Source organism: Sulfuriflexus sp. (genome assembly GCF_032250955.1).
In the GTDB taxonomy this organism is placed as follows: domain Bacteria; phylum Pseudomonadota; class Gammaproteobacteria; order AKS1; family AKS1; genus Sulfuriflexus.
The window spans coordinates 1-47,796 of the sequence record NZ_JAVVES010000016.1 but is presented as its reverse complement, the minus strand read 5'-3'; the positions used below and the strand labels follow the sequence as shown (position 1 = coordinate 47,796).

Here is a 47,796-nt window from a genome sequence, read left to right as displayed (position 1 = left end):
GTGGCACCATGCCACAGCGACTGGGTCTGTTCAAATACCTCACGTACCGGCGCTTCCCCTAACCGCTGTCGGGCTTGCACGACGGCGCTGGGCGCGACAAAGGGCCGCTTGCCCGGCAGCAGAATATCCAGCTGATTAACCAGTTGGGCCATCGGCACATGCCGAAACAGCGCCATGCCCACGACACTCCAGACCATCATCTCCAACGGCAGACGACGTTTTCGGATCGTGACGGTGCCGCTGTTTTGCAAACACTCGCTTATGAGTGCCGGAGAGAGTACCTCGGAAAGGGCGTTGAACTGTTCAGGAGAAAAGGTGTGGATACGATCGAGAGCCTGGCTGAGAAACATAAAAAAATCCGGTGACCAAAAATGATCACCGGATTTTGATCTCATCTTGCTGATAGTCAAGTAACTTTTTGCTTAACTGATCGGCATTAAGCGTTAGCTGGCCTTTTTATTTCTCATTAATTCATCAATCATCATTCATAGATCATCAATCATTAAGGTGCGACAACTCACGATTGAGTAATTCCTCATCGCCCAGGTTCAGCTCTACCAGCCGACGCAAATGCGTAATGCTGTCGATATCGATGTGGTCGCAGTGAAGACCGACTTTGAAACCTTCGCAGTGGGCGACGCTTACGTCCATCTGAATAACGGTTTCGCCGTTATTCAGTTCTACTTGTAGCAGGCCGCTATCGCCGACCTTGGCGGTCCAGTCGTCGGGGCGCTTTATAAGCGCACCCTTGAGGGAAAGATCAATGGCCGTGCTTTTGATCTTTTCACCGCCGATAATTATATGCACGGGTGTTTCAAAGAGGATGCGTTGATGCTGACGGTGTTCGGTGGTGGTTTGCGTGTCACTCATGGCGGTTACCTCTGCAGGTACGGATTACTGTTCTAAATGAAATTGCAGCTTGAGTTTATCAATCTGAATCAGGTCTCCATCCTTGAGTGGCCAGGTCTTTTCGCCGATGCTTTCATTACCTACACGAAGGTTATCATCTTCACCGAGATTGGCAATGTAATAGCCGTCACGGCGCAGGGAAACAAGTGCCGGCGGCAGCCCGACCTTGCCCAGGTCGGTCATGCCGCTGCGGAGTTTGATGGTCTTGCCCAGGTTTGTACCGCTGAGCACCTGTAACCAGCCGTCGTGCTTATGGCTGGCCGCGGCGGGTGCCGGTGCGAGTTCAGGTTCAGGGGCATTGGCGATTACCGTGGTGTTGATTTCCGGCAGAGGTTCACCGGCGCCGGTATAGCGCAGGGTGTGCTTGCCGACACGGATCAGGTCGCCATCCTGAAGTGTGTGTTCGCTGACCAGCTGGTTGTTGACGAAGGTCTCTTCGCCGGTATGGCTCTGCAGGGTGCAGGTACCGTCGCGCAGTAATACGCGCGCATGCTGTGGTCCGATTGCGAGGCTGTCGATATGGATATCACAGGACGGTTCACGGCCTATGCTCATCAGGCCATCATGCAGTGGGATGACTTGCAGCGTATTACCCTTGAAAGCCAGTGTTAGTGTTGGCACTGAGGTTTTCCCTGTAACTGTCTGTATCGCTGCTAATTATAGCGTATTCGTTCGCCGGCTCAATGTGTCGTCGGTCACATAGTATCAGCCATCTGTCTGTTCTGTCGCCTGCTGGTCATCGGCAAGGGGGTAAAACTTCACTGTTTTCACGCCATTCTCGCTTACCTGCATGATATCGATGGTGTAACCCGCAATCTTCAGGCTCGTGCCGGTCTCGGGTATCGTCTCGAGGTGTTCGAGAATCAGGCCATTCAGGGTCTTCGGTCCATCGAGAGGCAGGTGCCAGCCAAGGAGTTTGTTCAGCTCGCGGATATTGGCGGTGCCATCTACCAGCCAGGTGCCATCTTCCTGCGGGTGGACTTCCTTGATGCTGGCGGCGGGATCGGTGGTGAATTCGCCGACAATCTCCTCAAGAATGTCCTCCAGCGTGACCAGGCCCTGCACGTCACCATATTCATCAACAACAAGTGCAATACGCCGTTTGGCGCGCTGAAAGTTAAGCAGTTGCGTGTGCAGCGGGGTGCTCTCCGGGACGAAGTAGGCTTCGGGCACGATTTCCAGCAGGGTCTCGCGGCTGAAGTTTTCCTCGGTCAGCAGTTTGATGGTGCGGCGCAGATGCACGATGCCGATGACATGATTGATATCGCCGCGATAGACAGGGATACGCGTATGCTGGGCGCTGTAGAGCTGGTCAAGGATGGATTGCCACTCGTCTTCGATATCGATCCCGACGATTTCTCCCCGCGGCACCATGATGTCATCCACTGTAACCTGTTCGAGGTCAAGGATACTCAGCAGCATCTCCTGGTGGGAAAGCGGGATCATGCTGCCGGCCTCGATAACCACGGTGCGTAACTCCTCGGGGCTCAGGTGCATGGAGTCCCGTTGCGAGACATCGATGCGCAGGAGCTTGAAGATGCCATGGGTTAACTTGTTAAAGAACCAGACCACCGGGTAGCCGATACGCATCAACGGGCTGAGGATCCAGGTGGCCGGGAAGGCAAAGCGCTCAGGGTGCAGGGCGGCCAGGGTCTTCGGGGTCACCTCGGCAAACAGCACCATGATAAAGGTCAGGATGATGGTCGAGGTAATGATGCTCAGTTCGCCGAATATACGCAGCATAATAATCGCTGCCAGCAGGGTGATCATGATGTTGACGGCATTGTTGCCAAGCAGGATCAGGCTGATTAGCCGGTCCGGGTGTTCGAGCAGGCGATGGGCGCGCAAGGCACCGGGATGCTTGTCGCGCACAAGGTGGCGCAGGCGATACTTGTTCAGGGCCATCAAGCCGGTTTCAGAACCGGAGAAGAAACCCGAGATAAGAATCAGGGCGACCAGCACCATAAGCAGCAGGCCAAGGGGTAATTCACTCAAGAACAGTCAGCCTCGTGTAGCGCCGGAAGGGCGGCAGGTAAATAAAGGATCTGGCATGGGTTTAACCCAGAATTAATTCCAGCACCAGCTTGCTGCCAAAGTAGGCCAGCAGCAGGGCGATAAAACCCGCCAGGGTCCAGCGGATGGCCGTGCGGCCACGCCAGCCGGCGCGCCAGCGGCCGAATAACAATATGGCAAAGACCAGCCAGGCAAGGATAGAGAGGCCGGTCTTGTGCACCAGGTGCTGGGCAAAGATATCTTCAAGATAAATAATGCCACTGAGCAGCGCCAGGCTGAGCAGGAAAAAGCCAACTGCAATGAGCTGGAACAGGATGGATTCCATCACCTGCATCGGTGGCAGGGCGCGCATAAAGCCGCCCGGGTGTTTATGCCGCAACTGATAGTCCTGCACGGCGAGCAGCACGGCCTGGAGTGCGGCAATGCTCAACAGGCTGTAGGCAAGCAGCGAGAGAATGATATGGATCTCGATATTGGCGGCACCATCGGTGGCCAGAATATGCGGTGAGGAAAAGAATCGCTCCAGCAGCAGGGCGATGGCGGCCAGCGGCAAGACCACGATGCCGAGGTTTTCTATCGGCTGGTTGAGTGCGGCCAGTAACATGAGCAGGGCAACCATGCCCATGACCAGTGATGCGGCACTATAGAAGCCAAGGTTGATTCCGGCCGGGGTGAAGATGCTGTTGTAAATCAGGCCGGCATGCAGGATCACCGCGCCCAGGCCCAGCGAGATCAGGGCCAGGCGATTTAGCTGTCCGGCTGCCGCGCCACTCACCAGGCGTCGGCCCAGAAGCAGGGTGGCCGCCAGGTAAAGAAAAACAGCTAAACTGGTAATTGTAAGCATTTTCATATCGTTGATTGCAGATAGTAGCCGTTTATCCCTAACTCTGTTAGGCTCGAATTAATAACATAATGGCATATTCATCGCGTTGGTAGAAGGGCTGTAAGCTTTATACAGTCGGACTTTCGGGATGAAGAACAATCAGGGCCTGTCGGTAAATTGCGGTTTTTTGTGATATAGACACGGAATTCCGGGACCGGATACGGCAAGCTGGCTATGCTATAAAATAACAAGAATTTCCACAGGTAGATCAGGCCAGTATGAAAGTTCGGATTCTTGGTTGCAGTGGAGGGATTAGCGCAGGCTTGCGCAGCACCTCTTTACTTATTGATGACGATATCCTCATTGATGCGGGGACGGGCCTTGGTGACCTGACGTTGGAAGAAATGGGCCTTATTCGGCACATCTTCGTCACGCATTCACACCTCGATCACGTCTGTTTTATCCCGCTGCTCATCGACACGATTTTCGACCTGGTCGAAGAGCCGGTCATTATCCACGGTCAGGAAAACACCTTGCAGGCCCTGCAGGACTATATCTTCAACTGGGTGGTCTGGCCTGACTTTGCCGAGTTACCCCGCCCGGAGGCACCGGTCCTCAGGTATCGCAGCATGCAGCCGGGCGACACCTGGGAAAACAAGGGCCGGACCTTCGAGATGATCGCGGTCAACCATATCGTGCCGGCGGTCGGTTACCGGGTGTCGGATGCCGGCGGCAGCTTCGCCTTCAGTGGTGATACCACCACCAATGACACCTTCTGGGCAGCACTGAATGCCCACCCGACGCTGGATATGCTCATTGTCGAGGCGGCCTTTGCCGACCATAACCTGAAGCTGAGCCAGTTGGCCAAGCACTACTGCCCCAGCCTGCTGGCAGAGGATATGCAAAAATTGCGTCATTTTCCGGATATCTACATTACCCACCGCAAACCGGGCGAGGAAGACAGGATATTGCAGGAATGCCGTGAACAGATGCCGGATCGAAAGCTGCGGGCCCTGTCCGGCGGCGAACTATTTACGCTATAATACCGCTCCGTGACCGGTAACGGTCTTCAGCAAATGACGGCCTGGCCGTCGAGAGTAAAGTTAACCTTTCCCCATGTTTGATTCCCTTACAGAACGCCTCGGCAAGACCCTGAAAAACCTGCGTGGACAGGGTCGGCTCAGCGAAGACAATATTAAAGACGCCCTGCGTGATGTACGCATGGCCCTGCTCGAGGCCGACGTGGCCCTGCCGGTGGTCAAGGCCTTTATCGACAAGGTCCGCGAGCGCGCGGTGGGCCAGGAAGTCCTGCAAAGCCTGAGCCCCGGCCAGGCCCTGATCAAGATTGTTCACGAAGAACTCATCAAGGTCATGGGCGAGGCCAACGAGGGCCTGAATCTGCACGTCACGCCGCCCGCCGTGATCCTCATGGCCGGCCTGCAGGGTGCGGGTAAAACGACCAGCGTCGGCAAGTTGGCCCGCTTCCTGGCCGAGCGCGAAAAGAAAAAGGTCCTGGTCGCCAGTGCCGACGTCTATCGCCCGGCGGCCATCAAACAGCTCGAGACCCTGGCGGGTGAAATCGGGGCCGGGTTTTTCCCCAGTTCGACGGAGCAGGACCCGGTCGATATCGGCAAAAGTGCCATCGAGTATGCAAAGAAGCATTTCTTTGACGTCGTGATCATCGATACCGCGGGCCGACTCCATATCGACGCGGACATGATGGGCGAGATCAAGCGCTTGCATGCCGCCGTCAACCCGGTTGAGACCCTGTTCGTGGTCGACAGCATGACCGGCCAGGATGCCGCGGCGACGGCCCAGGCCTTTAACGAGGCCCTGCCACTGACCGGCGTAATCCTGACCAAGGCCGATGGTGATGCCCGCGGTGGTGCCGCGCTGTCGGTGCGCGAGATCACGGGCAAGCCCATCAAATTCCTTGGTGTCGGTGAGAAAACCACGGCGCTGGAGGCCTTTCATCCGGAACGCATCGCCTCGCGCATCCTCGGCATGGGTGACATGCTCAGCCTTATCGAGGAGGCACAGCACAAGGTAGATCATAAGGAGGCCGAGCGGCTTGCCACCAAGCTCAAAAAGGGCAAGGGCTTTGACCTCGCCGATTTCCGCGAACAACTGCGTCAGATGCAGAGTATGGGCGGCCTGAGCAGTCTCATGGACAAGCTGCCGGGCATGGGTGACCTGCCGGCGGGCGTCGCCGACCAGGTCAATGATCGCGATATGCTGCGCCTGGGGGCGATTATCGACTCGATGACCCCGGGCGAACGCCAGCGGCCGGACATTATCAAGGGCTCGCGGAAAAGACGCATCGCCTCGGGTTCCGGCACCCAGGTGCAGGACGTGAACAAATTACTTAAACAATTCAAACAGATGCAGAAGATGATGAAGAAGATGGGCAAGGGCGGCGGCATGAAAAAGCTCATGCGCGGCATGCCCGGCATGGGTAAAATGCCATTTTAGGTGCCGCTGAATGCCCCCTGGGCGGAAATTCTGCCACAGGTCTTTCTTTTTACTCTAATTAGCGTAAAATGCAGCGATTTTTCGGGGGCGATCACATTCGCTCCCGGTTATTTAATTTCAGCAAGTTTGCAGCGAGAGGTTTACCCCGCACATGGTCACAATACGTTTGTCACGCGGCGGCGCCAAGAAGCGTCCGTTTTATCACATTGTTGTCACCGACAGTCGTAACCGTCGTGATGGCCGTTACATTGAACGCCTCGGTTTTTACAACCCGGTTACCCGCAGCGAAAATGAAGAAAGCCTGCGCATCGATACCGCCCGTGTTGATCACTGGGTCAAGCTGGGCGCGAAGACATCTGAGCGCGTCGCCAAACTGATCAAGAGCCAGGCTGCCGCAGCCTGAGCAGTTTTTGTGTTGCTGCCGCTGCGGTGGCAACAAGGGTTTCGGAGTCATGGTCGTGAGCGAGTCAGCGCAACAGATGATCGTGGTCGGCAAGATTTCCGGAGTCTATGGTGTACGTGGCTGGTGCAAGGTGTTTTCCCATACCGAGCCGCGCGACAACATACTGATGTATTCGCCATGGTATCTCCGCAAGGGGAATACGTGGCAGACAGCGGAAGTGATAGAGGGGCGCCAGCAGGGCAAGGGCATTATTGTCCACCTGCAGGGCTGTGATGATCGCGATGCCGCCGCCGCCTTGATGGGAACGGAAGTGGCCATCAAGCCGGAACAACGGGCGAGCCTTGCTGCAGACGAGTATTACTGGTCAGACCTGATTGGCTGCCAGGTGGAAACCGTCGACGGCGTCAACCTTGGTCACATTGAACGCATGATGGAGACCGGCGCGAACGATGTCATTGTCGTCGTCGGTGAGCGGGAACGTCTAATCCCGTTTGTTCAGGGTAATGTAGTGGTCGAGGTCGATATTGCCGCCAGGCGTATACGCGTCGACTGGGACCCGGATTTTTAGGGACAGGCAGGTGTCATTACAACACATTGCCGTTGTGACACTGTTCCCGGATATGCTGCGTGACATGACGCAGTATGGTGTGACCGGACGCGCACTCAAGAGCGGCATAGTTGACTTGAGTTTGCATGATCCACGTACACACGCAGAGGATAAACATCGGACGGTTGATGACCGGCCGTATGGCGGTGGCCCCGGCATGGTCATGCAGGTGGCACCACTGCGCGCTGCGCTGAATGAAGCGCGCGCCAGTTGTGGCGGCGAGGCAAAGGTGATTTACCTGTCGCCACAGGGACGCAAACTGGACCAGGCTGGTGTCGCCGAGCTGGCGAAAACGGATCGACTGATCCTGATCGCCGGTCGTTATGAAGGCATTGACGAGCGCTTGATTGAAAGTGAAGTCGATGCCGAGTGGTCTATCGGCGACTACGTACTGAGTGGTGGGGAACTGGCCGCCGCCGTCATCATTGACGCCGTGGTCCGGACCTTGCCCGGCGCGCTGGGTGACGATGCCTCGGCGGAGCAGGATTCGTTTGTAAACGGCCTGCTTGACTACCCGCACTATACGCGGCCGGAAGAGGTAGCCGGTCGACCGGTGCCGAAAGTCCTGTTGAGCGGTGACCATGCCGCAATTGCCTGCTGGCGGTTGAAGCAGTCACTGGGCAGAACATGGTTAAGACGGCCTGACTTGCTGGAACAGGTTGAGTTGAGTAAACAACAGCAACAATTGCTGGATGAATTTATTACAGAACACAATGAACATTGATCGGGCAACCGGTTGAAGCGTTAATCAGGAGTACATCATGAGCAAGATTATTGAGCAGATCGAAAAAGCGCAGATGAAGGACGGAATGCCTGCATTTGGTCCGGGCGATACGGTTATTGTTAACGTCAAGGTTAAGGAAGGTGAGCGCGAGCGTATCCAGGCTTACGAAGGTGTTGTGATTGCCAAGCGTAACCGTGGTCTGCATTCGGCATTCACCGTGCGCAAGATTTCAAATGGTGAAGGTGTTGAACGTGTCTTCCAGACGCACAGCCCGATTATTGAAGGCATCAAAGTCAAGCGTCGCGGTGACGTACGCCAGGCCAAGCTGTATTACCTGCGCGAACTGACCGGCAAGGCTGCCCGCATCAAGGAAAAGCTCTAGGCGAGGAATTATGCAGACTGCTATCAGCCAGTGCTGGTCACAATCTGCAGGTTCATCGGTCTTTCTTACACGGCGCCTGCGGGCGCCGTGTCTGTTTATGCGTAGCCTGATTTTACTCCTCTTCTCTCTTGCCTCGCTGCAGGCCCTTGCCGCGACCGATCCCTTTGGCGAAGCGCACTTTATTGCCGACCTCGGTGCCAATCAGCTGGCACTGGAAAAGATTGAACAGCAGCAAGCCCGCCCGGAACTCAGTATCGAAGACTGGCTGCAATGGGAGCGGTTGCGTATCGAGTTATATGCCAGGGGCGAGGCCTGGCAAACCCTGATCAAGCGTATTGACGCACAACAGCAGGTGCTGCCGGCGCCGGCGCGAGACTGGTTTGCCACGCAACAGGCTGATGCATGGTTGGCGCTGGGTGACGGGCAGGCGGCGCGCAAGATTTTGCGGCAACTGATCTGGCTGCGAGAGACGAACGTCAGCATGGCAAGCCTGAACCGGTGGCGGGAACAGCTGATTCGCAGTTACATGCTGGACAACCAGGCGAATGCGGCACATACCGCGATGTTACGGCATAACCAGGATAACCGGGCTGAAGCGAAAGAGGCCACAAGCCTGCGCGCCAGGGTATTGCTGCAGGCCGGGCGGCCCGGGGATGCGTTCGATCTCCTGGAGAAGAACACATCAGCACCTGCACGAAGCCTGTCTTTACTGGCGGGTCTGCGCAGTGCGAAGTTGCCGGCCGGCGACGTGGCGGACAAGGCGCTGGCCATGATCAATGCCGGCGGACTGGATAAGGATGTGCGTATCAGGCTCTGGGCCGTGGTTGCCGAGGCAAGCCGCGTTGAGAATGATACCGGTCAATATGCCGATGCGCTCGAGGCCATTTTTGCTGACACGCGCGCGACACAACTTGATGACGGTCTCGTCAAGCTGAAGGCGGATGACTTGTGGCAGGCCTACCGGCAGCATGCACAGGCAATCGGCAATCGTCAGCAACTCTTGATCGGTGATGATAAAAAATGGTTTGCACTGGCAAAGAAATATAAAGACAAGCCCTTACGCCAGCGTACGATTTATGGCTTTCTGACAGAGTCCGCCAGTACCAAGGAATCCAGGTTACAGGCGCATGAGAAGCTGGTGAACTCACTGCAGGACCGCAAGGGTGGACATGAGGTGCTGCGCCGACTCTATCTGCATGCCCCCCGATATGCCGAAACAGACAAGCTACCGGCTATCGTGCGTTATACCCTGCTCGAACAGGCACTCGTCGAGTCTGATCTGACACTGGCATCAAGAATGATAGCCGGCCTGCAGCAGGCCCCCCAGGGCGTGCCGCGGTTGCTTTGGGAGATGCGACGTGCCCGCGTGTTTATCATGGCAGGCGATCTTGAGAAAGGTAGCGAATTGCTTGTCGCGGTATTAAACGGCGAGACCGTGCTGGATAAAGTCGCGACGGACCGTTTCATGCAGGTGTTATTTGATCTACAAACCGTCAATGAGCATGAGCTTGCCTACAACCTGTTTGACAAGTTATTGTTACAAACAGGCGGACCGCAATTACGGCGCGAGATCCTTTACTGGATGGCTGACTCGCGCAAGGCCCAGGAGCAGTATGCAGAGGCCGCCGTCCTGTACCTGCGCTCGGCAGATCTTCCCGGCGAGAGCTTGCCTGACCTGTGGGCACAATCCGCACTCTACCAGGCTGCCGAGGCATTGACCGAGGCGGAACTGATCAGCGATGCGAGACGGATTTATTCGCGCCTGCTGAAGGTGAGCAAGGATGAGGCCCGGCGTGCCGTGTTGCAACGACGCCTGCAGCAACTCTGGCTGCGTGAGAGCAAGCGCGACTGATCACGGTGAACTACGCGGCGATTATCAAATTACCATTCAGCACGTTGGCTGTTCACACGTGTAACGAGACATTGCGGGCTATCGACTTCCTGCCCGATGAGACCACACTACTTGCCCCGCAATCCCCCCTGGCTCGTGAAGTCAGCGCACAGCTTGCGGCTTTCTGTCGAGATAAGCGGTTTTGTTTTGACTTGCCGTTGGCCGAGGCAGCAACGACCTATCAGCAATCAGTACGCGAGGCCTTGCTGGCCATTCCTGCCGGGCAGGTACTGAGTTATTCCGAACTGGCAGACAAGCTTGCCAGTGGCGCCCGCGCCGTGGCGATGGCCTGCCGCCACAACCCCTTGCCGGTAGTTGTGCCGTGCCACCGAATAGTGGCAAAACATGGCATGGGTGGTTATGCTGGCGCTGTCCATGGCAAACCCGTTGAGATAAAGCGTTGGTTACTCGAGCATGAATGCGCAGGTCGATTCCGATCAGGCTGAAATAGAGGCCTTTCTTGATGCCCTGTGGATGGAACGGGGTCTGAGCGAAAATACCCTGAGCGCCTACCGTAGCGATCTGCAAGGCCTGTCAAGGGCACTGCAATCCGGTGGGCGAAATCTGCAACTGGCACACCGTGAAGACTTGCTGACCTACCTGGCCGAGCGCGCCTCAAAGGGCGCGCATGCACGCACCACGGCACGGCTGTTATCGAGTATGCGGCGCTACTACCAGTACCAGATCCGGGAAGGGCGTCTGCAGGATGACCCGAGTGCACGTATCGAGGCCCCCAAGATCGCCCGGGCCCTGCCCAAGCTGCTTACCGAGGACGATGTGGAAAACCTGCTGGAGGCAGCCGATACGAGCGAGGCACTGGGCTCCCGGGATCGCACCATGCTCGAGTTGCTCTACGCCACCGGCTTGCGGGTGAGCGAACTGGTGACACTGGAGTTATCGCAGGTGAACCTGCAACAGGGCGTTGTGCGGGTAACCGGCAAGGGCGGCAAAGAACGGCTGGTGCCACTGGGTGAAGAGGCCTTGAGCTGGCTGGAACGGTTTATCCGTTACGACCGCGCCGACATAACCAATGGCCGGCCGCTGGACGCAATATTTCCGACTCGCCGCGGCGGGCCGATGACCCGGCAGGCCTTCTGGCAGTTAATCAAGCGTTACGCCGTGAAGGCCAATATTAATAAGCCCCTCTCGCCGCACACCCTGCGCCATGCCTTTGCTACCCACCTGATCAATCACGGCGCGGATCTGCGCGTCGTGCAGTTGTTACTCGGGCACAGTAATCTTTCAACGACCCAGATCTACACGCATGTCGCCCGTGAACGACTGAAGAGCCTGCATGCCGAGCATCACCCGCGAGGCTGAGGCCAGGAGTATGTTAAAAGCCCAACGCAGAGACGCCAAGACGCAGAGGCCGCTGAGTGAATTATAACTATCACCGTTATGTCGGTATGGTGCTAGCCGAAATCCATGAGTTATAAAAAAGATTGTGGTTAAAAGCCCAACGCAGAGACGCCAAGACGCAGAGACCGCTGGGTGAATTATAACTATCACCGTCATGTCGGCATGGTGCTAGCCGAAATCCATGAGTTATAAAAATGGGATTGTGGTTAAAAGCCCAAAGCAGAGGCGCAAAGGCTGCAGAGCAGGCGAACTAATTCATAAATATCCCGTCATTCTGGCGCAGGCCAGAATCCAGACATGCTTATAGAAGTCACTGGATAGCGGGTATCCACTATGTTTCACCTGGAATGACAAGTTTTTGTTATATTCTTGTCCTTTGCGGTCTTTGCGTCTTGGCGCCTTTGCGTTGCAAGAATTAATATAGGATGAATTTCCCTGTATAATCACTGAAAACGTTTAATCCGGAGGTCAAAATGCCATCGTTTGATATTGTTTCCGAGGTCGATAAACACGAACTGAGCAATGCCGTGGATCAGGCTAATCGTGAAGTAGGGAACCGATTTGATTTCAAGGGCTCTAATTCGAAGATCGTGCAGCATGATCTGGATCTGCGCATCGAGAGCGACAGCAAATTCCGCGTTGATCAGGTTCGCGGCATTTTATACGAGAAGCTCTCGAAACGCGGCATTGATATCGGTTGCCTCGAACAGGGTGATACCGAAGAGGCGCTGAAGTCTGCCAGGCAGACAATTACGGTTCGCCAGGGGGTCGACAAGGAACAGTCGAAGAAGATCAACAAGTTGATCAAGGACTCCAGGCTCAAGGTGCAGGCGGTTATTCAGGGTGAGCAGGTGCGTGTCACGGGTAAAAAGCGTGACGAACTGCAGAGCGTAATGGCGCTGTTGCGCGAAAACGAGACCGGCCTGCCATTACAATTTACGAACTTCAGGGATTAAGAATGAAACAGTTATTTTTCGCGAGTGCCTTCTTCACCAGCCTGGGCTTGTTTTTCGTTCCCGGCCTGGTGGCTGCAGATGATGCAGATCATGCCGCGATCAAACAGAGCCTCAGCGAACTCATGCCGGGGGAAACCGGTTACAGGATATCCAGTCTGCCCGTGCCCGGTGTTTACGAAGTCGATTTTGGTGACGGTTTTATCTACCTGTCAGCGGACGGTAAGTATGCACTCAAGGGCGACATCATCGACCTTACGGCAAACGTCAATATCACCGAAGAAAAACGTTCCCGGGCGCGCCTGCAGACACTGGCGAAGGTCGATGCGGAGAATATGCTCATCTATCCGGCCGACAAGGAACGCCAGCACTCCATAATCGTCTTTACCGATATCGATTGCGGTTACTGCCGCCGGATGCACCAGGGGATCAGCGAATACACGTCACGAGGCATCGAGGTGAAGTACGTCTTTTACCCGCGGGCAGGCAGAAAGTCTGCCTCCTATGACAAGGCCGTTTCGGTCTGGTGTGCCGATGACCGTCGTCGTGCCATGAACCGGATCGTGGCGGGCCAGCCTATCGAGAGTCGCACCTGTGACAACCCCGTCGAGCAGCACATGGATATTGCCGATGCCCTGGGTGTCACTGGCACGCCGACGATTTTCCTGGCCAATGGCAAACGCCTGCCGGGTTATATCCAGGCGGCCAAGCTGCAATACATTCTCCAGAACGAGATAGCCAGTCGTTAATACGACATCAATACAGCGTCAGTTTAATCAGAACAGCTGAATAAACCGGCTCTCGGCCGTAAACAGGATACCGGCCTCGACCTTCAGGTCTGGCCAGCACTTCTGTACCCCTTGTACATAATAGGCGAGCTGCGGACGATAGTGTTCCGCCAGCTGTTCAGGGTCTTCACCCTCGGCAAGCTGGCCGCTCTTGTAGTCAATAATCAGCAGGCGATCCCCGTAACGCACGAGGCGGTCAATAATGCCGTTGACGATAGCGCCGGGGTTATCGTCAGGCCGGTAAACAACAGGCAGTTCGTTCCACGCCTGCTGGAAACAGTCCGCGGAAAAAAGCGCTGCATGGTTACGGTCTTGCAGCACCCTGTGGGCCTCTTGCCAGCAATTCTCAAAATCGGCCCGGCTAACCTGGCTGCTGAACTCAGCATAAATAGCGGCCGCTTGATGGCCTGCCGCGTCTGCTGCATGACTGCAACGTTCAAGAATGCGATGAATGATGTTGCCGCGCAGAATGGCATGCTCGCGATCATGGAACGACTGGCCGCCGCTGTAATTGATGGCGATAGACTCACTGGGGGCAATGAGGTGATGGAGAACGGGATAATCCGTTTGCTTGTCAAGATGGGTGGCCGGTGTGAACGCTGCAGGACTTTCAGTCGCGACCGAGTCATCAAGCGTCGGCGCGCTGTTCGACTCTATCACGCAACCGCCTTCCTCTTGTAACAGGCCGAGTGTTTCCAGTTGTCGTGAGATCTGGTTATGCCAGCCCTGGTTTTTATTCTTTACCGGTTCCACGCCGGAGATATACAGCAACTGGCGGGCACGGGTGAGGGCCACATACAAGAGGTTGGCGTCTTCACGGGCATCGCGCTGGCGCTGTGAATCCAGCAAGGCCAGGGTGGCTTCATCACGCGACTGGTTGTTCAGCAATAACTGCATGTGTAACGGCCGGTCGGCGCCGCTTGGCCAGTTGATATGGGCGTTATAACTGAAGCGATCATTCGGGACAGTGGCCGTGTCGGCGATAAAGACGATGGGGGCCTCGAGTCCCTTGGCGGAGTGAATGGTCAGGATCTGCAGGCGCTGTCCCTCGGCCTGTGGTTGCGCCGGGTCGGGACCGTCCCTGTCCTGTTTGCGCAGGGCGCTCAGGCGGGCGCGAAATTGTGACAGGCTGGGATAACGACCACTGTCGATTTCCAGTGCCAGCTCCAGGAAGCGTAACAGGTTGGCCGCGATCCGGCCTTGCAGGTGGCTGGGGAAGGCCTGCTTGAAACGGTTGAGGACATCCGCCTCGCTGTAAATCCTGTCCAGCAGGTCATGCACCGGGACCTGGCTGGCCTGTTCGTGCCAGCGCAGCAAGCTGTCACGGGCGAATTGCAGGTGTGCGGAGAAGCGTTCATCGCCATCGGTCAGACAGTCAAACCAGCTCTGCGGTTGGCGCCGGACCTTGTCGGCGAGCAGGGCCAGGTCCTGTTCGCTGCAGGCAAACAGCGGGCAGCGCAAGACCCGCGCCAGCGAGAGGTTGTTATAGGGGGCAATCAGGGTATCGAGCAGGGCCAGCATGTCCTGGATCTCGATACTTTCCAGCAGGGTCCCGGGTTCACTGCCCTGGTAGGGGATGCCGGCAGCCTGCAGGGCCTGTTCATAGCTTGCGATATGGTTGCGGTTACGCAGTAACAGCATGATGTCACCGTAGTGCGCGGGACGCTGTCTGCCATCTTCCTCGATGGGGGTCTGTTGTTCTACCAGGGACCGCATCTTGTCTACTATGATCCGCGCCTCTTCTTCATAAAGACGGTTTACCGGGATCTCGCGAGGTTCGAGCAAAGGATTACGCAATGAGTCCGCAGGCGGGGCCTCTTCGCCTGCAGACTTGTCAGGTTGCCTGAGCAAGGGTAACAGTTCGACACGACCCCAGAGTGTTGCGTGGTGGGTGCTGTGATGATCGAAGTCTGCGAGCCGCTGGTTTAGTTCGCCCTCGGCAAAGATATTATTCACAAACGTCATGATCGCCGGGGCCGAGCGCCATGAGGTAGACAGGGGGATGCTGCCGGCCTGGAGCTGTTCCTGCATCCAGTCACGCGCGTAGGCAAACAGGCTGGCATCCGCACGGCGGAAGCCATAAATGGACTGCTTGGCATCACCGACGATGAACACCGAACGCTGCCGGTCAGTCTCACCGGCGGCGAGTTCTTCCAGGAGCGGCAGCAAGAGTCGCCACTGGGTCGGGTTGGTATCCTGAAACTCATCCACGAGCAGGTGGTCGATACGCTGATCCATCTTGTACTGGATCCAGTGTGCGTGCTCGGCGTCATTTAATAGCTGGCAGGCCTGCCATTCCAGATCCGTAAAATCGAGCAGGCGCTGCTGCTGTTTTATATTCTGGTAGTGCCACAGGTATTGCTGGCCGGCCACATACCAGTCCTGGTTGACGTTGAAGGCAAGGTGGCGCGCGAGCTGGTCATTCAGTGCGGATATCAGCCCGGTCAGTTCCGCATGCAGTGCCAGCAGGCGCTCGGTTCCTTGCTCGCCGAGGCTTTTAATCAAGGCCTTGGATGATTTAAGTGCCCGCGCTGTGCCCTTGTCAGTAAAGAGTTCACTCGTCAGCAGGCTCAGCCAGTCACTGTCAGCAGCGGTGGATTCAAGCAACGCATAGATGCGCTGTTGCCGGTCCCGGTTGGTGCTGGTCTTGTGCTGGCCGAGCAGGGTGGCGTATTCATGAATGGCATGGCGCTGCGCCTCCAGCCAGCGGCTGATGTCCGGTGGTTGCTCCGGGTCGATACCCAGTTGTTCGGCGAGGGCCTGAACAGCCGTTGCCGGTTCGCCGTTGCCGGTGAGTGCCCACCATTCACTGCGGTGTTGCAGGAAACTGTCGAGCGCCTGGCGGGTATTGAAAATACCGCCGCAATAACTGAACAGGCGATCGAGGGCCTGCGCGGCCGGGCTGTCGGGTTCGGCCGTCGCCTCCCTGAATAGCGCGTCCCACGCCTCGGTGGCGAGCAGGCGGGTCTTGTCAACGAGTTCAAAGCCGGCGGGCACATCCGCCTCGAAGGCAAAGCGGCGCAGGATCTGCTGCGAAAAGGCATGGAAGGTCGTGATATTGATGCTGCGCGGCTGATGCAACAGGGTCTCATAGAGTTGCCTGGCGTTCGCCACTTGTTCGGCGCTGGCCTCGAGACCGATTGCGGTCAGGGCCTTTACCAGTTCGGGCTCATCCATGCAGGCGAGTTCATATAGCCGCGACATCAGCCGTTCCTGCATTTCGGCGGCGGCCTTGCGGGTAAAGGTAATGGCCAGGGCGGCGTCCGGTTTGGCGCCGTTCAGTAACAACCGCAACAGGCGCGACACCAGCAGCCAGGTTTTGCCGCTGCCGGCCGAGGCGTGCACACTGGTGCTCTGCAGCGGGTTGCAGGCCTGCAGACTGGTGTTCACGCCGGCACCTCCTGGTCTGCCTGCTGCCAGGCATCCCGCCGACACAGGCCCTGCATATCACAGTAGCGACAGGTCTTCTCATCTCCCCAGGCCGGCATGGCGTGGCCATTGTGCAGGGCCTCGAAAATCTCTGTCAGGCGGTGCGCTTGCTGCACGCGCAGTTCGTCCAGCCACTCGCCATCCAGGCTGACCGCGGACTTGACCTCTTTATCAATGGCCAGGTATTCAACCCGCTGAATAGCCTCACCCAGCAACAAGGCATAGAAGGGCAGTTGCACCGCTTCGCCACTATCAACATCGGCCTGTTTGGGGACGGCGCCGGTCTTGTAATCAATAATGGCATAGTGCTCGCCGGCCACAGCCCGGTCGAGGCGATCCAGTCGGCCCTGCAGCGACTGCTTGCCCAGCTGTGCCTGGCCTTCGTATTCGGCCTCGCTGAAACGCCAGTTATGCTCACGGCTGATTTGCCAGTGGATATACAGCGGGATGGTCTGTTGCCAGCGCCGTAGCCAGCCGCGGTGCTGGAAGTTATCTTCCAGGTCGCGGGCAAACACTGCCCGGGAGATATCATCAAGGTGTTGTACGGCCGCCTGACGGTTGGTCGCATTCACTGCCTGGGCAAACGGTGGCGGGCAGCCCTCTACCTGGCTATGGAAGGCCTGCAGGCAGAGGTGGATGCGCTGGCCATAGTCATTCTTTTCCAGTGCCGTACGGATTTCATCACTGGTCTTCAACTTCAGGCAGCGGGCGGCAAAAAACTGGTAGGGACAGTCGATGATTTGCTGATAGCTACTCGCCGATAATGACGCCGGCAGCAGGTGGGAGGGACAGGTCACCCGCGGCTGGGCCGGGAGCGGCGCGTTGGCTGGCAGCGGCACTGTATGGTTAAAGCCGCTATAACCGGCGGCAAGATACCGCTCGAGTAAGGTGGCCTCCAGCCGATCGTTCCAGGCGAGCTGGTGAAAATTCTGCAGCGCCGCCAGCCATGGGCTGGGGGCGATCGCTTCGCCGTCTTGCTCGCCATGATAGCTCAGGAGTATCTGTGGCGCGGCCTCGAGCAGGCAGCGGAAGCGATAAAACTGCTGACGTTGCCTGACGAGACTGAGCTCCAGGCCGAGCGCCTGTCTTACCGCATCGTTAAAAAAGGCCGACGGTTCATTGCGACCCGGCAGGTGTTCCTGGTCAGCTGCAGCCAGGATCAGGGCATCAAAGCGACAAAGCGCCGTGCTATTCATGTCCAGCAGCTGCACCCGGCTTTGCCGACTTTGCGGGCAAAAGTTATAACGTTCCATTGTCCGCCCCAGCCAGCTACGGAGTTCGCCCCAGTGCATGAGCAGTTGGCGACCGCTGAGGGCATGCGCCATTCCCTCAAGTTCGCTGAGGATACGTTGGCCGGCGGCGTCCTCGGCGAAGGCTTCCAGCAGGCCGAGTCGTTGCAGGCTCTCTTGCAAGGCATGAATAAAGGTCAGCGGCTGCAGATTTTTCTTGCCCATGAGGGCGAGCAGGGGCGAGGCGGCATGTTCGAGCTGGTCAAACAGCGTGTGTAACGAGCGGCTCATCTCCCGGGTCCATATCTCCGGCAGGCGTGCGTGCCGGGCATCGAGCTGACGGCGGTAACGCCATAGCCCGCTGGCGATATTTTCATGCAGGACGATATCCTGTTCAAAGCGATAAACGGTTTTTAAATGTTTTTCACGCTGCTCTTCATCAATGAGGAGGGTGGACTTCAGCAGGTCGAGCAGTGGCAGGTGATCAAAGTCCTGTTCGATGCATTCCAGCCAGCGTTCCAGCACGGCGGCGGCGCTGGTGGTGGAGAGTGCCCAGCCAGACTGATCCTGTATCTGGATGCCGGCGCGTTCGAACAGCGCCCGCAGTCGTCTCGCCAGGCGGCGATCCTGCGTGACAATGCCGATCTGGCCGGTATTCTCTGCCAACCACAAGCGGCTCTGCAGCTCGATACCGAGGGCCTGTTGCTCCTGGCTGCTGGCCGCAAGGATCTGCAGGCGACCCTGCACGGGGCTTTGTTTCACCTGCGCGGCATAATGCTGCGCCCGCATGGTAATGGGCTCACCGCCCTGGGCATAGACAGTATTCAGGGCCTCGCTGTAGCCATCGGCCTGCCCCTGGCTGCTGACGGGGATATCCGGCAAGGCGGCGAGCAGCGAGCTGATAACCGCATCCGGATGGTAATCAGTCTCCGCCATACCCGTTTGCCCCTGCAGGTACAGACTGGCCCTGCCCGACTTGGCCGCCCGGCCAAACCAGGCCGCCTCGGCAGGGATAAGCCGCTCATAGCCGAGCAGGTAACAGTGCTCGATATCGTCAGGCAGGTGCAGGTTCGCCAGGCGCTGGCCATAATCGTCGTGCGGGTCGAGGAAGCCTTCGGCAGCCAGTTGTTCACGCCAGGCCCGCCACAGGGTATAGACAAGTTCTGCCTCGTGATTGAGCAGGGGAGCCAGTTGTCGGCACGCATCAGGGGTAAAGCCATAGGCCTGTTCGAGTGCGCCGGTGAAGGCGTCATAATCGTCGGGCAGGTGACATTGTTGCCGGTTCAGTTCATCGAACAGCTGGAGCAGGTTTTCCGCCAGCAGCCACGGGTTGCTTTTGCCATAGAGCGGCTTGTGTTCCCGCAGAGCCTCGACGAGGAGCAGTTCGCGTGCGTGCAGGTTGATACACAGGGCATCACCGGGACTGTGCTGCTGCACAAATGCGTGCAAGCTCATCTGCCGGGGGCCCAACACTGCGCCGGTGGGGGAGTTTGCGATCAGCAAGCGGTTAAGCCGGTGGCGGGCATCACCCTCGGGCATGAGGATCATTACCCGGCTCAGGTCCGGCCAATGCGCCTTGTACTGTGAGCAGAGACGCGCGCAGAGGTGCTGTAAGGGGTCAACGTTGTAGGGCAGCAGGGTGATGCCGACGATAGGTTGATCTGGCACGTGTTACCGCCTTACGGAGAGTGCGCGTGATTAACGCTCAAGGTATTGGAGCTTGTCGGGGACGTCCTTCCACTCATCGGCATCATCAGGGGGCGGTTTGACCGTATCGATAACCGGCCATTCCCTGGCCAGTTCGGCGTTGAGGGCGATGAACTGCTGTTGATCATCCGGCACGTCATCTTCGGCAACAATAGCCGCAATCGGGCATTCCGGCTCGCACAGGGTGCAGTCAATGCATTCCTCGGGGTCAATCACAAGGAAGTTCGGCCCCTCATGGAAACAATCCACCGGGCAAACATCGACGCAGTCGGTATATTTGCACTTGATACAATTTTCAGTAACGACGAAGGTCATGGCATCAGTATTGTTGTTGGGAAAGGATTAACCCGATTCTACCGTGGAAAACGGCTGTGAGCGAGCCCGGAATAACCCTTAAGCAACCTGATAGCGATTGCGCCCACTTTCCTTGGCCTCATAGAGACCCTTGTCGGCCTGTTCAATCAGATCATCGAGGGCGGGCATGCCGGCAAAATCGGCCTGGGCGACGCCGAGGCTGATAGTGACATGTTCCGAGGTATCCGAGGCACTGTGGGCACGCTGCAGGGCGGCGATGTTCTTGCGCAGGTTTTCGGCCACCACGCAGGCACCCTCGACCTTGGTCTCCGGGAGGATGACAACAAATTCCTCCCCCCCGTAACGGGCCACCAGGTCACCCGGGCGCACGATGCTTTCTTTCAGCGACTGGGCGACCTGTTGCAGGCACTCATCGCCCGCGAGGTGGCCATAGGTATCGTTATAGGGTTTGAAGTGGTCAATGTCGATGAGGATGAGTGACAGGGGCAGATTCGCCCGTTGCGCACGACGCCACTCCTTTTCCAGTTGTTCATCAAAGTGACGGCGGTTGGCCAGCCCGGTGAGGCCATCAAGGGCGGAAATCCGTTGTAATTCGCGATTGCTCTCCTCCAGCTGTTTCTGCATTTCACGCAGGGCATGGAAGGCCGCATCACGCTCCAGTTGGGTCAGGTAACTGCGTGAATGGGCGCGGATACGGGCCAGCAGTTCGATTTTATCTGGTAACTTGACGAGATAGTCATTGGCACCGTTGGTGAAGGCGTCACTCTTGATCTGGGGGTCATCTTTACTCGACAGCACAATGATCGGGATGTTGCGAGTATCCAGGTTGGCGCGATAAAAGCGCACCAGGGTCATGCCATCGATATCCGGCATCACCAGGTCCTGGAGGATGACGGTGGCGTCAATCTCGGCGGCCATTTTGATTGCCCGATTGGGGTCATCGCAGTAGTGGAAAATGATGTCGCTTTCATCTTCCAGCATGCGGCGTATGCCTTCCGCAATAATGGGCTGGTCATCGACGAGCAGGACAATACACTTGTTGGTGCTCATTTCAGATGTCATGCCTGATCTGCCTTGTTGCTTTTCTTATGTTCGAGTAAATCCATGACAGACTGAACAATATCACCTGGCGCGAGAGACTGCATGGAACTGCCCATCTCATCGGCCGCCTTGGGCATGCCGTAAACGGCACAGGTATCCTCGTTCTGGGTGATAGTATAGCCGCCTTTTTGCCGGATTTGCATCAGGCCGGCGGCACCGTCGCGACCCATGCCAGTGAGCAGGCAGGCAATAATATAACTGTCCCAGTGTTTTGCCAGGCTCTCGAAGAAGACATTCACTGAGGGTTTATAATGACTTTCTGTGGCCGACTCGGCATAAGTCAGTTGTTTGTTCGGTTGCATAACCAGGTGTTCGTTGGTACCGGCAATCAGTACCGTGCCTGCCTCGGGTGTATCACCGTCCCTGGCAATGCGGACAGAAAGCGGACACTGCTTATCAAGCCATTCGGCAAAATTGCGCGCAAAATACTGGTCGACATGCTGGATAATGACTACCGGAACAGGAAAGTCCACCGGCAGTTGCCCGAGGATAGTGGCCAGCACAGCCGGTCCGCCGGTTGATGCGCCGATGGCAAGAATCGGCGTACTGCTGGAAATCGGTTCGGGGGTGGCTTCCTCGGCGCGCATACTGCGATTAGTCCTGCTACCCGGGGCGATCAGGTTCTGGATCGTGGCAATCTTCTGCAGGAGAAGCTGGCTATCATGATCGGTATTGTAATCGCCGAGGACGGGGGTCTTGACCGCGTCAATGGCACCTGCCCCCATGGCCTCGAATACCATTGAGGCATTGGTGGTAACCGACACCGTCGCAATGAGTATCGCGCAGGGGCACTGGTTCATGATTAGCCTGGTCGCTTCAACCCCGTTCATAACCGGCATGACCAGATCCATGAGGATGATATCAGGCGTGTCATTAAGACACTTTTCCACTGCCTCGGCACCGTCTTTCGCCAGCCAGACAATTTTATGCGGGGACTGCTTTTCCAGTATTCTGGAAAGAACAAGTAAATTGCCTTCATTATCATTGACAATTGCTATACGCATACTCATGGTTCACCTATCAGGTCAATAACCGCCTCTATGAGGCTGTCATCGTGGAAGCTTCCTTTCGTTAAATAATAGTCTGCACCTGCCTGCAGTCCTGCATCACGGTCTTCCTGGCGATCTTTATAGGAAACGATCATGACGGGTAAAGACTTATATATGGAATTGTTTTTCAGCATCGTGACAAATTCAATGCCATTCATGCGTGGCATGTCGACGTCGCTGATGACAAGATTGTAATCGCCGCTCTGCACTGTATTCCAGCCATCCATACCGTCTACCGCAACATCGACATTGTAGCCACGCGATTCAAGCAGTTTCCGTTCAACTTCGCGCACCGTAATGGAATCATCAACGACCAGGATGGTTTTCTTTGCCAGTGGTGTATGGCTTCCGCTTGCGTGTTCAATGGTGTTTAATCGTTCTCCGGATATGAGAAGTTCGATAGAACGGATAATGTCATCGACATCAATAATGAGTGCCGGAGAACCATTTTCGAGAAGTGTCGCTGCACTGATGTCGCGTATTTTGCCAAGGCGCGAGTCCAGGATATGTACTGCCAGGTCACGTTCGCCGAGAAACCTGTCGACGACCAGACCATAACGTGTTTGCCGGTCACCGAGCACCACAATCGGGAAGTCGCTGAAGCTGGAGACACTCTTGCTTTCCAGAACCTGGGCAGCATCAACGAGGCCAATGTGCTTGCCGTTGAGAGTGAAAAACTGCTTGCCGTCGATGTTTTCAACTTCACCCCTGGTCAGGGTATGGATGGAACTGATTCGTGCCAGTGGAATGGCATATGGCTGGCCGCCTATCTCGAGCAACAGGCTGCGAATGACAGAAAGCGTGAGCGGTAACATGAGCTGGATGCGCATGCCGTGACCGAAAACAGACGAGGTACGGATCTGGCCGCGCATTTCCTGAATCGTATTGTGCACGACATCGAGACCGACGCCGCGACCGGAAATCTCGGTGACTGCCGAACGGGTAGAGAAGCCCGGTAAATAGAGAAAGTCCAGTAATTCATGGTCATTAAGGTTGGCAGCCATTTCGGCGGAAACCAGCTGGCGGTCGACGATACGCTGCCGGAGGGAATCAATATTTACCCCCTGGCCGTCATCTGTAATGGTGATGGCAAGCATGCCCATATTGTGGGCAGCAGTAATGTTGATCTTCGCACTCGCCGGTTTACCTTGCCGGGTGCGTTCTTCGACACTCTCAATGCCGTGGTCGACTGCGTTGCGAAGGATATGGTTAAGTGGCGCCTCAATGCGGGTGAGGATCTCCCGGTCAACCTGGGTGTTGCCGCCGTCAATCGAAAGCTCGACACGTTTGCCGAGGTCGCGGGCCAAATCCCTGAGCATCCTGTCGAAACCGCGCGTGCAATCAGCGAAGGGGCGCATGCGGGTCTGCAGGACTTCATGGTTCAGGCGTTCCGAGAGGCCGGTAACACGGCGGTCAAAGTCCTCCAGCTCTGTCAGCCTGGAAGCGAGATAGGCACGGGAGTCATTGCTGCGGCGCTGGATCTCGCTGAATATCTCGTTGATATGTTCAGGCACGTTCGCCTCGTCGAGATAGTTACGCAGGTTATCGAGGGCACCGATTAACTCGGTTTGCCTGCGCCGGTAAACCAGCATGGCATCGGCGTGCGAACGTACCCAGCGCGCCTCGACAACATTTTCACTGGCCAGACCGACAAGCCTGTTCATGCGGCGTGTGCTGATCCGTATAGACGTGTCCTGTAAATCCGCAACAGGGACAGATAAAGCAGGTTCTTCTGGCTTTGATACAGATGCAGGCACGTCTGACGACTCAGTCACTGTGTCGGGCTCAAGGCGCATCCTTGCGAGTAAGTCGGTGACGTTCGAAAGATCGTGGCTGGCGTCACCTGCGGCCCAGTCAATCAGGGTTTGCAGCAGTTCCTGGAAGGTAGCGAAGGCCTCCGCGCTAATGGCTGTATTGCTCTCGATATAGGCAAGCAGCTGCTCATCTATCAGCGTGCCGAACCTGGCGAGGGTATCCTGTCCGGCCAGTTTTGCACCGCCGATAAACATGTGCACGTCGCGCTGTATGGCAGCCAATTCATCATTGGACGGGACTGCTCCCTCAAGACCGACAATCGTGGCGTCGATCTTCGCAGACAAAGACAGGGCATCCGTCCTGAACATTTCCAGCATGTCATTGTCCGGCGCGCTGTTGTCGTGGGGGACATCAGCCGGTGGCGCTGACATGCCACCTGATACGATAGCACTGATGGAATCCATGAGAGAGGTGACAACCTCATCATTGAGGGTCTCGGTGCGACCCTCGGAAATATCCGTGATCATATCAACAGCCTTTAAAAGAATGTCGATATGAGCCTCCTCGATTTTTATCTCGCCGTCCTGCGCGGCGACAAAACAATCCTCAACTGTATGTGCAAGCTCCACCACCCTGTCGAAGCCGACCATGCGTGCCGCACCCTTGATAGAGTGTGCGGCACGCATCATGGCTTCCGCGGCCACTGGAACATCGTTGTTGCGCTCCAGGTTTAACAGGTTTTCTGTTATTGCGCGGGTATTGGTTTCGACTTCCTGTCGGTACAAGTCAAGCATGACAGGGTCGGTGGCCGGATTGTATTTATCGTTACTCATCTCAGGTTGTTTGCAATCTCGGCGGTTAACGCTGTTTCATCAATGCAACCGACATTGTGGTCCTGCCATTTGATAATGCCCTTGATGAAATTCAGATTCTTTTTCTTGACGGTATCCGGCGCCATGTTTAACTCATCAGCATGATGACGTGTAATCCCATGCACTTCGCTAACCGGGAATACAATGTAACCGCTGCCTTCGCGCATCATGATAAGCCTCTGTATGGAACGATCAGCCTTCAGCCAGTCTTCATCCGGTCGGTCCACGCCGATCAGGAAACCGAGTGACATGCAGATAACAAGCTTGCCGCGTATATTGACGATGCCACGAAGTTTGGGATTATGGTTATGCGGCAGATCGAAAATGTCCCGCATAAGGGTGATCTCGCCAATCATGGATACAGGCAGTGACAACCATTCCGCACCAAGCCTGAAAACAACCACCGATTCCAGATTTTTTTCCTGGATGACCTTCTCGCGCGCCAGTACATTAGTCCATTCCTGTGCATAATCCTCTGGTGCCGCCCTGTCCAGAAGTGAACGCCCGGCCATTGCGTATGTCGGGCAATTATAGCAATGGATGACCTCATCCAGCTTGTCGCAACGAACTTCGCCACGACGCCAGACACCTATGCTGTTCCAGCAGTCATCGAACGCAGGTGTGTTTGTATGTGTTTCACTCATGATAGTCTGTTTCTGTTCTGGACACGTTCGGCCCGGTTGCGCAGACGCTCGGAGTCGTCACTGTCGCCGCGCTGTTCGGCCATCAGCGACAGGTGAATGAGCGCCTCAATATTGTTCGGGTCCAGGTACAGGGCCTTTTTCAAATAGTCGTCAGCCTTGCTGGTATCAGCACTGATATCATAGAGCAAGCCGAGTAAATAATGCGCGCGACTGGAAAACCTGTCATGTTGCACACAGGCGAGGCCCAGCTCTATAGCCTCTTCAACACGCCCTTCGTTGGCAAGGGCGAAAGCCTTTTCCAGTGGGCTATCGAGACCAGACTCCGGTAGTTCAGCGGGCACCTGTTTATCGGCAAGTGCGGCATTTTTATTGCTGATTGGACCTGCCTTGTCAGACGCGCGTGGTATCGCAGGTGTTTTAGAAGCCTTACGGTTTATATAGGGGCCGAGGTTACTGGCTGTTTCAAAAAGCCCCGCGGACCGCTGGCTGGTTTCAGCATGACCGAGTATCAGGATGCCGTCATTCTTCAGCAGGCGGGCAAGCACCGAGAACACCCGTGCCTGGGTCGGGCCATCAAAATATATCAGCAGGTTTCTGCAGAAGATGACGTCATAGATATCATATCCGGGCAGGAAATCAGCATCAAGCAGGTTTGCATGATGAAAATTGACCTGTGCCTTGACCGCATCAGAGAGCATGAATTTGTCTTCGTACCTGGTAAAGTGTCGATCTACAAAGGATAAATCCTCCGCCCGGAATGAATGCTTTCCATACGAGCCGAGTTTCGCCTTCTGAATCAGTTTCTCGCTGATATCGACGGCGTCGATTCTATATGTCCCAACCTCAAAGCCGTTATCCGCCAGCAGCATGGCGATAGAGTAGGGCTCTTCGCCGGTGGAGCAGGGTATGCTAAGAATTCTCAGTTGCGATTTATATACGGCAGACTGTCTTGTGCGCAAATATTCAAGCAGCTTCTTATAGGCAATCGCATCGCGAAAGAACCATGTTTCCGGGATAATGACGGCCTCGATGAGCTTCTGCATTTCGCCGGGGTCGTTATCGAGGTTTACCAGGTATTGCGCACAATCATCCAGCTGCAGGGCGCGCATACGTCTGTCTATCGCACTTGAAATAGTAATCATGCCGACAGTGGGGGTATGTAGTCCCATGGCATTTTTCAGTCTGTTGGCGATTAATTGTTTCGGCATGATATCGGGCTCTTATTCTCCGCCGAATGGTGACGCAGTAGAAAAAAGTGCTCCTTCAAGACTTTCGGATAGCAGGTTTTCGATATTGATTAACTGCAAAAGGCTATCGTCATGCTCGGCAACCTTACCCAGAAAGTCATAGTCACTGACCTTGATGCCGATATCGTTAAATTCGCTGTCATTAATGTGCAGGGTCTCTGTCACTCGCTCTGCCAGCAGGCCGAGTATGTGTTTTTCCTTATATCGAAGCAGGATGATTCTGCTGGTGAGTGATTTTTTCACAACATCACTATTGCACAGGGCATTGATGTCAATAACGGGCACAGCCTGCCCGTGATAATTAAGCATGCCTGCCACTACCTTGCCGGCACCGGGTATTATTTTCAGCAGGACCATGGGGATAATCTCGATAACATTGACAGTTTCGATTACATAACGCTCGTTGCTGATATTGAAACTGAGTAATAGCATTGCCAATATTTCCCGGGCCTGGAATATTATCCGACCTTGAACTTCGACACGCCTTTCTGCAGGTCATGCGCGGCGTTCTTGAGTGTGTTGATAGAGGCTGAGGACTGGCGCAGGGACTCGACGGTCTGTTGCGCGGCCTCGTTAAGCTGGACCATGCCCTCGGAGATTTGCTGGGCACCGAGGCTCTGGCTCTGCATGCCTTCATTGACGGTTTCAAAGCGCGGTGTCAGGGTCTGCACATCGTCAATGATGCGTGCCAGCTGGCCACTGATCTGCTGTACATCCTGCACGCCGCGGGTCACCTCTTCAGAGAACTTGTCCATACCCATGACCCCGGCACTCACGGCCGACTGCATCTCCTTGACCATCTGCTCGATGTCCCAGGTGGCGACAGCCGTCTGGTCGGCAAGTCGGCGGATCTCGGTAGCGACAACGGAGAAGCCCAGTCCGTACTCGCCGGCCTTTTCCGCCTCGATGGCGGCGTTCAGCGAGAGCAGGTTGGTCTGGTCGGCGACCTTGGTGATGGTGGTGACCACGGTATTGATATTGGCGGCCTTCTCACTGAGCACAGCGAGCTTCGAGGTAATCGAGGCGGTGGCCTCGCTCATCAGGCGCATGGTGGACTCCATGCTGGTGAGGGCCTGCTGACCGTCGGTGGCGGAGTGCGCGGTCTGGTCAGCAACGCCGGCGACCTCGCGCATGGTCGAGGCCAGCTCCCGCGAGGTCGCCGAGATCTCGGTGGCGGTGGCCATGATTTGCTGCGTGGCGGCGGCCTGTTCGGTGACCGTGGCCTGCTGCTGGTTGGCGGTGGCCGCGATCTCGGTGGCGGAACTGGTGACCTGGATGCCGGCCTGCTGCACCTGTGACACCAGCTGGTTGAGACTGTTGATCATTGCCTGGACGCCATGGGCCAGTTCATCAGTGGTCTCTGTGCCCGTAAAGTTGGCAAGATCCGTGCTCAGATCCCCTGCCGCGGCCTTGTTAACGTTATCAAGGATCATGTCGACGTGTGTCTGCAGTTGTTCAGTATAGTCCTGCTGATGTTGAATGGCGTCAGCGAGCGTCTTTGACATCACCTCAAAGGTATTCTTCATATTGCTGATTTCGTCACCACCCTTGTCAGGGCTAATAGGACTGGATTCACCAGAGAGGGAAGAAACGGCGTTATTAATCGTCGTGATCCCGGCGTCCACCGCTTCGCTCATTGGCCGGATAATACCGGTGGCGAGCAGCTTGGCCAGCACGAGCACGGCGATAATGCCGATCAGCAGCATGCCGGTAATTCGCAGGCTGATGGTGGTGGCCTCATTACTGAGCTGTTCTCCGTGGATTCTGGTGGTATCTACAAGTTCGTTGACAAGGGCATCGATTTCGTTATTCAGGTTTACAATATGCGCGCGTGCCCGGGTTCTGAAAATATCCGCATCCTGGCGCCATGCGTCACTGCCGTGGATGGCCGCAATATGAGCGATTTCCGGTATGAATTTCTTATATTGTTGATTGAGTACCTCGAGAGCCTCTTCCTGCTCGAAGGTGAATTTATTCGCATATTCTTCAGATAAGGCATCAAGGTCCTTGATGAATACGGCAAGCTGATCGTTTATGGATTCATGATTAGTTATTGTGCGAAAGCCAAGAAAGGCACGCAGTTCACTCATCATTCGCGCCCAGGTATAACGCATCCGGTTTGTGTAAGAGATGATCCCGGCACGTGCCTGTTTACCGTATTCCTCATTTTCAGAATCTATGATCTGTTGTAGTTTTTGTAAAACAGTCTGGCTGACAGGGTTGACATATTGATCGGAATAATTGACCGCCGGAAAATTCTTTAACTGGCTGGAAGAGACAGCGATCATGGTCGCCTGGACTTCAGCAAGTTGTTCGAGAAAATCCTCTATCCGCGTTATGCGCAAGGCAATGCTTTTGTCGGCCTGTAGAGAATCATTTGCTTTTAATGACTGGACAAGACGGCTGACATCAGCGATTTGTGTTTCGTACTGAAGTCTGTCGACATCTTCCTTGCTCAATAAAAAGAACCCCAGGCTACTCAGGGAATCTTTCACTTTCTCCGAGAGTTTGAGGGCGGTTATCATTGCCGGCTGATGCTTCTCGAGCACATTTCGTGTCGAGGTTGAGACCGAAGTCAGGCCAACAAGGGTTTGTATCAGCACAATGCTCAATATCAGCACTACCACGCCAAAGCCCATGTACATCTTCTTCTTCACCGGCAAGTAGTGAAGTGTGCGGAATAAAGTCGTGATTTTTTTGCCCATAATCATCAGGCTCTATGTGGACTGGTGTTGAACTTCGACACGCCTTTCTGCAGGTCATGCGCGGCGTTCTTGAGTGTATCGATAGAGGCTGAGGACTGGCGCAGGGACTCGACGGTCTGCTGCGCGGCCTCGTTAAGCTGGACCATGCCCTCGGAGATTTGCTGTGCACCGAGGCTCTGGCTCTGCATGCCTTCATTAACGGTTTCAAAGCGCGGTGTCAGGGTCTGCACATCGTCAATGATACGGGCCAGCTGGCCACTGATCTGCTGTACATCCTGCACGCCGCGGGTCACCTCTTCAGAGAACTTGTCCATACCCATGACCCCGGCACTCACGGCCGACTGCATCTCCTTGACCATCTGCTCGATATCCCAGGTGGCGACAGCCGTCTGGTCGGCAAGTCGGCGGATCTCGGTAGCGACAACGGAGAAGCCCAGTCCGTACTCGCCGGCCTTTTCCGCCTCGATGGCGGCGTTCAGCGAGAGCAGGTTGGTCTGGTCGGCGACCTTGGTGATGGTGGTGACCACGGTATTGATATTGGCGGCCTTCTCACTGAGCACAGCGAGCTTCGAGGTAATCGAGGCGGTGGCCTCGCTCATCAGGCGCATGGTGGACTCCATGCTGGTGAGGGCCTGCTGGCCGTCGGTGGCGGAGTGCGCGGTCTGGTCAGCAACGCCGGCGACCTCGCGCATGGTCGAGGCCAGCTCCCGCGAGGTCGCCGAGATCTCGGTGGCGGTGGCCATGATTTGCTGCGTGGCGGCGGCCTGTTCGGTGACCGTGGCCTGCTGCTGGTTGGCGGTGGCCGCGATCTCGGTGGCGGAACTGGTGACCTGGATGCCGGCCTGCTGCACCTGTGACACCAGCTGGTTGAGACTGTTGATCATGTTTCCAATACCGCGGGCAAGCTGATCGATTTCATCTGTGCCGCTAAAGACCATCATCTCGGCACTCAGATCGCCGTCGCTGACTTTCTGCACAACTTCGAGCAGGATATTGATCCGTTCCTCAAGATCCTCCTTGCCCTCACGTTCATGATTAATGACCTCGGCCATGTTGTCGGCCATGTCATTGAATGCCGAACTAAGCCGGCCAATCTCATCCATGCGCGAGATGCTTGCACGGGCATCAATGTCACCCGCATGCAGATTGCGTACAGTAGCAAGCAGATTTACCATGGGATGGAAAGACCGCCGGATATAAATCAGGAGAAAGGCGGCTGTCACAAGAATGCCCAATGCGATTAACGAATAGGCCAGCCATTGCGCATTCTGGTTAGCCATATATTGTGTTGTAGTATCACGTGCGACGATAAGGTTTCCGAGCCTCACATTGTCGGCAGTGAATAACGGACTCAATGAAACGGTATATACCTTGTCTGCGGCATGAAGGTACTGAATGGATTTTGTATCGAGGTTTTTAAATTTTTCATTAAAGGCATTATAGAGTTCTTTATTCGAGGTGTACTGTGGTTCCCCGTCCGCTCTGATGACAAAGGCCTCAAGCAGATTGGATGGATCTGTTCTTTTCGCATCGTCACGGTCTTTATTGATCAAGGCTTCTACAGCTGGCCGCAGGCTCTGGATGAAGACCCCGCTACCGATCAGTTCACCATTGGTAAAAAGCGGGAAACTGGTAATCGTGTTGATATCACCATTCGCATCTGTACCAATGTCACTGACTACCTTGCTTGAGGCCAGGGTCTGGGCAATAACGGCCATGCGGCTCTTGCCTGCATACTCAATGCCATCGGTTCGGTAAACCACTTCGGCATGCTTGTTGGTAATTTGCATGTGTTGCAGAATTTCACTGGCCAGCAGGTTGTTGTATAGATTATCGGCGCGTTCCTGCAACTGCGCCTTATCATTTTCAACAAGGGCCTTGCTGATAAAACGCTCCCGGCGCAGGCTGGCCATGCCCAGGGCGTTCTGCTCGAACTGATCCTTTAGAATGCGCTGCCAGAGCATGTTTTGCGTTTGCAGCTGGGCGTGGTTAAAACGCACCTCTGCAGCCCGGTAGGTCAGCCGGTCAGCGATGGCCATTGTCACGGCCACCAGCAGCATGCCGAGAAGGGCGATGAGGGTAATCCGTTTTTGCAGGGACAAGGTGGTTAAGGATTGAATATTCAAGCTGTTTCCTAATATAAAGGTCGCCGGGCTGGTTGATTTATACTTATTTAGTAGTTGACTGCTAATTTCTATCGGCAGCGGGATGAGTAACTTAAATATAGATCAAGGGGATATTGCTGCCACTGAAAGGGCTTTATTAACGGCTTATTGTTCGCTTTCGAGCTGTTGTTGCAGCTGGTAGAGGGCATCGAGGGCCTGTTTCGGAGTCATTTCATCCGGTTGCAGACCGGCCAGTGCCTCGCGGACAGGGTCAGCGGCTTGCGCTGTTGCGGTTGAGGGGATCGGCTTGGCGGGGGAATTTTCCAGCCGGTTCAGGTGTAGTTGGGCCTGCGCAAGGACGTCTCGGGGTAGCCCGGCGAGGGCAGCTACCTGCAGGCCGTAGCTGCGGCTGGCCGGCCCTTCCTTGAGTTCATGAAGAAAAACAATACCCTGGTCATGCTCGGCGGCATCAAAATGCACATTGGCAAGGCCGTGGTGCGCCTCGGGCAGCCGGGTCAGTTCGAAGTAATGTGTCGCAAACAGGGTAAAGGGGCCGTCGGCCTCACCCAGTTTCTCGGCACAGGCCCAGGCCAGCGCCAGGCCATCATAGGTGCTGGTGCCGCGGCCAATCTCATCCATGAGCACGAGGCTTTGGGCGCTGGCGTTATGCAGGATGTTGGCGGTCTCGGTCATCTCGACCATGAAGGTCGAGCGCCCGCCAGCCAGGTCATCCGAGGCACCAATGCGGGTGAAAATGCGGTCTATGGGGCCGATTGTCGCTGAAACTGCCGGGATATGGCTACCAATGTGGGCGAGAATAACGAGCAGGGCCACCTGGCGCATATAGGTTGATTTGCCGCCCATATTCGGTCCGGTCACGATCAACATCCGCCGCTCACGGTCCAGTCGGGTATCGTTGGCGATAAACGGGCCATCCTGGGCCTGTTCGACCACGATGTGCCGCCCGGCCCGGATATCAATGCCAGCCGTTTGGCTTAGTTTCGGCGCAATAAACTGCATGTTCTCAGCACGTTCGGCGAGATTCTGCAGCACATCCAGTTCGGCGACGGCCCCTGCGGTAGCCTGCAGACCGGCGAGATCTGCGGCAATATCCTCGAGAAGCGCGGCGTACAGGGCCTTTTCCCGAGCCAGGGCGCGTTCGTGGCTACTCAGGACCTTGTCTTCAAATGCCTTCAATTCCGGCAGGATGAAGCGCTCGGCGGCCTTGAGGGTCTGGCGGCGTACGTACTCGGGCGGGATGCGGTCGGTATTTTGCGCCTTGCCGATCTCGATATAGTAACCATGCACGCGGTTGTATCCGACCTTGAGGGTGGCGATGCCGGTGCGTTTGCGTTCACGTTGCTCGAGGTCGAGCAGGTACTGATCAGCATCCCGGCTCAGGGCACGCAGTTCATCGAGTTCGGTGTCATAGCCCTCGGCGATGACCCCGCCATCACGCAAGACCACGGGTGGCATGTCGATGATCGCCGCCTCGAGTTGCTGGTAGAGGACGGGCTGCGGGTCAATGTGTCGATTCAGTTCGGCCAGCAGGTCGCTCTTCTGCCTGAATACTTCGAGCTGTTGTTTCAGCGTCGGCAACAGGCCGAGGCTGTCCCGCAAGGCCGACAGGTCGCGGGGCCGGGCCGAACGCAGGGCGATGCGCGCAAGGATGCGTTGCATGTCAGCGAAGCCACGCAGGGTCTCGGCGCAGGCTTGCCAGTCATGGTTTTCACGCAGGCGTGTGATCGCGGCATACCGGCCATTGAGGAGCGCGTGATCGCGCACGGGCCGGTTCAACCAGCGTTGCAACAGCCGGGAACCCATCGCCGTGGCGGTCTGGTCCATGACCGCGCGCAGGGTGTGTTCCAGACCACCGGAAAGATTCGTGTCTATCTCCAGGTTTCGGCGTGTGGCGGCGTCGAGCACGATACTGTCGGCGGGAGCCTCGATGTGCAGGGCATTGATATGGGGCAGGGTCGTGCGCTGGGTCTCCTGCGTGTATTGCAACAGCGCGCCGGCGGCGCAAATGGCCAGTTTCAGTTCCTCACAGCCGAAGCCGTGCAGGTCCCGGGTGGCGAATTGCTCGCAGAGGCGATGCTGCGCGGCCTGGTATTCGAAATACCACGGGGCCAGTTCACGCTGGCAGGTAAGCGCCAGCGGCAACGGCGCGTTTTCGGTCACCAGGCACTCCACTGGTTGCAGGCGCTGCAATTCGCTGGCCAGGGCGGTGGCTGAGTCGACCTCTACCACGCAAAACCGGCCGCTGCCTATATCCAGTGTCGCCAGGCCAAAACCATTTTCGTGTTGATGCACGGCGGCGAGCAGGTTATCGCGGCGCTCGTCGAGCAGGGCCTCATCAGTGACCGTGCCGGGGGTGATGATGCGTACCACCTTGCGCTCGACCGGGCCTTTCGAGGTTGCCGGGTCACCGATCTGTTCACAGATGGCCACGCTCTCGCCGAGTTTAAGCAGGCGGGCGAGGTATCCCTCTACGGCATGATAGGGCACACCGGCCATGGGGATCGGCTCACCCGCCGACTGGCCGCGCCGGGTCAGGGTGATGTCGAGCAGTTTGGCCGCATAACGGGCATCATCGAAAAACAGCTCGTAAAAATCGCCCATGCGATAGAACAGCAGCGTATCCGGGTAATCGGCCTTGATGCGCAGGAACTGCTGCATCATCGGCGTGTGTGGGGCTGATTTTTTCTGCACTGCGTCTGACATATTTATCGATTAATTATCGTTATTCAGTATTTTTCAGGCTAAAGACTGAATTAAATTGTGGTTGATGTGTCTACTTTATCAAGAACCAGTAAAGAAAGAGCAAAAATGGGCCAGATTCCTTCACGGAGCGGCAAGATTTCAGGCCGAGAAAACTATAGCTTAATTAAGCTGAAAATACCTTTCTGTTCGTGGCAAATCGTTTCCCGAACCCCGAAGCCAGCGCGGCTATTATTTCATCGGCTGCACTTTTCCAGCATGGTTATACCTTAAACGCTAATTATTTAAATAAAGAAGCAAGAACAAGAGTTATTAACGCGCATATCCGAGGACCATCCTATGACAGAATCTGTATCCGAAGTACTTGCCAAGCTTCGCTGGCAGTTCATCGAGCAGCTTCCTCTCCGGCTGGAGGCTATTCGCGGCCACTGTCAGTCTCTCGAAACGGCAAGCTGGCAAGAGGAAGAGGCCCGAACACTACATCGTCTTGTACATGGCCTGATTGGCTCGGCCGATACGCACGGCCTGCATTCATTATCCAGAGCGGCACGGAATATGGAAGTCCTGTTATCGACTGTCTCTCAAACCGGCACAGCTCTTACTGCGGCGCAGTGGCGGGGCGTGAATGCGGCATTTGTGCGAATCGATGCCCTGGTGCGGGTTGCGCAGAACAGTAACGTTGCCAATCTGACAGCCCCCGAATTAGTCACACAGACTAATCAGTCACCCTTGATTCACCTGGTGGAAGAGGATGCAGAGCAGGCGATATTGCTGAGGCATGCCTTGCAGGATGAGGGTTACCGGGTCGAGGCGTTCACCTCCGCAGCTGCCTTTCGCACGGCTTTTTTACGTAACGATAGTGAGCGTCCGGTCGTTGTTTTGATGGACCTGGTCTTTCCAGAGGGTGAAGATGCCGGCATCGAATTGATAACCGAACTTAACCTGGGCAAGAACGGGATCCCGGTGGTGGTTATTTCGGTGCGTGATGACCTGCTATCCAGGCTGAAGGCGTTTCGAGCGGGGGCTTGCCGCTATATCACCAAGCCGTACGAGACAAGCCGGGTGCTTGATGTACTCGAAGTTGTATCGGGACGCCAGCCGGGACAACCTTATCGCGTACTGTTGGTGGACGATGACCCGCAATTGCTGGAAGTCGAGTCCGCCATCCTGCGTAGTGCCGGCATGAACGTTTATGCCCTGTCGGAACCACTGAAGACCCTGGAGGCTGTTGAAGAATTTTCGCCTGACGTGATTCTGATGGATGTTTATATGCCGGATGCCAGCGGCCTGGAACTGGCAGCAGTTCTGCGTGAGCAGGATGTACAACTGCAGACACCGATTATTTTCCTCTCGGCCGAGACGGACATGTCCCAGCAATTGTTGGCGCTTAACCTGGGTGGGGATGATTTTCTCGTCAAGCCCGTTCAAGCGGAGCATTTGATTTCCGCTGTTACTGCCCGGGTCCGGCGTGCGCGTCAGAATAAGGTGATACAGCATCGCCTGAAGAACAGCCTCTATGAGCGCGAACGTGAGCATCGGTCGGTCAATCGGCACGCGGTTGTCAGTGTTACTGATGCCAGTGGCGATATCATCCAGGTTAATGATAAATTTTGTGAGATCAGTGGTTACCAGCGTAATGAAATACTCGGGCAAAACCACCGTCTGATCAAATCCGATATTCATCCGTCCGAATTTTTTCGTGACTTATGGCTTACCGTATCTGAGGGCAGGACCTGGCAGGGTGATGTCTGTAACCGACGCAAGGATGGCAGTCTGTACTGGGTGGCTTCGACGATTACCCCGTTTATGGGGGCTGATGGCAAGCCCTATCAATATGTATCTATCCGTACCGAGATCACCGATGTCAAGGAACACGAGGCGGCGTTGCAGGTCATGGTGGAAAGCACGGCACCGGTAACCGGCCAGGTATTCTTTGCAAAAGTGGCTGAGGGTCTGGCGCGGGCCTGCCGTGTGCGTATCGGTTTTATTGTCGAGCATGATCAGCACGATGCTTCCCGGTTCCGGACCATGGCATTCTGGGATACGGATAAAAATATCGAAAACTTCAGTTACGCGATTAAAGGCAGCGCTTGTGAACGCCTGCTGGATGGCACGATAACAAGCTTTGCCGATAATGTGGCGGCACGCTTTCCTGAAGATACCTGGTTGGCTGAAAAGGGTATTGAAAGCTTTATTGGCGTCCCGTTGCATTCGCAAGAGGGGATCCTTGGCTATGTGGTGATCATGGATGATGAACCTCTTGTCGATGCGAGCAGGCGAATCGCCGTGTTGCAGATTTTTGCCAGCCGCATTGTTGCGGAACTCGAGCGGCGTCGGGTCGAGCAGGCAATGGCACATCACAAGGAGCGGCTGCGCCGCGGTCAGATGTTTGCCAACATCGGCACCTGGGAATGGAATATTCAGACCGGTGAGTTGTATTGGTCGGAGCGTATTGCGCCGCTGTTCGGCTATGTAGAGGGTGATGTGGAAACCACCTATGATAATTTCCTGGCGGCAGTACATCCTGATGATCGCGAGGCGGTGGTAAATGCTATCAATGCCTGCATTGAACAGGATATTCCTTACGAGATCGAGCACCGCGTGCAGTGGCAGGACGGAACCGTACGCTGGTTACTGGAACGCGGTGATGTGGTTCGCGATGATAAAGGCAAGCCCCTGCAGATGCTGGGCGTGGTGCAAGACATCGATGACCGGAAACGTGCCGAACTGGCACTTGCTGATGCTCGTGACGAAGCTGAACGCGCTAACCAGGCGAAGTCAGAATTCCTTTCCAGTATGAGCCATGAGTTACGCACACCTATGAATGCGATTATCGGTTTCAGCCAATTGCTCGAATATGAAGAAAACCTGGCTGAAGAGCACAAGGTTGATGTACGTGAGATACGCAAGGCCGGGGACCATCTGCTGAACCTGATTAATGAGATACTGGACCTGGCCAAAGTCGAGTCGGGTCATATTAACCTGTTACTGGAACAGATAGAGATATGCCCCGTTGTTGAGGAATGCCTGAGTTTCGTAACCCCCCTGGCCAGCAAACGCGCTATTCACCTCAGTCATCACGGGCTGGCCGGTGTGGTGGTACGCGCAGATCGCACTCGCCTCAGGCAGGCACTGTTGAACCTGTTATCTAATGCCGTCAAGTATAATCGCGAAGGAGGGAGTGTTGAGCTGAAAATCCAGGCGAGTGATGAGCATTATTTGTGTATCGGCGTAAGTGATACAGGCCCCGGTATCCCCGCAGAGCGCATCAATGAATTATTCCAGCCATTTAATCGTCTCGATGCCGAAAATAGCAAGATCGAAGGCACCGGCATCGGCCTGACGCTGACCCGGCGTATTATCGAGATGATGGGGGGGCGTGTGGTCGTCGAGAGTGAAATGGGTGTTGGCAGCACATTCTGGATCGAGCTGCCCATCGAATCGATAGTGCCATCCATGCACTCTACCACTCGGGGCGAAGACGCCGGTGCAGGCGATGGCCTTGTAGATGAAAATACCGATGCCTGGCACTACACGATTCTTTATATCGAGGACAACCCGGTTAACCTCAAGCTCGTGACCCAGATACTCGGTCGGCGTAAGTATATTCACTTGTCCACGGCGCATACGCCGGGCCTGGGTATCGAGCTGGCTACAGCGAGGCAGCCCGATCTGATCCTGCTGGATATTAATTTGCCGGGTATGGACGGTTACCAGGTGATGGAGGTACTCAAGGCAGAACCTGACCTTAAGAATATTCCGGTAATTGCTCTTACGGCCCGTGCCATGTCCCGTGATATCGAGCGTGGCAAGGCCGCCGGTTTCAGGGAATATCTCACCAAGCCAATAAATGTGGCGGAATTTCTGGGGGTTGTTGATGCTTACCTGCCGCCGGGCGAATAATCCGAGACCGATATCGAATGCCGGAAACCTGGAAAAATAAATGCATCCTCATTGTTGAATATGAAGCGGTAAATCTCAGGCTGCTGGGGAATATAAAACATGCTCAGGATAACCACAGGATCCGGCGTGAGTTTCAGACCATGCGACACCATGAGCCTGACAGAATCTGCCGATCAACCACGCACTGACGGGGATGATTTATAACTCGTAGTCTCTGGGGTCTGGTTTTTCGTATCCAGTGTGCGACACTAAGTAAATGGATAAATCTCTCTATTCGCTGGCCGAGCGCGTCGGCCAGGCACTTAACGGCCAGGGCATCGTCATGGCCACGGCTGAGTCATGCACCGGTGGCTGGGTCGCCAAGTGCATGACCGATGTGCCGGGCAGTTCAGCCTGGTTTGACTGTGGCTTTACCGTCTATAACCGCGATGCCAAGCAGCAGATACTCGGCGTGCCGGCCGCGGTCATCGACGTTAACGGCGAGGTCAGCGAGGCCACTGTCGAGGCCATGGCTGAAGGTGCCATTGCCCAGAGCCGTGCCGCGATTACGGTGGCGATCAGCGGCATCGCCGGTCCCAGTGGCGGCACCAGGGAGAAGCCGGTGGGCACGGTCTGTTTTGCCTGGTGTCTCGCCGACCGTGTCGCCGGGGTCATGCATAACAGCCGCACCATCAGTTGCCGTGAGTTGTTCAGTGGTGATCGCGAGGCCGTGCGCCGGCAGGCCGTTGAGAAAGGTCTGCAAGGGGTACTCGACATTCTCCAGGACCATGCCAGCGCCTGAAGCGGATACAGCGCAACACAGGCAGCGCCTGTTCTTTGCCCTCTGGCCGGATGATGCCGTGCGCAGTGCCTGTGCCAATGTGCTCCACCAGGCCCGGAAAAACCACGAGGGCAAGGCGGTGCATCTCGACAACCTGCACCTCACGCTGGCCTTTCTCGGTGAGGTCAGTGACGCGCAGCGCGCCTGTGCAGAACACGTGGCCGCTTCCCTTTCCGTGCTACCGTTTACCTTACGTTTTGATCACCTCGGCTGGTTCAAGCGGCCGAAGGTCTTATGGCTCGGGGCGAGTGAAACTCCCGCTGCCCTGGGGCAACTGGTCATGAACCTTAACCAGGGGCTGCGTGACTGCGATATCCTTCTGGATGAACGACCGTTTGCAGCGCACCTGTCCCTGATGCGCAAGGTGAGAACGTTTTACGACATGGCGGTCGAACCGATTGACTGGCGGGTGGACCGGTTCTGCCTCATCGAATCGCTTACCGTTCCGGAAGGAGTGGTTTATAAAGTGCTAAAGACATGGCCATAGCATTATGCAGCGACGTATATCCCGGATAGATTAAATTTATGCAAGTATGGACTATCGTTGTACAAACTTTCCGCTAACGGCTTGTAGCAGGGGTAAATACTCTGAGAAAGTTGTTCCTGGCATGACCACATTATCTGCTGTTGACTGCACAGGGAGAGCAATGGCGTGATCTTTCGCTATTTCTGGCTATACTGTTTGAAGTAGTCGGGGTGGGTGATTGATATAGATGTCTGAATTGCAGAGTAACATGGCGATCGCGGTGGACAGCACCAGTCAGGTGAGTGTCGTCGATCGCATACAGGCGGCTTTTGCCAGCTGGAGCAGCTGGGTGGCGCCGTTACTGTTATCAATCCTTCTAATCATCATCAGTGATTACAACTTCCTGCTCTTCCATACCCTGGCAGAGCTGTTTGCCGTCATGGTGGCTATCCTGCTCTCGGTGGTCGCCTGGCATACCTATAAATTTTCCCGCAACCATTACCTGATGTTACTGGGTGCCGGTTATTTCTGGATCGGCATTCTTGACCTGCTGCACACATTCACTTTCAAGGGTCTGCAGATATTTCCGACTGATAGCCCGGATACGGGTATTCAGTTCTGGATTATTTCCCGCTTTCTGGAGGCGAGCCTGTTGCTCATAGCGCCCTTTTTCCTGACCCGTCGCGTTAACCGGCTGGCTGCCATCAGTTTTTTCAGCAGTGGTGTGATACTTGGCATCATCCTCGTCTTCGGTGGCTATTTTCCGGTTACCTATGTCGATGGCATCGGCCTGACGACGTTCAAGATCGCGAGTGAATATGTCATTATCTTCATGCTGCTGTTGTCACTATTGATTCTCAGTAATAAACAGACGCTCATAGAACGACGCGTTTTTCTCCTGATAGTATGGTCAGTCATGCTGACAATCGCCGCAGAACTCTGCTTCACGCTCTATATATCTATATATGGCGGGGCGATGGTGGCCGGTCATTTGTTCAAGCTGCTGTCCTTCTGGCTAATCTTCCTGGCCGTGGTTAAAACAACCCTGAGTGAACCCTTCGAGGTCATGGCACGCACATCGGGTACTTATGATGCTGTGCCCATGCCAACGGTGGTTGTAAACCGAAAGGGTGTCATCCAGCAGGTCAATCGCGCGGCTTGTCAGGCTGTTAATACCCGCCCCGAGCTTGTTCTTGAGCATGGTGTGCATGCATTATTTCATTCCCGAGAGGCCGACGAGTCTGATTGTGTTATCTGTAGACATATCCGGGCAGGTGAGTCGCTGAGTGAATATGAGCTGCTCAAGCATGACAATGAATGGTTTGAATATACCCTGTCACCTTTTAGTGGAGAGAGTAACAGTGATCTTATTGTACATGTTGCCAATAATATCTCCGCGCGCAAGCATGCTGAAAATGCCCTGATACGCCAGGCCTCGTATGATCAACTCACCGGCTTGCCTAACAGGGTACTGGCGACGGACAGGTTACAACAGGCATTAAGGCATGCCATGCGGGCAAATCGTTTCGCCGCGTTAATGTTTATTGATGTAGATAATTTCAAGACCATTAATGACACACTTGGTCACATGGTAGGGGACAAGCTGTTAAGCGAAGTGGCCAAGATTCTGGAAAACCCCGTCCGTAGCGGTGACACGGTGGCGCGTTGGGGTGGTGACGAGTTTCTTATTGTTCTCGATGATCTGCGTGAACCATTTGATGCCGGCCATATCGCCGAGAAATTGTTGTATGGGCTTACGCAGCAGATATGGATCAATGACCGGGAGTTTCACGTCACGGCCAGTATTGGTATTGCCACATATCCCTATGACGGGACAACGGTTGCTGAACTGCTCAGTAATGCGGATGCTGCCATGTATCGCGCCAAAGACAGCGGCAAAAATACCTATAGTTTCTATACCTCGGATATCAACCGACAGGCCAGCGAGCGCCTTGAAATGGAAGAGCAGCTGCGACAGGCGATCGTTAACGATGAACTCTTCCTTGTCTATCAACCGCAGGTTGATGTGGAAAGGCGTGAGGTAGTCGGGGTGGAGGCGTTGATCCGCTGGGATAACAAAAAACTGGGTATGGTCTCGCCGGTCAGGTTTATTCCTGTCGCCGAGGAGACCGGCCTGATTTATGATATTGGTGGATGGATTCTCTATATGGCCTGTCAGGATCTGGCGGCCTGGAATAGTGCGGGGCATACAGACTTGCGTATGTCTATCAATATATCATCTCGACAGCTCAAGCATACAGGCTTCTTCAAGCTACTCAATGAAACAATAGAGCGCCATGCCATTAATCCGACAAACATTGAGCTTGAAATCACCGAAAGCATTTTGCTGGAGGGCAGCAAGGAAACTCGTGGCCTGCTGGGCGAGATACGTGATCTTGGCATGGGGCTGTCGCTCGACGATTTTGGTACGGGTTACTCGTCGTTGAGTTATCTTAAAAAATTCCCCTTCACTGAGATCAAGATCGACCGTCAATTCGTGCGTGATGTGCCGGGCGACAGTAATGATGTAGCGCTCTGTCGGGCGATGATTGCCATGGCTGATAGCCTTAACCTTTCCATTGTCGGCGAGGGCGTTGAAACCCTCGAGCAACTGCAATTCCTTCGTGACAATGGCGTGAGGGTTGTGCAGGGATATTATTACAGCAAACCTTTACGGAAAGCAGACTTCCGGCAGTTTCTTGCCGACTTTAACCACATTGCCTGAAGTTACAACCTTGCAGATATTTTTTTGGCGGCTTGTTCCAGCACAGCGGCCCATTCATCTTTACGCCGTTCAATGGGCGCGGAGATGGACAGGCCGGCGACAACATTGCCGGCATGATCATGTATCAATACGCCGATACAGCCCACGCCAATTTCCGCCTCTTCATTATCATAGGCAAAGCCCCTTGCGGCCGATTCATGGACACTTTTATTCAGGTCGTTCAAGGTTGCAAGAGTATGCCCGGTATAGGCCCGCAGACCCGTGCGCTCAGCATATGCACGGATAAATTCATCACCGAGTTCGGCAAGCATGAGCTTGCCAACGGCGGTTACATGCAAGGGCGCGCGACTGCCGATAACCTGTTCAACACGCATCATGCGGTTAGAGGTGGCCCGTTCGACATAAATGACTTCATCACCTTCACGCACGGTCAGGTTAATGGTCTCGCCGATTTCATCGCGCAGGTCTTCCATGATACTGCGGGCCTCGTCGCGGACATCAACGCCGCGTTCGATGCTATTCGCCAGGTGGCCTATCTTGCGACCAATATAGTAGTAACCCGCGCTGTCTCGCTGCACGAAACCGACTTCGGCCAATGAGCCAAGTATGCGAAACGCGGTCGACGGGTGCAGGCCGGTTTCAGCGGAAAGAATCTTCAGGCTGGCCGGCGCTTGACTGCTGGCAATCGCCTCCAGCAGGCGAGCTGCGCGGTCAATTACTTGTATTTTTACGGTGGCTTTTTCCATGTTTCACATTATGAAAACGATTGTGTATTGCGAAATTATAGATTAGCGGATATTGTCCATGCAAGTCGATTTGAGCGGTGAATTAACCCCCACCGCTTTTTGTTTCACACCAATATTTCACAATGTGAAATTTAGCATAGATTATGAAATCCCGGTTACCTGCAGGCGGGATTCGATACGATGGAGGACGTCGTCATGAGCACCAGTTCCGCTGAAACACTCACCGAGCGACCTGATTTTTGCCAGGGTATTCAACACTATGGCAAGGCCTGGGCCGATTTCGATAAATCCGCGGCCGCGGCGGTTATTGCCGAAGGGCAGTCTGCCATCGCCGGCGTGGATGCGACCGCTGTCTACCAGACGCTGCTGGGCGCGGATGCCCTGCGCTATATCACCCTGCAGGTCTGTGGCTCGAAAGGCTCGGGCCACCCGGGTGGCTTTGCCTCCAGCGCCGAAGCGCATGCCTCCCTGATGATGCTGGGGCATACGAATATTGTGACCGAGGTCGGCCATCATGCGCCGGGATTCTATTCCTCCATGTTCCTCGATAGCTCACTCGAAGCGATGGGCATTTACACGATGGATGACATGATGCAGCGCTTCCGCGAAAAGCATGGCCTGCTGGGGCATTTGTCTGGTGCGATCCCCGGTCTGCTGTCGCCGGCCGGTCCGCTGGGGCAGGGTCAGCATTTCGCGATGGCCGGTGCGTACCTGCACCGGGATAAGTTGTTCCCCGTCACCATCGGTGACGGCGGCATGGGCGAGCCCTATGTTTTGAATGCAATGATGCATTTCAATACCGCCTATCCTGAAGTTACGAATTTCCTGCCGGTCTTGATCTGGAACGGTTATTCGCAGGAGCATCACTCCATGGTCTCATTGCACAATAACGAGCAAATGATTGACTACTGGAAGGGACACAAGTTTGAAGAAGTCATTCTGATCGATGCCAGGGACTTCGATGACAAGGACCAGCAAGGGGCATATGTAGACAGTACTGTTTTCTCGATGGAAAACCGTCTTGCCTTTACCCGCGCTGTCCTCGAAGGCATGGATAAGGCTGCGCAGTCTGCCATGAGTGGCAAGCTGACAGCCTTTATTATCAAGCAGCTGAAAGGTGCCGGTGTACACACGGTTGGCGCCAGGTCACATAACCTGTATCCGACAGACACTCTGGATCAACCGCATATTATTGAAGGCCTGCAGCGCAGGGCATTGCCGGAAGCCGCCTGGAAGATTGTCCGTGACAATTTCATGCGTGCAGGCGGAGGCCCTGCCGGCAAGACCGTGGTTACTGAGTCCGAACTGGACATCACGCCCATGCCTGAACTGAATATGCAGGAATTCGCGATAGGTGAAAAAGCCGTGCCCTCTACCGCCATGGGTGCGCTGGTTGCGCAGCTTGGCCAGGCGGACAAGCGCTTTGTGGTCGCCAACGCCGATGGTAACGAAGCATCAGCGATGAAAAACATCAATGAGGCGTTGAAAATACGTCATCCAACAACAGACCCGTTATACAACCAGGGGCCTGAGGGGCAGGTCTATGAACCATTGAATGAAGATGCCTGTGCCGGTTTTGCCGCCGGGCTGGCCCTGTTTGGTTCGCGCGCACTATGGTTGTCATATGAATCATTTGCCATCAACGGCTGGCCGATTGTGCAGACCGTCACCCAGGCAATGGCGGAATTGCGCCGCAAGACACCTTCCATCGTTACCATGTTCACGGCGGGTGCCCTGGAGCAGGGCCGTAATGGCTGGACGCATCAACGCCCGGAGATCGAAAATTATTTCGCTGCCATGATGCGGAACGGTAACGTCTACCCGTTGTTCCCGTGTGACGCCAATGCCATGCAGGCGGCTTATGAGTATGCGACCAGCAGCTTCAACAAGGGCATGGTCATCATTGCCTCGAAGAGCCCGTTGCCGGTTTATATGAGCATCAGCGATGCCCGCAACGCACTGGAGGAAGGCGCGGCAACGATTTATGAATCCGCATCCGGTGACAAGGGCACGGTTGTCTTCGCTGTTACCGGTGACATGGTCTTCCTGCCGGTCTTTGCCGCCAGGGACAGACTGGAGGCCGGGGGCTACAAGGTCCGCATTGTTGCCATACTTAACCCGCGGCGTTTATACCGGCCAACAGATATTGCATGGGATACCGTATCCCAGCCGGATAACAAGTTCATGCCTGATGATGACTTCAATGCGCTGTTTGATGGCGATGTCCTGCTCGCAGTGAGTGGCGGGCCAAGTGCGCCACTGGAACCGGCATTACTGCGTACCCGTGCCCCGCGACGGGATACCATATGCTGGAAGCGTGGCGAAACCACGGCCTCACCGGCAGAGATCATGGACTTCAACGGTATCTCGCCCGAGCTTATGGTCGAGCGTGTCGAGACCTTGATGAAGTAAACGGTTGTGCCTTGCCTCTCCTGTTTCGGGAGGGGCAAGGGCATTAAAGAAAACTGCAGAGGCAAAGCCAATGGCCAATACCAGAATAATTGTGCTTGATGATGATCCAACCGGCTCACAGACCGTACACGGCTGCCTGTTACTCACACGTTGGGACACGGCCACCCTGAAAGAAGGCCTGCAGGATGCCGCGCCGCTGTTTTTTGTGTTAACCAATACGCGCGGCATGGATGCCAGGGCCGCGGCAGACATTACGTGTGAAGTCTGCATTAACCTCAAAGAAGCGCTGGCGGATCTACAGGCCGCCGGCGAAGCGATTCAGCCGCTGGTCGTTAGTCGTTCAGATTCCACCCTGCGCGGTCACTACCCGGTCGAGACCGATGTGATTGCCGAAGAGCTGGGGCCCTTTGATGCGCACTTCCTGGTGCCGGCCTTTTTCGAGGGTGGACGCATCACGCGTAACAGTATTCACTATCTACTGGTGGACGGTGAACCGGTGCCTGTTCACGAAACCGAGTTTGCGAATGACTCGGTATTCGCTTTCAGGCACAGCTACCTGCCGGACTACGTGGAAGAAAAGACCGGCGGACGCATTCGCGCCGATCAGGTTACGCGTTTCCAGTTGGAAGACGTGCGAGCTGACAGCCTGCCGCGGCTGCTGGCATTGAGCGATAACCAGTGCTGTGTGGTTGATGCCGAAACGCAGGCCGATTTGGATCATTTCTGCCGCCAGCTAATGACCGCCGCCGGCGAAGGTAAGCGGTTCCTGTTCCGGAGCGCGGCGAGTTTGCTCACCGCGCTGGCACAACTGCCTCCGCAGCCTGTCGCGGCAGAGCAGATGCATCGCTACGTGCGTAACGCCAGAGCGGGTGCCGTCATCGTCGGCTCGCATGTCAGGAAAACCACGCAACAGCTTGAGGCATTATTGAAATTGCCCATGGTCGTGGCCATTGAGGTCGATGTCGAGGCGATTACTGACAGGCGGGGAACGCTGTCTCGATCAATAGCGGAAAGGATCAAGGCCGTGCATCAGGCCGGCAAAACAGCCGTCATATTTACCAGCCGGGTGGAAAAGACCTTTGCCACGCAGGCGCAACGACTTGCGTTCGGGTGCCTGGTCTCCGATTTCCTGATGGACATCGTCAGAACCCTGCCCGAAAGCATCGGCTTTTTGATCAGCAAAGGTGGCATCACTTCCAATGACGTGCTGAGCAAGGGACTGGATTTACGCACTTCGCGTGTTCTTGGCCAGATCCTGCCCGGCTGTTCGGTTGTGCGCTGCCCGACAACACATAGTCGCTACCCCGAACTGCCCGTGGTCATCTTCCCGGGAAACGTAGGCGATGACGACGCCCTGGCGAAAGCCTGTGAACGGCTTACCTGCGGCGAAGCAGCAGCGCAGACCGCCTAGTCATCGTTATCCGCCGCACGACCCGGCTATGGTGAAAGAGTACGGTGCTGGTCGGGATCCCGGGCGGTAACGGCTTATCATTCTCAATGCCCACGCCTTGCATCATCCATTCGAACAGCCGATAAAATCCCTTCCTGCTTCAGTAGCAGCCTGCCATTGACAAATATCAAAGACTTATTGGGGGCACCGAGTCCAGTATGAACATCTTGTCGGCAATAGCGCCGGCCCGGTTGTCAGACATATGTTCTATCCCACAATGGGCAGGTATATTTTTTCTACGTGGTTTTCTCATCAAGTACACAGGAGGTGTTACATGAAAACGATCAAGCACACTTTATTACCCAAGTTCATCCTGCTCGGTCTGCTTTGTCTGCCCGTCACCCAGGCCGCTTATGCGCAACAGGGCATGATGTCTGAGCGAGGTGGGATGATGTATGACGATGATAGCCGCAGGATGCGCGGCTATGGCATGGGCATGATGGATGGCTCCGGCATGGGCATGGGTATGGGCATGATGGATGGCTCTGGCATGGGCATGGGGCATATGGGCATGGGGCCATCGCTATGGCAACTGGACCTGAATGACAAGCAGCGCGAACAGGCGTGGCAGATCATGCGCGAGACGCGGGACAAGCAGTGGGAGCTGATGAAAAAAGCGCAAGACAGCGGGGTTGACATGAGCAAGCTGTACAGCAATCCCACCCCGGAGCCTGACAAGGTCGGTAAGGCCTACAGCACTATGACCGACTTGCAGCGGCAAATGCTGGAGAACCATGTTGAGGCCCAAAACCGGATTTACCAGTTATTGAACGAAGAGCAGCGCAAGCAATTGCAGGAAAAACGCAGTTACAACTATCGTGACAATCGTTAAAAGCTGCACCAGCTGCCGGGCGTGATCCAGTGTCTGAAGCATGGATCACGGCCTTTATCCGGAGCAATCTTTGATGCTCGTCAAGTATATTAATTAGTCGAGGTCAAGAATAGCATTCTCCAATTCCAGTAAAACTGTGCTCTTAGCCGTTTATTTTTCATTTCACTGCTGTCCCGTTAACATAAGCCTGACAATCGGTAAGTTTCGGATAAATAGGGTAAACAGGTTGATAGATGCGC

General features: G+C 55.4%; 36 protein-coding genes. 18 read left to right on the top strand and 18 right to left on the bottom strand.

Features of this window, described 5'->3' with window-relative positions; translation table 11 throughout:
- The 5 genes from RQ738_RS04615 to RQ738_RS04595 form a co-directional block, all read right to left on the bottom strand.
- The coding region (locus tag RQ738_RS04615) for a transposase domain-containing protein (protein ID WP_314162420.1) at positions 1-350 on the bottom strand (350 nt) is incomplete at its 3' end.
- Between the two features lie 145 nt (positions 351-495).
- Positions 496-870, bottom strand: a complete 375-nt coding sequence (locus RQ738_RS04610) for a PilZ domain-containing protein (protein ID WP_314162419.1) — start codon at positions 868-870, stop codon at positions 496-498.
- 24 nt (positions 871-894) lie between these two features.
- Positions 895-1,530 carry an FHA domain-containing protein gene (locus RQ738_RS04605; RefSeq protein ID WP_314162417.1) on the bottom strand — a complete coding sequence of 212 codons (636 nt, stop codon included), beginning with the start codon at positions 1,528-1,530 and terminating at the stop codon, positions 895-897.
- A gap of 84 nt (positions 1,531-1,614) precedes the next feature.
- Positions 1,615-2,904 (bottom strand): HlyC/CorC family transporter, encoded by a 1,290-nt coding sequence (locus RQ738_RS04600; RefSeq protein ID WP_314162416.1) that lies wholly within the window; start codon positions 2,902-2,904, stop codon positions 1,615-1,617.
- Positions 2,905-2,965: 61 nt separating this feature from the next.
- Positions 2,966-3,766: an inner membrane protein YpjD gene (locus RQ738_RS04595; protein WP_314162415.1), complete on the bottom strand. Its 801-nt coding sequence runs from the start codon at positions 3,764-3,766 to the stop codon at positions 2,966-2,968.
- A gap of 257 nt (positions 3,767-4,023) precedes the next feature.
- Between RQ738_RS04595 and RQ738_RS04590 the strand changes: the two genes are divergently transcribed.
- The 11 genes from RQ738_RS04590 (at position 4,024) to RQ738_RS04540 (ending at position 13,285) form a co-directional block, all read left to right on the top strand.
- Positions 4,024-4,788 carry a 3',5'-cyclic-nucleotide phosphodiesterase gene (locus RQ738_RS04590; RefSeq protein WP_314162414.1) on the top strand — a complete coding sequence of 255 codons (765 nt, stop codon included), beginning with the start codon at positions 4,024-4,026 and terminating at the stop codon, positions 4,786-4,788.
- Positions 4,789-4,861: 73 nt separating this feature from the next.
- The gene (ffh, locus tag RQ738_RS04585) at positions 4,862-6,217 is read left to right on the top strand and encodes a signal recognition particle protein (RefSeq protein WP_314162413.1); all 1,356 of its coding nucleotides are present in this window, start codon (positions 4,862-4,864) and stop codon (positions 6,215-6,217) included.
- A gap of 151 nt (positions 6,218-6,368) precedes the next feature.
- Complete coding sequence (gene rpsP, locus RQ738_RS04580) at positions 6,369-6,620, top strand: 30S ribosomal protein S16 (protein WP_314162412.1); 252 nt, start codon at positions 6,369-6,371, stop codon at positions 6,618-6,620.
- Between the two features lie 49 nt (positions 6,621-6,669).
- Positions 6,670-7,188, top strand: a complete 519-nt coding sequence (gene rimM, locus RQ738_RS04575) for a ribosome maturation factor RimM (RefSeq protein ID WP_314162410.1) — start codon at positions 6,670-6,672, stop codon at positions 7,186-7,188.
- A 10-nt stretch (positions 7,189-7,198) separates the two neighbouring features.
- The gene (gene trmD, locus RQ738_RS04570; RefSeq protein ID WP_314162408.1) at positions 7,199-7,951 is read left to right on the top strand and encodes a tRNA (guanosine(37)-N1)-methyltransferase TrmD; all 753 of its coding nucleotides are present in this window, start codon (positions 7,199-7,201) and stop codon (positions 7,949-7,951) included.
- A gap of 37 nt (positions 7,952-7,988) precedes the next feature.
- Positions 7,989-8,333: a 50S ribosomal protein L19 gene (gene rplS / locus RQ738_RS04565; protein WP_314162407.1), complete on the top strand. Its 345-nt coding sequence runs from the start codon at positions 7,989-7,991 to the stop codon at positions 8,331-8,333.
- A gap of 97 nt (positions 8,334-8,430) precedes the next feature.
- Positions 8,431-10,185 (top strand): hypothetical protein, encoded by a 1,755-nt coding sequence (locus RQ738_RS04560; RefSeq protein ID WP_314162406.1) that lies wholly within the window; start codon positions 8,431-8,433, stop codon positions 10,183-10,185.
- A 5-nt stretch (positions 10,186-10,190) separates the two neighbouring features.
- Positions 10,191-10,670, top strand: a complete 480-nt coding sequence (locus RQ738_RS04555) for a methylated-DNA--[protein]-cysteine S-methyltransferase (RefSeq protein ID WP_314162405.1) — start codon at positions 10,191-10,193, stop codon at positions 10,668-10,670.
- Positions 10,639-11,544 carry a site-specific tyrosine recombinase XerD gene (gene xerD, locus RQ738_RS04550; protein WP_314162402.1) on the top strand — a complete coding sequence of 302 codons (906 nt, stop codon included), beginning with the start codon at positions 10,639-10,641 and terminating at the stop codon, positions 11,542-11,544. The genes RQ738_RS04555 and xerD overlap by 32 nt, the downstream gene beginning before the upstream one ends.
- Before the next feature lie 512 nt (positions 11,545-12,056).
- Positions 12,057-12,539 (top strand): YajQ family cyclic di-GMP-binding protein, encoded by a 483-nt coding sequence (locus RQ738_RS04545; protein ID WP_314162400.1) that lies wholly within the window; start codon positions 12,057-12,059, stop codon positions 12,537-12,539.
- Positions 12,540-12,541: 2 nt separating this feature from the next.
- Positions 12,542-13,285 carry a DsbC family protein gene (locus tag RQ738_RS04540; protein WP_314162399.1) on the top strand — a complete coding sequence of 248 codons (744 nt, stop codon included), beginning with the start codon at positions 12,542-12,544 and terminating at the stop codon, positions 13,283-13,285.
- 27 nt (positions 13,286-13,312) lie between these two features.
- Here RQ738_RS04540 and RQ738_RS04535 read toward each other — a convergent pair whose 3' ends face one another.
- From RQ738_RS04535 to mutS, 12 genes are all read right to left on the bottom strand, one after another.
- Positions 13,313-16,714, bottom strand: a complete 3,402-nt coding sequence (locus tag RQ738_RS04535) for a UvrD-helicase domain-containing protein (RefSeq protein ID WP_314162398.1) — start codon at positions 16,712-16,714, stop codon at positions 13,313-13,315.
- Positions 16,711-19,650, bottom strand: coding sequence for a PD-(D/E)XK nuclease family protein (locus tag RQ738_RS04530; protein ID WP_314162397.1), 2,940 nt, complete (start codon positions 19,648-19,650; stop codon positions 16,711-16,713). Before RQ738_RS04530 ends, RQ738_RS04535 begins: the two co-directional genes overlap by 4 nt.
- Before the next feature lie 30 nt (positions 19,651-19,680).
- Positions 19,681-20,004 carry a ferredoxin FdxA gene (fdxA, locus tag RQ738_RS04525; RefSeq protein ID WP_314162396.1) on the bottom strand — a complete coding sequence of 108 codons (324 nt, stop codon included), beginning with the start codon at positions 20,002-20,004 and terminating at the stop codon, positions 19,681-19,683.
- Between the two features lie 78 nt (positions 20,005-20,082).
- Complete coding sequence (locus RQ738_RS04520) at positions 20,083-21,066, bottom strand: diguanylate cyclase (protein WP_314162395.1); 984 nt, start codon at positions 21,064-21,066, stop codon at positions 20,083-20,085.
- Positions 21,063-22,115 (bottom strand): chemotaxis response regulator protein-glutamate methylesterase, encoded by a 1,053-nt coding sequence (locus RQ738_RS04515; RefSeq protein WP_314162394.1) that lies wholly within the window; start codon positions 22,113-22,115, stop codon positions 21,063-21,065. The genes RQ738_RS04520 and RQ738_RS04515 overlap by 4 nt, the downstream gene beginning before the upstream one ends.
- Positions 22,112-24,742 carry a hybrid sensor histidine kinase/response regulator gene (locus tag RQ738_RS04510; protein WP_314162393.1) on the bottom strand — a complete coding sequence of 877 codons (2,631 nt, stop codon included), beginning with the start codon at positions 24,740-24,742 and terminating at the stop codon, positions 22,112-22,114. Before RQ738_RS04510 ends, RQ738_RS04515 begins: the two co-directional genes overlap by 4 nt.
- Positions 24,739-25,425, bottom strand: a complete 687-nt coding sequence (locus tag RQ738_RS04505) for a chemotaxis protein CheW (RefSeq protein ID WP_314162392.1) — start codon at positions 25,423-25,425, stop codon at positions 24,739-24,741. Before RQ738_RS04505 ends, RQ738_RS04510 begins: the two co-directional genes overlap by 4 nt.
- Positions 25,422-26,633 carry a CheR family methyltransferase gene (locus tag RQ738_RS04500; RefSeq protein ID WP_314162391.1) on the bottom strand — a complete coding sequence of 404 codons (1,212 nt, stop codon included), beginning with the start codon at positions 26,631-26,633 and terminating at the stop codon, positions 25,422-25,424. Before RQ738_RS04500 ends, RQ738_RS04505 begins: the two co-directional genes overlap by 4 nt.
- A gap of 12 nt (positions 26,634-26,645) precedes the next feature.
- The gene (locus tag RQ738_RS04495) at positions 26,646-27,104 is read right to left on the bottom strand and encodes a chemotaxis protein CheW (protein WP_314162390.1); all 459 of its coding nucleotides are present in this window, start codon (positions 27,102-27,104) and stop codon (positions 26,646-26,648) included.
- A 26-nt stretch (positions 27,105-27,130) separates the two neighbouring features.
- Complete coding sequence (locus RQ738_RS04490; protein WP_314162389.1) at positions 27,131-29,377, bottom strand: methyl-accepting chemotaxis protein; 2,247 nt, start codon at positions 29,375-29,377, stop codon at positions 27,131-27,133.
- Between the two features lie 5 nt (positions 29,378-29,382).
- On the bottom strand, positions 29,383-31,503 hold the full coding sequence (locus RQ738_RS04485) for a methyl-accepting chemotaxis protein (protein WP_314162388.1): 2,121 nt from the start codon (positions 31,501-31,503) through the stop codon (positions 29,383-29,385).
- 144 nt (positions 31,504-31,647) lie between these two features.
- A complete protein-coding gene (gene mutS, locus RQ738_RS04480) occupies positions 31,648-34,206 on the bottom strand; it encodes a DNA mismatch repair protein MutS (protein ID WP_314162387.1) in 2,559 nt (852 codons plus the stop codon).
- A gap of 336 nt (positions 34,207-34,542) precedes the next feature.
- Here mutS and RQ738_RS04475 point away from each other — a divergent pair, with 336 nt between their 5' ends.
- The 4 genes from RQ738_RS04475 (at position 34,543) to RQ738_RS04460 (ending at position 42,117) form a co-directional block, all read left to right on the top strand.
- Positions 34,543-38,106, top strand: coding sequence for a response regulator (locus RQ738_RS04475; RefSeq protein ID WP_314162386.1), 3,564 nt, complete (start codon positions 34,543-34,545; stop codon positions 38,104-38,106).
- Positions 38,107-38,362: 256 nt separating this feature from the next.
- On the top strand, positions 38,363-38,887 hold the full coding sequence (locus tag RQ738_RS04470; protein ID WP_314162385.1) for a CinA family protein: 525 nt from the start codon (positions 38,363-38,365) through the stop codon (positions 38,885-38,887).
- On the top strand, positions 38,874-39,413 hold the full coding sequence (gene thpR / locus RQ738_RS04465) for an RNA 2',3'-cyclic phosphodiesterase (protein WP_314162384.1): 540 nt from the start codon (positions 38,874-38,876) through the stop codon (positions 39,411-39,413). The genes RQ738_RS04470 and thpR overlap by 14 nt, the downstream gene beginning before the upstream one ends.
- Before the next feature lie 226 nt (positions 39,414-39,639).
- Complete coding sequence (locus RQ738_RS04460; RefSeq protein WP_314162382.1) at positions 39,640-42,117, top strand: EAL domain-containing protein; 2,478 nt, start codon at positions 39,640-39,642, stop codon at positions 42,115-42,117.
- Positions 42,118-42,119: 2 nt separating this feature from the next.
- On the opposite strand, the gene RQ738_RS04455 is transcribed toward RQ738_RS04460, so the two are convergent.
- On the bottom strand, positions 42,120-42,863 hold the full coding sequence (locus tag RQ738_RS04455) for an IclR family transcriptional regulator (RefSeq protein WP_314162377.1): 744 nt from the start codon (positions 42,861-42,863) through the stop codon (positions 42,120-42,122).
- A 195-nt stretch (positions 42,864-43,058) separates the two neighbouring features.
- Here RQ738_RS04455 and RQ738_RS04450 point away from each other — a divergent pair, with 195 nt between their 5' ends.
- The 3 genes from RQ738_RS04450 to RQ738_RS04440 all read left to right on the top strand — a co-directional run bounded on the left by RQ738_RS04450 (position 43,059) and on the right by RQ738_RS04440 (position 47,557).
- Complete coding sequence (locus RQ738_RS04450; RefSeq protein WP_314162374.1) at positions 43,059-45,275, top strand: phosphoketolase; 2,217 nt, start codon at positions 43,059-43,061, stop codon at positions 45,273-45,275.
- Between the two features lie 70 nt (positions 45,276-45,345).
- Positions 45,346-46,686, top strand: coding sequence for a four-carbon acid sugar kinase family protein (locus RQ738_RS04445; protein ID WP_314162369.1), 1,341 nt, complete (start codon positions 45,346-45,348; stop codon positions 46,684-46,686).
- Positions 46,687-46,999: 313 nt separating this feature from the next.
- A complete protein-coding gene (locus tag RQ738_RS04440) occupies positions 47,000-47,557 on the top strand; it encodes a Spy/CpxP family protein refolding chaperone (protein WP_314162367.1) in 558 nt (185 codons plus the stop codon).
- Positions 47,558-47,796 lie beyond the last annotated feature (239 nt).

Excerpts from the sequence above, each read along its gene's own strand:
- rimM (WP_314162410.1), top strand. The coding sequence starts at position 6,670 with ATGGTCGTGAGCGAGTCAGCGCAACAGATGATCGTGGTCGGCAAGATT.
- fdxA (WP_314162396.1), bottom strand. The coding sequence starts at position 20,004 with ATGACCTTCGTCGTTACTGAAAATTGTATCAAGTGCAAATATACCGAC.
- RQ738_RS04510 (WP_314162393.1), bottom strand. The coding sequence starts at position 24,742 with ATGAGTAACGATAAATACAATCCGGCCACCGACCCTGTCATGCTTGAC.
- RQ738_RS04560 (WP_314162406.1), top strand. The coding sequence starts at position 8,431 with ATGCGTAGCCTGATTTTACTCCTCTTCTCTCTTGCCTCGCTGCAGGCC.
- RQ738_RS04475 (WP_314162386.1), top strand. The coding sequence starts at position 34,543 with ATGACAGAATCTGTATCCGAAGTACTTGCCAAGCTTCGCTGGCAGTTC.
- xerD (WP_314162402.1), top strand. The coding sequence starts at position 10,639 with ATGAATGCGCAGGTCGATTCCGATCAGGCTGAAATAGAGGCCTTTCTT.
- RQ738_RS04440 (WP_314162367.1), top strand. The coding sequence starts at position 47,000 with ATGAAAACGATCAAGCACACTTTATTACCCAAGTTCATCCTGCTCGGT.
- RQ738_RS04540 (WP_314162399.1), top strand. The coding sequence starts at position 12,542 with ATGAAACAGTTATTTTTCGCGAGTGCCTTCTTCACCAGCCTGGGCTTG.
- RQ738_RS04595 (WP_314162415.1), bottom strand. The coding sequence starts at position 3,766 with ATGCTTACAATTACCAGTTTAGCTGTTTTTCTTTACCTGGCGGCCACC.
- RQ738_RS04455 (WP_314162377.1), bottom strand. The coding sequence starts at position 42,863 with ATGGAAAAAGCCACCGTAAAAATACAAGTAATTGACCGCGCAGCTCGC.
- RQ738_RS04515 (WP_314162394.1), bottom strand. The coding sequence starts at position 22,115 with ATGAGTATGCGTATAGCAATTGTCAATGATAATGAAGGCAATTTACTT.
- RQ738_RS04590 (WP_314162414.1), top strand. The coding sequence starts at position 4,024 with ATGAAAGTTCGGATTCTTGGTTGCAGTGGAGGGATTAGCGCAGGCTTG.
- RQ738_RS04505 (WP_314162392.1), bottom strand. The coding sequence starts at position 25,425 with ATGAGTGAAACACATACAAACACACCTGCGTTCGATGACTGCTGGAAC.
- rpsP (WP_314162412.1), top strand. The coding sequence starts at position 6,369 with ATGGTCACAATACGTTTGTCACGCGGCGGCGCCAAGAAGCGTCCGTTT.
- RQ738_RS04450 (WP_314162374.1), top strand. The coding sequence starts at position 43,059 with ATGAGCACCAGTTCCGCTGAAACACTCACCGAGCGACCTGATTTTTGC.
- ffh (WP_314162413.1), top strand. The coding sequence starts at position 4,862 with ATGTTTGATTCCCTTACAGAACGCCTCGGCAAGACCCTGAAAAACCTG.
- RQ738_RS04610 (WP_314162419.1), bottom strand. The coding sequence starts at position 870 with ATGAGTGACACGCAAACCACCACCGAACACCGTCAGCATCAACGCATC.
- RQ738_RS04490 (WP_314162389.1), bottom strand. The coding sequence starts at position 29,377 with ATGGGCAAAAAAATCACGACTTTATTCCGCACACTTCACTACTTGCCG.
- RQ738_RS04495 (WP_314162390.1), bottom strand. The coding sequence starts at position 27,104 with ATGCTATTACTCAGTTTCAATATCAGCAACGAGCGTTATGTAATCGAA.
- rplS (WP_314162407.1), top strand. The coding sequence starts at position 7,989 with ATGAGCAAGATTATTGAGCAGATCGAAAAAGCGCAGATGAAGGACGGA.
- RQ738_RS04460 (WP_314162382.1), top strand. The coding sequence starts at position 39,640 with ATGTCTGAATTGCAGAGTAACATGGCGATCGCGGTGGACAGCACCAGT.
- RQ738_RS04520 (WP_314162395.1), bottom strand. The coding sequence starts at position 21,066 with ATGACATCTGAAATGAGCACCAACAAGTGTATTGTCCTGCTCGTCGAT.
- thpR (WP_314162384.1), top strand. The coding sequence starts at position 38,874 with ATGCCAGCGCCTGAAGCGGATACAGCGCAACACAGGCAGCGCCTGTTC.
- RQ738_RS04470 (WP_314162385.1), top strand. The coding sequence starts at position 38,363 with ATGGATAAATCTCTCTATTCGCTGGCCGAGCGCGTCGGCCAGGCACTT.
- RQ738_RS04545 (WP_314162400.1), top strand. The coding sequence starts at position 12,057 with ATGCCATCGTTTGATATTGTTTCCGAGGTCGATAAACACGAACTGAGC.
- RQ738_RS04500 (WP_314162391.1), bottom strand. The coding sequence starts at position 26,633 with ATGCCGAAACAATTAATCGCCAACAGACTGAAAAATGCCATGGGACTA.
- mutS (WP_314162387.1), bottom strand. The coding sequence starts at position 34,206 with ATGTCAGACGCAGTGCAGAAAAAATCAGCCCCACACACGCCGATGATG.
- RQ738_RS04445 (WP_314162369.1), top strand. The coding sequence starts at position 45,346 with ATGGCCAATACCAGAATAATTGTGCTTGATGATGATCCAACCGGCTCA.